The organism is Streptomyces sp. NK15101 (assembly GCF_020400725.1).
In the GTDB taxonomy this organism is placed as follows: domain Bacteria; phylum Actinomycetota; class Actinomycetes; order Streptomycetales; family Streptomycetaceae; genus Streptomyces.
This window is the reverse complement of the sequence record NZ_JAINVG010000007.1, coordinates 1-54,942: the sequence shown is the minus strand read 5'-3', so window position 1 is coordinate 54,942 and position 54,942 is coordinate 1. Positions and strand designations below refer to the sequence as shown.

Annotated in this window: 56 protein-coding genes (1 of these 56 only partly in view); 25 read left to right on the top strand and 31 right to left on the bottom strand. The window is 73.2% G+C overall.

What is annotated here, in order from left to right; genetic code table 11:
* From K7G60_RS05685 to K7G60_RS05675, 3 genes are all read left to right on the top strand, one after another.
* Positions 1–60: the final stretch of a hypothetical protein gene (locus K7G60_RS05685; RefSeq protein ID WP_225799680.1), read on the top strand. The gene continues 231 nt to the left of window position 1, outside the view; 60 of the gene's 291 nt are visible here — the last part of the coding sequence; its start codon lies beyond the left edge, outside the window; its stop codon occupies positions 58–60.
* A gap of 1,127 nt (positions 61–1,187) precedes the next feature.
* Positions 1,188–1,766, top strand: coding sequence for a signal peptidase I (gene lepB / locus K7G60_RS05680; protein WP_225799679.1), 579 nt, complete (start codon positions 1,188–1,190; stop codon positions 1,764–1,766).
* 225 nt (positions 1,767–1,991) lie between these two features.
* The gene (locus K7G60_RS05675; RefSeq protein WP_225799678.1) at positions 1,992–2,405 is read left to right on the top strand and encodes a hypothetical protein; all 414 of its coding nucleotides are present in this window, start codon (positions 1,992–1,994) and stop codon (positions 2,403–2,405) included.
* A gap of 219 nt (positions 2,406–2,624) precedes the next feature.
* On the opposite strand, the gene K7G60_RS05670 is transcribed toward K7G60_RS05675, so the two are convergent.
* On the bottom strand, positions 2,625–2,906 hold the full coding sequence (locus K7G60_RS05670; RefSeq protein ID WP_225799677.1) for a hypothetical protein: 282 nt from the start codon (positions 2,904–2,906) through the stop codon (positions 2,625–2,627).
* A 399-nt stretch (positions 2,907–3,305) separates the two neighbouring features.
* On the opposite strand from K7G60_RS05670, the gene K7G60_RS05665 reads away from it, so the two are divergent.
* The 4 genes from K7G60_RS05665 (at position 3,306) to K7G60_RS05655 (ending at position 5,835) form a co-directional block, all read left to right on the top strand.
* Positions 3,306–3,575 carry a hypothetical protein gene (locus tag K7G60_RS05665; RefSeq protein WP_225799676.1) on the top strand — a complete coding sequence of 90 codons (270 nt, stop codon included), beginning with the start codon at positions 3,306–3,308 and terminating at the stop codon, positions 3,573–3,575.
* A 148-nt stretch (positions 3,576–3,723) separates the two neighbouring features.
* Positions 3,724–4,269 carry a DUF6578 domain-containing protein gene (locus tag K7G60_RS39365; protein WP_374115591.1) on the top strand — a complete coding sequence of 182 codons (546 nt, stop codon included), beginning with the start codon at positions 3,724–3,726 and terminating at the stop codon, positions 4,267–4,269.
* Positions 4,270–4,361: 92 nt separating this feature from the next.
* Complete coding sequence (locus K7G60_RS05660) at positions 4,362–4,886, top strand: flavoprotein (protein ID WP_225799675.1); 525 nt, start codon at positions 4,362–4,364, stop codon at positions 4,884–4,886.
* Positions 4,887–5,295: 409 nt separating this feature from the next.
* Complete coding sequence (locus K7G60_RS05655; RefSeq protein ID WP_225799674.1) at positions 5,296–5,835, top strand: DUF4231 domain-containing protein; 540 nt, start codon at positions 5,296–5,298, stop codon at positions 5,833–5,835.
* 270 nt (positions 5,836–6,105) lie between these two features.
* Here K7G60_RS05655 and K7G60_RS05650 read toward each other — a convergent pair whose 3' ends face one another.
* Positions 6,106–6,864: a GntR family transcriptional regulator gene (locus tag K7G60_RS05650; protein ID WP_225799673.1), complete on the bottom strand. Its 759-nt coding sequence runs from the start codon at positions 6,862–6,864 to the stop codon at positions 6,106–6,108.
* 188 nt (positions 6,865–7,052) lie between these two features.
* On the opposite strand from K7G60_RS05650, the gene K7G60_RS05645 reads away from it, so the two are divergent.
* Both K7G60_RS05645 and K7G60_RS05640 read left to right on the top strand, forming a co-directional pair.
* Positions 7,053–7,277: a hypothetical protein gene (locus K7G60_RS05645; protein ID WP_225799672.1), complete on the top strand. Its 225-nt coding sequence runs from the start codon at positions 7,053–7,055 to the stop codon at positions 7,275–7,277.
* Positions 7,278–7,384: 107 nt separating this feature from the next.
* A complete protein-coding gene (locus K7G60_RS05640; RefSeq protein WP_225799671.1) occupies positions 7,385–7,678 on the top strand; it encodes a DUF2277 domain-containing protein in 294 nt (97 codons plus the stop codon).
* Here K7G60_RS05640 and K7G60_RS05635 read toward each other — a convergent pair.
* The 5 genes from K7G60_RS05635 to K7G60_RS05615 all read right to left on the bottom strand — a co-directional run bounded on the left by K7G60_RS05635 (position 7,638) and on the right by K7G60_RS05615 (position 12,578).
* On the bottom strand, positions 7,638–8,267 hold the full coding sequence (locus K7G60_RS05635; protein WP_374115590.1) for a DedA family protein: 630 nt from the start codon (positions 8,265–8,267) through the stop codon (positions 7,638–7,640). The two genes, K7G60_RS05640 and K7G60_RS05635, sit on opposite strands and share 41 nt — an antisense overlap.
* Positions 8,268–8,678: 411 nt before the next feature.
* Positions 8,679–9,188: a DoxX family protein gene (locus K7G60_RS05630; protein WP_225799670.1), complete on the bottom strand. Its 510-nt coding sequence runs from the start codon at positions 9,186–9,188 to the stop codon at positions 8,679–8,681.
* Positions 9,189–9,373: 185 nt separating this feature from the next.
* The gene (locus K7G60_RS05625) at positions 9,374–10,024 is read right to left on the bottom strand and encodes an HNH endonuclease family protein (RefSeq protein ID WP_225799669.1); all 651 of its coding nucleotides are present in this window, start codon (positions 10,022–10,024) and stop codon (positions 9,374–9,376) included.
* A 321-nt stretch (positions 10,025–10,345) separates the two neighbouring features.
* Complete coding sequence (locus K7G60_RS05620; RefSeq protein WP_225799668.1) at positions 10,346–11,014, bottom strand: HAD-IA family hydrolase; 669 nt, start codon at positions 11,012–11,014, stop codon at positions 10,346–10,348.
* Positions 11,015–11,333: 319 nt separating this feature from the next.
* A complete protein-coding gene (locus tag K7G60_RS05615; protein WP_225799667.1) occupies positions 11,334–12,578 on the bottom strand; it encodes a peptidoglycan-binding protein in 1,245 nt (414 codons plus the stop codon).
* A gap of 140 nt (positions 12,579–12,718) precedes the next feature.
* Here K7G60_RS05615 and K7G60_RS05610 point away from each other — a divergent pair, with 140 nt between their 5' ends.
* Positions 12,719–14,779 (top strand): MFS transporter, encoded by a 2,061-nt coding sequence (locus tag K7G60_RS05610; RefSeq protein WP_225799666.1) that lies wholly within the window; start codon positions 12,719–12,721, stop codon positions 14,777–14,779.
* Between the two features lie 88 nt (positions 14,780–14,867).
* On the opposite strand, the gene K7G60_RS05605 is transcribed toward K7G60_RS05610, so the two are convergent.
* Entirely contained in the window at positions 14,868–15,353 is a 486-nt protein-coding gene (locus K7G60_RS05605) for a GNAT family N-acetyltransferase (protein WP_225799665.1), read from the bottom strand.
* A gap of 33 nt (positions 15,354–15,386) precedes the next feature.
* A complete protein-coding gene (locus K7G60_RS05600) occupies positions 15,387–15,710 on the bottom strand; it encodes an antibiotic biosynthesis monooxygenase (RefSeq protein ID WP_225799664.1) in 324 nt (107 codons plus the stop codon).
* A gap of 328 nt (positions 15,711–16,038) precedes the next feature.
* Here K7G60_RS05600 and K7G60_RS05595 point away from each other — a divergent pair, with 328 nt between their 5' ends.
* Positions 16,039–16,443: a hypothetical protein gene (locus K7G60_RS05595; protein WP_225799663.1), complete on the top strand. Its 405-nt coding sequence runs from the start codon at positions 16,039–16,041 to the stop codon at positions 16,441–16,443.
* 3 nt (positions 16,444–16,446) lie between these two features.
* Here the strand turns inward: K7G60_RS05595 and K7G60_RS05590 are convergent, their stop codons facing one another.
* From K7G60_RS05590 to K7G60_RS05580, 3 genes are all read right to left on the bottom strand, one after another.
* The gene (locus K7G60_RS05590) at positions 16,447–17,124 is read right to left on the bottom strand and encodes an O-methyltransferase (protein ID WP_225799662.1); all 678 of its coding nucleotides are present in this window, start codon (positions 17,122–17,124) and stop codon (positions 16,447–16,449) included.
* Positions 17,121–18,215: a DUF2330 domain-containing protein gene (locus K7G60_RS05585; RefSeq protein ID WP_225799661.1), complete on the bottom strand. Its 1,095-nt coding sequence runs from the start codon at positions 18,213–18,215 to the stop codon at positions 17,121–17,123. Before K7G60_RS05585 ends, K7G60_RS05590 begins: the two co-directional genes overlap by 4 nt.
* 130 nt (positions 18,216–18,345) lie before the next feature.
* A complete protein-coding gene (locus K7G60_RS05580) occupies positions 18,346–19,632 on the bottom strand; it encodes a cytochrome P450 (RefSeq protein WP_225799660.1) in 1,287 nt (428 codons plus the stop codon).
* Between the two features lie 228 nt (positions 19,633–19,860).
* On the opposite strand from K7G60_RS05580, the gene K7G60_RS05575 reads away from it, so the two are divergent.
* Positions 19,861–21,030 carry a steroid 3-ketoacyl-CoA thiolase gene (locus K7G60_RS05575; protein ID WP_225799659.1) on the top strand — a complete coding sequence of 390 codons (1,170 nt, stop codon included), beginning with the start codon at positions 19,861–19,863 and terminating at the stop codon, positions 21,028–21,030.
* A gap of 269 nt (positions 21,031–21,299) precedes the next feature.
* Here the strand turns inward: K7G60_RS05575 and K7G60_RS05570 are convergent, their stop codons facing one another.
* The 6 genes from K7G60_RS05570 to K7G60_RS05545 form a co-directional block, all read right to left on the bottom strand.
* A complete protein-coding gene (locus tag K7G60_RS05570) occupies positions 21,300–21,701 on the bottom strand; it encodes a transglycosylase SLT domain-containing protein (protein WP_225799658.1) in 402 nt (133 codons plus the stop codon).
* A 285-nt stretch (positions 21,702–21,986) separates the two neighbouring features.
* On the bottom strand, positions 21,987–22,853 hold the full coding sequence (locus K7G60_RS05565) for an ECF transporter S component (RefSeq protein ID WP_225799657.1): 867 nt from the start codon (positions 22,851–22,853) through the stop codon (positions 21,987–21,989).
* A complete protein-coding gene (locus K7G60_RS05560; RefSeq protein ID WP_225799656.1) occupies positions 22,850–24,550 on the bottom strand; it encodes an ABC transporter ATP-binding protein in 1,701 nt (566 codons plus the stop codon). The genes K7G60_RS05565 and K7G60_RS05560 overlap by 4 nt, the downstream gene beginning before the upstream one ends.
* Positions 24,547–25,653 (bottom strand): energy-coupling factor transporter transmembrane protein EcfT, encoded by a 1,107-nt coding sequence (locus tag K7G60_RS05555; RefSeq protein ID WP_225799788.1) that lies wholly within the window; start codon positions 25,651–25,653, stop codon positions 24,547–24,549. Before K7G60_RS05555 ends, K7G60_RS05560 begins: the two co-directional genes overlap by 4 nt.
* A gap of 107 nt (positions 25,654–25,760) precedes the next feature.
* Positions 25,761–26,423, bottom strand: a complete 663-nt coding sequence (locus K7G60_RS05550) for an SCO2322 family protein (protein ID WP_225799655.1) — start codon at positions 26,421–26,423, stop codon at positions 25,761–25,763.
* A complete protein-coding gene (locus K7G60_RS05545; protein WP_225799654.1) occupies positions 26,420–27,664 on the bottom strand; it encodes a prenyltransferase/squalene oxidase repeat-containing protein in 1,245 nt (414 codons plus the stop codon). Before K7G60_RS05545 ends, K7G60_RS05550 begins: the two co-directional genes overlap by 4 nt.
* A gap of 407 nt (positions 27,665–28,071) precedes the next feature.
* Here K7G60_RS05545 and K7G60_RS05540 point away from each other — a divergent pair, with 407 nt between their 5' ends.
* Positions 28,072–29,760 carry a protein kinase gene (locus tag K7G60_RS05540; protein ID WP_374115589.1) on the top strand — a complete coding sequence of 563 codons (1,689 nt, stop codon included), beginning with the start codon at positions 28,072–28,074 and terminating at the stop codon, positions 29,758–29,760.
* Between the two features lie 10 nt (positions 29,761–29,770).
* Here the strand turns inward: K7G60_RS05540 and K7G60_RS05535 are convergent, their stop codons facing one another.
* Positions 29,771–30,808 (bottom strand): MBL fold metallo-hydrolase, encoded by a 1,038-nt coding sequence (locus K7G60_RS05535; protein WP_225799652.1) that lies wholly within the window; start codon positions 30,806–30,808, stop codon positions 29,771–29,773.
* Positions 30,809–31,171: 363 nt separating this feature from the next.
* A complete protein-coding gene (locus K7G60_RS05530) occupies positions 31,172–31,786 on the bottom strand; it encodes an RICIN domain-containing protein (RefSeq protein WP_225799651.1) in 615 nt (204 codons plus the stop codon).
* 300 nt (positions 31,787–32,086) lie between these two features.
* Here K7G60_RS05530 and K7G60_RS05525 point away from each other — a divergent pair, with 300 nt between their 5' ends.
* The 3 genes from K7G60_RS05525 to K7G60_RS05515 all read left to right on the top strand — a co-directional run bounded on the left by K7G60_RS05525 (position 32,087) and on the right by K7G60_RS05515 (position 34,407).
* Complete coding sequence (locus tag K7G60_RS05525; RefSeq protein WP_225799650.1) at positions 32,087–33,547, top strand: aldehyde dehydrogenase; 1,461 nt, start codon at positions 32,087–32,089, stop codon at positions 33,545–33,547.
* The gene (locus K7G60_RS05520; RefSeq protein ID WP_093876340.1) at positions 33,547–33,780 is read left to right on the top strand and encodes a ferredoxin; all 234 of its coding nucleotides are present in this window, start codon (positions 33,547–33,549) and stop codon (positions 33,778–33,780) included. The genes K7G60_RS05525 and K7G60_RS05520 overlap by 1 nt, the downstream gene beginning before the upstream one ends.
* 105 nt (positions 33,781–33,885) lie before the next feature.
* Positions 33,886–34,407 carry a hypothetical protein gene (locus K7G60_RS05515; RefSeq protein WP_225799787.1) on the top strand — a complete coding sequence of 174 codons (522 nt, stop codon included), beginning with the start codon at positions 33,886–33,888 and terminating at the stop codon, positions 34,405–34,407.
* A gap of 46 nt (positions 34,408–34,453) precedes the next feature.
* Here the strand turns inward: K7G60_RS05515 and K7G60_RS05510 are convergent, their stop codons facing one another.
* Positions 34,454–35,077 carry a TetR family transcriptional regulator gene (locus K7G60_RS05510; protein ID WP_225799649.1) on the bottom strand — a complete coding sequence of 208 codons (624 nt, stop codon included), beginning with the start codon at positions 35,075–35,077 and terminating at the stop codon, positions 34,454–34,456.
* Positions 35,078–35,293: 216 nt separating this feature from the next.
* Here K7G60_RS05510 and K7G60_RS05505 point away from each other — a divergent pair, with 216 nt between their 5' ends.
* The 4 genes from K7G60_RS05505 to K7G60_RS05490 all read left to right on the top strand — a co-directional run bounded on the left by K7G60_RS05505 (position 35,294) and on the right by K7G60_RS05490 (position 39,554).
* Positions 35,294–36,613 (top strand): glycosyltransferase family 4 protein, encoded by a 1,320-nt coding sequence (locus tag K7G60_RS05505; RefSeq protein WP_225799648.1) that lies wholly within the window; start codon positions 35,294–35,296, stop codon positions 36,611–36,613.
* A 112-nt stretch (positions 36,614–36,725) separates the two neighbouring features.
* A complete protein-coding gene (locus K7G60_RS05500; RefSeq protein WP_225799647.1) occupies positions 36,726–37,505 on the top strand; it encodes a class I SAM-dependent methyltransferase in 780 nt (259 codons plus the stop codon).
* On the top strand, positions 37,502–38,590 hold the full coding sequence (locus K7G60_RS05495; protein ID WP_225799646.1) for a prenyltransferase: 1,089 nt from the start codon (positions 37,502–37,504) through the stop codon (positions 38,588–38,590). The genes K7G60_RS05500 and K7G60_RS05495 overlap by 4 nt, the downstream gene beginning before the upstream one ends.
* A 133-nt stretch (positions 38,591–38,723) precedes the next feature.
* Positions 38,724–39,554: an XRE family transcriptional regulator gene (locus K7G60_RS05490; RefSeq protein ID WP_225799645.1), complete on the top strand. Its 831-nt coding sequence runs from the start codon at positions 38,724–38,726 to the stop codon at positions 39,552–39,554.
* On the opposite strand, the gene K7G60_RS05485 is transcribed toward K7G60_RS05490, so the two are convergent.
* From K7G60_RS05485 to K7G60_RS05475, 3 genes are all read right to left on the bottom strand, one after another.
* On the bottom strand, positions 39,520–40,482 hold the full coding sequence (locus tag K7G60_RS05485; RefSeq protein WP_225799644.1) for a hypothetical protein: 963 nt from the start codon (positions 40,480–40,482) through the stop codon (positions 39,520–39,522). The genes K7G60_RS05490 and K7G60_RS05485 overlap by 35 nt on opposite strands.
* 109 nt (positions 40,483–40,591) lie before the next feature.
* Positions 40,592–41,041 carry a hypothetical protein gene (locus K7G60_RS05480; RefSeq protein ID WP_225799643.1) on the bottom strand — a complete coding sequence of 150 codons (450 nt, stop codon included), beginning with the start codon at positions 41,039–41,041 and terminating at the stop codon, positions 40,592–40,594.
* A gap of 129 nt (positions 41,042–41,170) precedes the next feature.
* Positions 41,171–41,869 (bottom strand): AraC family transcriptional regulator, encoded by a 699-nt coding sequence (locus K7G60_RS05475; RefSeq protein ID WP_225799642.1) that lies wholly within the window; start codon positions 41,867–41,869, stop codon positions 41,171–41,173.
* 383 nt (positions 41,870–42,252) lie between these two features.
* Between K7G60_RS05475 and K7G60_RS05470 the strand changes: the two genes are divergently transcribed.
* Complete coding sequence (locus K7G60_RS05470) at positions 42,253–42,795, top strand: hypothetical protein (protein WP_225799641.1); 543 nt, start codon at positions 42,253–42,255, stop codon at positions 42,793–42,795.
* 2 nt (positions 42,796–42,797) lie between these two features.
* Here the strand turns inward: K7G60_RS05470 and K7G60_RS05465 are convergent, their stop codons facing one another.
* The 3 genes from K7G60_RS05465 to K7G60_RS05455 all read right to left on the bottom strand — a co-directional run bounded on the left by K7G60_RS05465 (position 42,798) and on the right by K7G60_RS05455 (position 45,805).
* Positions 42,798–43,808: an LLM class F420-dependent oxidoreductase gene (locus tag K7G60_RS05465; RefSeq protein WP_225799640.1), complete on the bottom strand. Its 1,011-nt coding sequence runs from the start codon at positions 43,806–43,808 to the stop codon at positions 42,798–42,800.
* 115 nt (positions 43,809–43,923) lie between these two features.
* Complete coding sequence (locus K7G60_RS05460; RefSeq protein WP_225799786.1) at positions 43,924–44,772, bottom strand: DUF5336 domain-containing protein; 849 nt, start codon at positions 44,770–44,772, stop codon at positions 43,924–43,926.
* Between the two features lie 106 nt (positions 44,773–44,878).
* Complete coding sequence (locus K7G60_RS05455) at positions 44,879–45,805, bottom strand: N-acetylmuramoyl-L-alanine amidase (RefSeq protein ID WP_225799639.1); 927 nt, start codon at positions 45,803–45,805, stop codon at positions 44,879–44,881.
* A gap of 633 nt (positions 45,806–46,438) precedes the next feature.
* Between K7G60_RS05455 and K7G60_RS05450 the strand changes: the two genes are divergently transcribed.
* The gene (locus K7G60_RS05450; RefSeq protein ID WP_225799638.1) at positions 46,439–48,208 is read left to right on the top strand and encodes a hypothetical protein; all 1,770 of its coding nucleotides are present in this window, start codon (positions 46,439–46,441) and stop codon (positions 48,206–48,208) included.
* A gap of 4 nt (positions 48,209–48,212) precedes the next feature.
* On the opposite strand, the gene K7G60_RS05445 is transcribed toward K7G60_RS05450, so the two are convergent.
* The 4 genes from K7G60_RS05445 to K7G60_RS05430 form a co-directional block, all read right to left on the bottom strand.
* Positions 48,213–48,851, bottom strand: a complete 639-nt coding sequence (locus K7G60_RS05445; RefSeq protein WP_225799637.1) for a class I SAM-dependent methyltransferase — start codon at positions 48,849–48,851, stop codon at positions 48,213–48,215.
* A gap of 218 nt (positions 48,852–49,069) precedes the next feature.
* Positions 49,070–49,474 carry a DUF4259 domain-containing protein gene (locus K7G60_RS05440; protein ID WP_225799785.1) on the bottom strand — a complete coding sequence of 135 codons (405 nt, stop codon included), beginning with the start codon at positions 49,472–49,474 and terminating at the stop codon, positions 49,070–49,072.
* 64 nt (positions 49,475–49,538) lie between these two features.
* Positions 49,539–50,120, bottom strand: a complete 582-nt coding sequence (locus K7G60_RS05435) for a hypothetical protein (protein WP_225799636.1) — start codon at positions 50,118–50,120, stop codon at positions 49,539–49,541.
* 44 nt (positions 50,121–50,164) lie between these two features.
* The gene (locus K7G60_RS05430) at positions 50,165–50,932 is read right to left on the bottom strand and encodes a hypothetical protein (protein WP_225799635.1); all 768 of its coding nucleotides are present in this window, start codon (positions 50,930–50,932) and stop codon (positions 50,165–50,167) included.
* A 149-nt stretch (positions 50,933–51,081) separates the two neighbouring features.
* Between K7G60_RS05430 and K7G60_RS05425 the strand changes: the two genes are divergently transcribed.
* The 3 genes from K7G60_RS05425 to K7G60_RS05415 form a co-directional block, all read left to right on the top strand.
* On the top strand, positions 51,082–53,244 hold the full coding sequence (locus K7G60_RS05425; RefSeq protein WP_225799784.1) for an acyl-CoA dehydrogenase: 2,163 nt from the start codon (positions 51,082–51,084) through the stop codon (positions 53,242–53,244).
* A gap of 12 nt (positions 53,245–53,256) precedes the next feature.
* Positions 53,257–54,477 (top strand): lipid-transfer protein, encoded by a 1,221-nt coding sequence (locus K7G60_RS05420; RefSeq protein WP_225799634.1) that lies wholly within the window; start codon positions 53,257–53,259, stop codon positions 54,475–54,477.
* Positions 54,478–54,539: 62 nt separating this feature from the next.
* The coding region (locus K7G60_RS05415; protein WP_225799633.1) for an MFS transporter at positions 54,540–54,942 on the top strand (403 nt) is incomplete at its 3' end.

Below are 54,942 nucleotides of genomic sequence, written 5' to 3'. Positions count from 1 at the left end.
AGCAACGGGCTGGAAGACGGGTCCGTCGGACTGGTCCTGGAGCGCAGCGGCGAGGAGTGACCGGCCCCGCGTAGCCGTCGCCGGAGCTGACATCCAAAACTGACATCAACGACGGCGGATGACGGCGGTCGTACGCGGTTTGCCGTGGCGGAGGTGACTAGGGATCCGCCCCTGGTGAGAGCGCTCCGCACGAGCTTACAAAGCAGATGTCGGCGGTTCGAAACCGTCCGCGCCCACCAGTACGAAGGCCCCGGACCGATCACGGTCCGGGGCCTTCGGCATCCCTGCCGACATCAACGGGGCAGCCGATCACGCCCGCCGGCCCAGAGCCTCGCCCTGTGCTGGGCGGCTGAGTACGGGCCTGCGCACGGCGACGGCGATCTGGCAGCGTCCGGGATCGGGACCGGCGTCCCTGAACGTTCTTCGGCGAGGTGCCCACAGCGCAGCGGTGGCCCCGCCACATTGCGGGAAGACTTTCTCCACTCCATCAAGACCCGCGCACGGCGCGGGAGCGTGCCGCCTTTACGGCGGGGCCGCCACTGTCTTCGCTGGCGGCGGCCCCGCCCGGCGGCACGTACGCCTGACGGCCCGGGTTGATGGACAACAGAACCAGGCCTCCAGGCACGGCAACCGTCACACGGCGTGCGTAGCCAGGAGCGCTGCCGACTGCGGCCGGGACGGGGTGCCAAAAGACGCTGGCAGCGAGGGAGGGGTGGTCTCTTGCGCATGGCCGGCCGACTGCCGGGCCTGAGTGAGGCGGGGCGCCGTACCCCGCCGTCGCGGATGACGGGAGCGTGAGGCGATCGCATGACCGGGAAGGGGCGGGAGCAGCTGCTGCCGGGATGTGGCGAGGGCCGGTGTGGTCGCTCCGTGTCGGTACCGGTCTCGCTGTGGCTGATGAGCATGTCGTCTGGGCACCAGGACCTGCGCCCGCTTCATGGCGTGGGGTCTACGGCAGACAGGATAAAAATCGGGGACGCGTGGTGGAAGAAGCCGGTGGTCCAGCGCGCCGCGGCATGGCCTGGAGATGGTGGTAAGGGATCCCGAATCCGTATTCTGCGCGAGTGATGGAGCGCAGGCGGGGGCGGAGACGGGGGATCTGGGCAATCGCGCTGCTGGCAACGGGTGGACTGCTGGTGGTCGGCGGGTCGGCCTGGGGGGCGATGTCGGCGCCCGGAGACCGCCCGGTGGTGGACTACCAGAAGGTGAACGTCCGAGGCGAGAACATGCGGCCGACGTACGAGCATGGAGACACGGCCTGGTTCTCCATGGGCGCCGACAGCGAGAACTTCGAGGTCTCGCGGGGTGACGTGGTGCTCGTATCGGTTCCGGAGTGGGTACCGGACGAGCTCGTACTGTTGCGGGTGGTGGCGTTCGGCGGTGATCGGATCGAGTACCGGCGGGGCGAGAGCACGCTCAGGCTCAACGGGGAGCCGCTGGACGAGCCGTACATCCTGGACCGATCCGTGCCGTCCCCCATTACCTTCGACGTGACCGTGCCCGAGCACCGGATCTTCCTGTTGGGCGACAACCGGAACAACTCGGCGGACTCCTCAATGCACCTCCTCGGGCAAGACCAGGGCACCGTCCACATTTCGGCGGTGCGCGGCGAAGGCGTCCGCAGGCCGACGGATTACATCGTCGTGGGTGGAGCCGCCGTGAGCGGGGCCGTCATGTGCGTCGTCGGGGGCGGGCTGGGGGTCTGGGCGTTGATGCTGCGCCGACGACGGCCGGATCCGGTCCTACCGGCCTGGCCCGCGGCTTGAGAGCCGGGCTACCGCAACACTGGCAACCGGCCGTGCCGGACGCATGCCAGATGGGGCGGGGAACGGCGGCCGATGGCGGGCGCCAGAGGGACCCGCAGGGGTCTCTCCGACTCTCGTTCGCCCTGGTCAGAGCGTCGCGATGGTTCCGAAGGCCGGTGATTCCCAGGCTCGTGTCGCGATCGCGCAGCGTCCCTGCTGCCGTAGGGACGTCGTACGGTCCGCGTCATGGCTGAGAGACCGACAACGAGCTGGCGCGAGGGCATGGCACGCGAGGCCGGGCAACTTGCTGCCGGCACCCTGGATCCCGGCTGCGCTTGCATGGCCGACCTGTACCCGGATGACCTCCTGACGGCGACCGATACCGTCCTCGACTCCTTCGACGAGGAGGTGACCGAGCTGGATGGCGCGGAGGACGTGCAGGTCTTCGCCGCGGTGGAGCGCGTCGTCCTGGCCCTGAATGCTGTGGACGACATCCACCGATGTGGTGCGCGGCCGGCGCTGGCAGGTGATCTCCTGGCCATCGACGAAGCCCGACCGTCGGTTAGGTCCCGGACGAGTCTCCGGGCCGCCCCCGGACAGACCGGGGATGCAACCATTCCCTTCAGAGCTGGAACCCCCGGAAGCCGACCGCGCGCTTGAGACCATAGAGGTCGGCACTGACAACGGCCCTGTCCCGTGGTCGGCCGTTGAGCGGTGAGCGTCCGATTGCGTGACAACGCCGACGAACAGCGGTGGGCGAGCGCGGACGTCTGTGGACCATCAGCGCAGGTGAAAGCCAAACCGGCCCAGGGGAGAGCCCGTCCGGGTTGCTTCGGGACGAAGGGGTCGTCCGTACAGCACCGCGGTACCGCAAACGAATCAGGCGGTGTCGCCGGTTCGCAGTTCAGCCTTTCGCCGGCGGACGTAGCCATCGTGGTCTCGCTTGATGGCTACGACCTCCTCCACACGGATGCGGATCGGCCCACAGTGCAGGGCATCGCACGAGCGCGGGAGGCTGCCGTCGATGAGCGAGATACCACTGAGCACCACGCCCGCCACCTCGTCAACCGCTGTGCACAGGACTGGGTGGAACGAACAGTCCTCGTAGATGTCGCCCACCTGGATGCCGTTCGGGTTACCAGGGTGTGGTGTCTCGTTCATGGGGCCAACCTGCCACGAGCGACGCCTTCGGCGCTTCTGTGTTCTGGGACTGCCCTCTCCGGCTCATTGACCCTGGACATGGTGCGCGGCATGTCTGACGACCCCGTGCACGATAAGGATCGACGCTCTCCCCCGATCACATCCATGCTGGTCGCAGCCTCGCCCCTTGACAACAGGCTCCGCTGGCGCGCCCGAATGCTTATCGTGCACGAGGTTGTCGGAGGATGGGGCTGACAGCCGGTTCTCCGCGACCTGGAGGCGGATTCGCGGCCCCTTGCGAGGTCCTCTGTCAGCTGCGAAGAAGGGTGATCGGGTCACGGACGACCGGGAGTTTCCGTGGTCTGCGCCCGTACCGGCAGTGGATCAAGGCATGCCTGACGGACGTTGCGAGGCGCTGTGATGGACGCGGCACGAAAGGCCCTGACAGCCGGCACGGCCGAGGCGGCGCGACCCGTCTGGGCCGACGGTCATGACGGTGCGGCGCTGCGGGAGTTCTTGCGGAAGCGCGGCTGTGACGGGATGGACGCCGTCATGGTCACCATGCGCGTGGTCGGATGCGGGCTCCCCGAAGCGCAGGCGATGTTCTTCGCCGCGCCCTGCCGGGCCGACGAGCTCCGCTTCCATGACGCGGTCACGGAAGGCCTGGAGAAGTCTCAGGGCGATGGCTGACGGGACGACGGATCCAACGGCGTCGCCAGGAGGAGCGCCCTGTTCAGGGACACCCTCCTTAATCCATGACTGAGTCCTCTCCCGCCGTCGACGCGATCCGGGCTGTCATCGCCGACCTCACTGCCGTTCCCGACCCCGCCATCCGTGCTTGCGCCCGCAGTGCTGTCCTCGATGCCGTCCCCGGTCTCCGGGCGGAACTTCGTGCCGCCCGGCAGGAGGCCGTCATCGAGATGCGCCGGGCCCGGACGCTCGCCGAGGTCGCCGCCGCTCTCGGCATTTCCGTACCCCGTGCCTCTCGAATCGCCTCGAGGGTCGGCCGTACTGCGAGGAAGTAGGTCGGATCTGCGTCCCGTGGGGTCTGCTGCGGGTCGATCCGGAGGACTGCGCCGACGTCGTCGGTGGCCGGCGGGCGGCCGGGATCGGCTTTCGGGAGGAGCAGCACGGGCAGGAGCCGGACCGCGCGGCCGTCTCGCTCGAGGTGCTGACGGTCGTCGAGGTCCACTGCCGGTACGAGGTGCCCCCGGGCGGCACGGGGACGACCGTCTTTCCCGTGCCGGGCACGGCCGTACTGGTTCCGGTCGAAGGGGCGGGCGGGTGGGCCGGGGTTCGGTCGGGGTTCGGTGGGGGGCGGTCGGGGGTTCGTTTCGCGGGGTGTCCGGTGTCCGTTGACCGGCCGTTCGGCGGGACTTGGTGAGGAGCCGGGTTTCCGGCCGGCCGGTACGAAACCCCGCTGATCATGGCCGGGGGCTTTCGGTGGGGTGGGAGCGGGTGTGGTCGTATGAGGGGATGAGCACCTTGTACTTGTTTGCCGACGCCGCCGAGCCCGTTTTCGACATCGCCCGCGTCATCGAGGACGCGCAGGCCGACGGCTGGGACGTCTGCCTCGGGCTCACCCCCACGGCGGCCCGCTGGCTCGCCGGGTCGCTCGACGGGCTCGCCGTGCTCACCGGGCATCCCGTGCGGTGGGACCACGCGCTTCCCGGCGAGCCGGACGTGTGGCCGGAGGCCTCGGCGATCCTCGTCGCGCCGGCCACCTTCAACACCGTGAACCGGTGGGCACTCGGGATCGTGGACGAGTTCGTCGTCGGCGCGGTCGCGGAGGGGATCGGCAAGGGGATTCCGATGGTGGCCCTGCCGTACGTGAGCGCCGCCTACGCCCAGCACCCGCAGTTCGAGCGGTCCTTGGAGACCCTCCGTGGTGCCGGGGTCTCGGTGCTGTACGGCGAGGACGGGTTCCTGCCGGACCCGCCGGCGCCCTTCCCGTGGCGGCCGGCCCTCGACGCCGTCCGCGTGCGGGTGGCCGTCGACTGAGGGCCGCCCGCCGTGGTCAGGTGGTGGGACGGAAGGAATCGTCGCCGGCGCCCTGGCCGTCGTGGGGACGCCGCCGGGGTCGGGGAGCACGCTCGCGTTCCAACGGCGGACGGCCGACGAGGGGCATGCGTTCGCGCGGAGCGAGCAGCTGAGGCAGGAGAGGCTGGACGCCCGCGCCTCCTGCGCCGGCCACCGCCGCTGCCTGGTCCCTCTGCGGTTCCGCGTGCACGAGCAGCCGCCGCCCGAGCCGCCGGAGGGAGTGCCGGCACGTGCGTACGGCCTCCGGCCCGCAGCCCAGGAAGCCCTGTTCAGGCCGCAGACGCGGGCCGACGACGAAGGGCTGAGCCGCACTGAGCACCGGCGAGCCCCGAAGTTGACGTGGACGCGTCCCGGCCGGTGTACTCCGGACATGTCTGACGTGGGGGACGCTCCCGAACCAGGGGCGCAGGGCGGCGATATGACGCCGCAGCGGTACATCGAGACCAGGATCGTGCAGTACCAGCAGTGGTACGACGCCAAGGCGACCCGGATGAAGGCGATGCACCTGCGGATGCGGACCGTGTCCGTCGTCGGCGGCGCGCTGGTGCCGGTGTTCGTCAACCTGGACCTGGGGTTCGCGCGGGTCACGGCCACCGTGCTGAGCGTGGTGGTCGTCGCCTCCGTTTCGCTGGAGAGCGTGTACCGCTACCGGGAGCAGTGGAAGAACTACCGGTCGACGGAGCAGCTGCTCGGGCACGAGCGCGTCTACTTCGAGGCCAAGGTCGGGCCGTACCGCGACCTGGCCAGGCGCGAGGCGTTCTCCGTCCTCGTCGCCCGCGTCGAGAAGGCCATCGCCAACGAGAACTCCGCCACCCTGAACGTCATGACCCTCGGCGGACAGGTCAACTCCGATGTGCAGCAGCACGCGATCCCGGCCGCCCGGCAGGAGGAGGTGGAGAAGGCCGCGTAGCTCGCGCCCGCGGGTCCTGGGCGCCCTGCGCCTCGCCCACCCGAATCGCCCTCGAACACGCGCTTTTCATCCGTGAGGTCGATGGTCCCGTGGCCGGACACTGTTCGGCTGCGCAGGCCGGACGGAGTGCCGCCGCCCGCGCCGGGCGGCCCGTCGTGACCCACGTCGGGCCGGGGAGCACTTCGGCGGAGGCCGTCGCCCTCGCCGCCGCCGAGCACCCCGGCGGCGTCGTCCACGTCGGCCCCGGGCCGCGGTCCGAGGCCGCCGCCGTCACGCGTCGAAGTCGTACTCCAGGACGTACGACGCCGAGTCCAGCGTCATCTCGTTGAGCTCCACCGCCACCCCGGGCCCCGTGAAGGCCGTGCGGCCGATGAGCACCACCGGCGTCCCGAACTCCAGGGAGAGCCGGTCCGACTCGTCCGCCGTCGGCATCCGGCAGCGGATCTCCTCCCGGAACCGCACCGGCCGGTGCCCCAGCTCCGTCAGCCGCGCGTAGGTGCCGCCGGGGCCCGTGTCCGGCTCGGTGATCGGCGTACCGCGTACGAGTTCGGCCGAGAGGTACGACACGGACAGCAGCACCGGCTTCGCGTCGAGGACGAAACGGCGGCTCCGGACGCAGACGGGCGTCCCCGGCGCCAGGTTCAGCGCCTCCGCGACCCGGTCGCCGGCCGCCGTCTCGCCCACCTCGATCTGGTCGACGACCAGCTCCCGGTCCTCGACGTCCGCCGACCAGACCGAGCGGCCGCTGCCCCACTGGTCCCCGGCGAGGCGCGGAATGCCCCGGCGGCGCAGCGGACGGAAGCTCCGGACGAAGACCCCGGCGCCCTTGCGCGCCTCGGCGAGCCCTTCCGTACGCAGCACGGACAGGGCCTGGCGAGCGGTCATGCGGGCCACGTCGTAGGTCGTCATGAGGTCGTTCTCGCCGGGGAGCCGGTCGCCCGGCGCGAAGGCGCCCGACTGGATCGCGGTTCTCAACTCGTCGGCGATGCGCTGGTACTTGGGCCGGCGAGCACTGTCCTGGTCAGTCACGGGTGGACCACTCCCTTCGTCTGCGGGACACCCTACGGCGCGCTCCTCGGCCCGGGAGCACGCCTGTACGCCGTCCCGCCCGGTCGATCCGCCCATCGGGGGACATCTCTAGAGATACGTTGACAGGGCCCGGCCGCCGCGCTTCCCTGAGTGTCCCCAAGCTTCAGGAGCCGGGACGGAGGGGATGCGTGCAGCCACTGCCCGAGGTCGGTGACCTCGTCCGCGACACCGCCACGGGGCGGGTCGGTTTCTACGTGGAGAGCGTCTCCGGGCGCTTTCTGATCCGCGCCGTCCACGGTGGCGTCGAGTGGGAGGCCGAACCCGTCGACGTCCAGCCCGCCACGCCCCTCCACGAGCTGCGCGCCCGCACCGCCGAGATCAACGCACGGAGCAGACGCGGCCTGGGTGCGTGATGGGGGTGAGAGAGGTGGTGGGTGGGGGAGTGGACGGGTGTGAGCGGGCGTTCCCGGGGCGCGGCGTGCTCGGGGCGGCTGTCAGTGGTCCGCGCCACACTGGAGACATGTGCCGCAGCATCAAGACGCTCCGCCCGCCCGTCCTGCCCGAGGAGGCGACCGAGGACGACATCCGCGCCGCCGCCCTGCAGTACGTCCGCAAGGTCTCCGGCTTCCGCGCTCCCGCCGCCCACAACCGCGAGGCCTTCGAGCGGGCCGTGGACGAGATCGCCGACGCGACCGCGAGACTCCTCGGCAGCCTGGAGGTGCGCGGCGCGCACCCCGCCGCCGTCAGGACGCGGGAGCCTCGGCCGGACGCCGTCAGGACGCCGGCGCGGGAGCCGCAGCCGGACGCCGTATGAGGTACGCCGCGAGGCCGCCCGCCAGGAAGAGCGCGAGGGTCGACACCCCCGCGCTGAACCAGGTCGCGCCCAGCCACTGACCGCCCAGCCAGCCGAGCCCCACGCTGTACGAGGCCCAGGTCACGCCCGCCAGCGCCGACCACGGCAGGAACTCCTCGACCCGCCGCTTCGCCGCGCCCGCGCCCAGGGAGACCACGGAGCGGCCGGCCGGGGCGAAGCGTGCGAGCACCACGAGCAGTCCGCCGCCCCGCGCGAGCGCGGTGCCGAGACGTTCCTGCGCCAGTGAGAGGCGGCGCGAGCGTCCGATCGCCCGGTCCAGCCTGGCCCCGCCGCGCAGCGCCAGCCGGTACGCGAGGAAGTCGCCGAGCACCGAGGCGCCGGCCGCGCAGAGGAGCAGGGGGAGGAGCGACGGCACCCCGGGGGAGACGCCGGTGGCCGTCGCCGCCGCCGTGGCGGCGGTGATCACGAGGAAGCCGCTCGGCAGCACGGGCAGGAAGACGTCGAGCAGGATCGACGTCGCCACGACCGGGTAGATCCATGGGCCGGCGGCGAGCGACCGCAGCGAGCCCAGGCTGTCGAGCAGATTCACAGGCCAGAGCCTACGCGGGGGCGGGCGACCGACCGCCGGTGGGTACGGAGGGCCGACCGGTGCGGAGGCCGGTGGGCACGGGGCCGGCCGGCGGGTGCGGAGGCCGGTGGGCACGGGGCCGGCCGGCGGGTGCGGAGGCCGGTCGGTGGGCACGGGGGCCGGTCGGTGGGCGCGGGGGTCGGCGGGCTGCGAGGTCGGTCGGTACGGAGGCCGGTCGGTACGGGGGCCGGTCGGTCGGTGCGGACGGCGTCGCTACGGAGGCCCGCACCGGGCCGGCTCCTGCGGTGGCCGTCGGGACCCGGGTCGGTGAGCCGGTGGGGAGAGGGGCCGGAAACCGAGCTGCGGTTTCCGGTCCCTCCCGGTGGTCGTGCTCGTACGTCAGGCGCCGCGCCGTCGCGTCCCGCTCGTGCGTCAGGCCGCGACCGGCGTGCCCCGCTCCTCCCGTGCCTCCGCGTCCGTCGTCTCCCCGGCGCCGAAGAGCCGGTCGAGGGCCAGGGCGCCCGGGCCCGTGAACACGAGCAGCGCGAAGGCCCAGCAGAACATGGCCGCGCTCTCGCCGCCGTTCTGGATCGGCAGGAGCGACTCCGGCTGGTGGACCTTGAAGTACGCGTACGCCATCGAGCCCGAGGCCAGGAAGGCGGCGCTCCGGGTACCGAGTCCGGCCAGGACCAGGACGCCGGCGCCGAGCTGGACGACGGCCGCGTACCAGCTCGGCCAGGTGCCGGCCGGTGTCGCGCTGACGCCGAGGACGCCGAAGAGCGAGGAGGCGCCGTGGCAGGCGAAGAGCAGGCCGACGACGATGCGGAAGAGGCCGAGCGCGTAGGGCTGGGCCTGGTTCAGACGTGCGGCGAGGCTCGCGGGGGCGCCAGGCGCACCAGGGGCACCGGCCTTGGCGGTGTTCGGGGCGTTCAGGTCGGTCATGGGGGTGTGACTCCTTCGGTCCGGCCCCGTCCGTGGGGGACAGGGCGCGGGGGACGGAAACCGATGAGGTCGTCAGGTTAGGCACCCCTCACTAGTACTTGCAAGTTCAACATTCGGCCACCGGGGGTGTGTGGTGGGGCTCGCTCCCGGTGGCCGTCGCTGACGCGAGTTCGGTGGACCCGTCGTCAGCAGCCGTTGAGGGCGGACTGGAGGGCGCTCTTCTCGGCGGAGTCCACGCTGAGGCTCCAGTAGTACTTCACCTGCACCCACGCCCGGACGTACGTGCAGCGGTAGGCCGTCCGCGGGGGCAGCCACGTCGCCGGGTCCTGGTCGCCCTTGGCCTGGTTGACGTTGTCGGTGACGGCTATGAGCTGCGGCCGCGTGAGGTCGTTCGCGAAGGACTGGCGCTGGGCGGTGGTCCAGGAGTTCGCGCCCGAGCGCCAGGCCTCGGCGAGCGGGACCATGTGGTCGATGTCCAGGTCGGAGGCGAGGGTCCAGGTGGCGCCGTCGTACTCGGAGTACCAGCTGCCGCTGGTCGCGGCGCAGTTGGAGTCGGTGACGACGTTCACGCCGTCGCGCTTGAGGACGGTCTCGCGCGTGTTGCAGGTGCCGGACTGGGTGATCCAGTGCGGGAAGAGGTCCCGGCTGTAACCCGTGGTGGAACCTTCCGCCTTGACCGTGAGGGCGGCCAGGTAGGTGCGGGCGGTCGCGGCGCTGACCGGGGTCGGCATGGCGGCCTGCGCCGCCGGTGCGGTGGCGAGGAGGCCGGTGACGGCGAGGGTGGCGGAGGTGGCGAGAACGGCGAGTCGACGCGCGTAGATCATGCCGACGGGCATGTGAACTCCCTTGATGTGGGGGGACCTTGGCTGGTTGCCGTCCCCGCGGGGTGCCGGGCGGTCGGGCCCGGTCATCGTGGCGGCGCCAGGTTTCCGCGAGGGGGGCGCCAGGTAACAGAGTGGCGACATGAACACGTCACATCAAGGGGTGTGCGGGTCCTGATGGAGCGGCAGATTCCGCCCAGCGTTCAGGGGTTCGAGGGGGAGGGGTGCGGGGAGCGGGGGCGCGGCCCGCCCCGGAAACGCCTCGCGCGCGGCCGGAGGCTCCGGCCGCGCGCGAGGGAAGAGGGAGGTGTCGTGTCTACGACAGTGCGGTCAGCTCTACGGCAGTGCGGTCAGCGTGATCGAGCCGTTCTCCGCGTGCTCCGCCCGCAGCCGCGTGAGGTCGGCGACGTGCACGTCCGGCGCGAAGGCCGCCGCGCGCGGACCCACGCCCACGACGCGCATGCCGGCCGCGCGGCCCGCCTGGATGCCCGCCTCGGAGTCCTCGAAGACCACGCAGTCCGCCGGGGTGAAGCCCAGCGCCGCCGCGCCCTTGAGGAAGCCCTCCGGGTCCGGCTTGCTGGCGCCGACGCTCTCGGCGGTGATCCGGGTCTCCGGTACGGGGAGTGCTGCCGCGCCCATCCTGGCCTGGGCGAGGGCCTCGTCCGCGGAGGTCACCAGGGCGTGCGGGAGGTCCGCGATCGCGGCCAGGAAGGCGGGGGCGCCGGGGACGGGGACGACCCCGTCGAGGTCGGCGGTCTCCTCGGCCAGCATCAGCCGGTTGTCGGCGTGGTTCTCCGCCATCGGGCGGTCCGGGAGGAGGACGGCCATCGTCGCGAAGCCCTGGCGGCCGTGGACCACCTTGAGCACCTCGCCCGCGTCGAGCCCGTGCCGGTCCGCCCAGCGGCGCCAGCAGCGCTCGACGACGGCGTCCGAGTCGACGAGGGTGCCGTCCATGTCGAGGAGGAGGGCGCGGGCGGTGAGCTTTGCCGGGGTGCTGGCGGGCATCGGGTCTCCAGGAGGGGTGGCACGGAGAACGAAGTGGTCCCGCCCACCGGTCAGGGAGTGCGGGCGGGGCCACTTTGTTCTTTTACGATACAAAACCGAGGGCCGTCTTGGCCAACCGGTCCGAGTGCTGGAATCCCGAGCCCTGCCGCCGACCGCCACCGGGCCCTGTCGCCGGCCCCCCGTTGCCCGCTGGCGGCCGTCGCCCGCCCGTCGCCTGCTGGCCGTCGCCCGCCCGTCGCCTGCTGGCCGCCGACCGCCCGCCGACCATCGCCTGCCTGCCGCCGGCCGTCCACCGGCCGTCGCCCCCGCCGCACCGGCTCTACAGCCAGGTGCTCCGTTCCAGGGCCTCGCGGGTGTGGGGGCCGTACACGCCCTTCGGGTCGCCCTGGATGTACATCCAGGACTGGTAGTTCTTCACCGCACGCCAGACCTCCTGGTCGTACTGCCCGTCCACGTCCCCGTGGTACGCCCCCGCCAGGGTCAGCCGCGCCTGGAGTTCGACCACCTCCTCGCCCGTCGAGCCGAGGCTCAGCGTGACCGCCGTCTCCTCGGTCGGCCGCGCGGACGGCGTCGCCGTCGGTGCCGCGGTCGTCGGTGCCGAGGGGGCGGCCGGAGGGGCCGCCGGGCTCGTCGACGCCTCCGCGCTCGCGGTGGTGCGGACCGGGGAGGGGGTGGGGGACGGCGACGCGGACGTCCGCTGCGGGGTGGGGGAGGACGCGGTCGGCTCGGGGGTCTCCGAGGAAGGGGACGGCGCCTCCGACACGGCGACGTTCAGGGACGCGCTCGTGGTCACCTCAGGGACGGCCGCCCGGTCGTCGGTCCCGTCCGCGCCGCCGAGGACGGCCGCCGCCAGGGCCGCGGTGCCCGCCACGGCGACGGCGGCCACCGCCGCGACCACCGCGCCGCGCCTGCGGCCCCGCGCCCGCTCCTGGCCGTGCGCGCGCGGCACGTCGCCGACGCCGCGCAGCAGCAGCGGCATCGTCTCGGAGGCACCGCCCGCGTCGCCGGGGTGGCCGCCCTCGGGGTACGCCTCCGAGCCCGCGAATCCCGGGTACGGCTCCGGATCCCGACCGCGTCCGGGATCCGCCGCCGCTTCGGCGGGGTACGCCGCCGGATCCGCCGCCGGCATCGGTGCCGTGAGGCCGTGCCCCGGGCGGATCGCCGTCAGCTGGGCGGTCGGCGGGTCCTCGGCCGAGTGCGCGGACTCCGTCGAGTACGCCGACTCCGTCGCATGCGCGGGCTCCGGCGCCTGCGCATGCGACGGCCCGGCCAAGTACGCCGGCCCCGCCGAGTACGCCGGCCCGGCCGAGTGCGCCGGAAGGAACGCGGTCGGCTCCCCGTCCGGCCCTGCCGCACCGCCTCCCGCTCCGTACGGATCCCCCGCCCCGTACGAGCCCCTCGCGCCGCCCCCGTCCGGCCCGTCCGGCCCGTCCGAGGCGTCCAGGGTCACGTACGGCCTGATCCTGAGCGGGTCGAAGTCCTCGGCCGCCGCCGTCTCGGCCGCCCTGGCGCAGGCGCAGCCAGGTCTGTGTACACCGCATTCAGGACAGACGTGTCCGGTCATGATGGGTCCCCTCCCCGATACCACTGCGAGCGATTATGCAGCCCGACCCTGTACGGCGGGCGAACGGCCGTGCCCCTCCACAGGCCATAACGGGACATTCGGACCAGGATGGAGGGGCCGCCCACGGAGACGGAGACCCCATGGCCCAGGACACAAGCCCGGACCGGCTCGGCGACGCCCCCGCGCCCGGGGAGGGGCGGAGCCACCGCACCGTCCTCGTCGCGATCGGCGCGCTGCTGCTCGGCATGCTGCTCGCCGCACTCGACCAGACCATCGTCTCCACCGCCCTGCCGACCATCGTCAGCGAGCTCGGCGGCATGGAGCACCTCTCCTGGGTGGTCACCGCCTACATGCTGGCGTCCACGGCCGCGACCCCCCTCTGGGGCAAGCTCGGCGACCAGTACGGGCGCAAGAAGCTCTTCCAGGCCGCCATCGTCGTCTTCCTCATCGGCTCCGCCCTCTGCGGCATCGCCCAGAACATGCCGCAGCTCATCGCCTTCCGCGCGATCCAGGGCCTCGGCGGCGGCGGCCTCATGGTCCTGTCGATGGCGATCGTCGGCGACCTCGTCCCGCCCCGGGAGCGCGGCAGGTACCAGGGCCTCTTCGGCGCCGTCTTCGGCGCCACCAGCGTCCTCGGCCCGCTGCTCGGCGGGCTCTTCACCGAGCACCTCTCCTGGCGCTGGGTGTTCTACGTCAACCTGCCGATCGGGATCGTCGCGCTCTTCGTGATCGCAGCCGTGCTGCACATCCCGGTGCGCTCCACCCGGCACACGATCGACTACCTCGGCACCTTCCTCATCGCCTCGGTCGCCACCTGCCTGGTCCTGGTGGCCTCCCTCGGCGGCACCACCTGGGCGTGGGGATCGGCGCAGATCATCGGCCTCGCCGTCCTCGGAGCCGTACTCCTCGTCTGGTTCGTGTACGTCGAGCGGCGGGCCGTCGAGCCCGTACTGCCGCTCAGACTGTTCCGGATCCGGACCTTCAGCCTCGTCTCCGTCATCAGCTTCGTCGTCGGCTTCGCCATGTTCGGCGCGATGACCTATCTGCCGACCTTCCTCCAGGTGGTCCAGGGCGTCACCCCGACCATGTCGGGCGTCCACATGCTGCCCATGGTCCTCGGCCTGCTGATCACCTCGACCGCCTCCGGGCAGATCGTCTCGCGCACCGGCCGCTGGAAGGTCTTCCCCATCGCGGGCACCGCCCTCACCGCGCTCGGCCTGCTCCTCCTCCACCAGCTCACGGAGACCAGCTCGACCTGGTCGATGAGCGTCCGCTTCTTCGTCTTCGGCGCCGGACTCGGCCTCGTCATGCAGGTCCTCGTCCTGGTCGTGCAGAACGCCGTCTCGTACGAGGACCTCGGCGTCGCCACCTCCGGAGCCACCTTCTTCCGCTCCATCGGCGCCTCGTTCGGCGTCGCCGTCTTCGGCACGATCTTCACCAACCGGCTCACCGGCGAACTCGCCGACGTGTTCGCGAGCGCGGGGACGGAACTCCCGCCCGGCACCGGCCCCGGCCAGGTCGCCGCCGACCCGCGCGCCATCGCCCAGCTCCCGCCCGAGCTGCGGCCGGCCGTCCTGCACGCGTACGCCACGTCCATCACGGACGTCTTCCTGTACGCGGCACCCGTCGTCCTCGTCGCCTTCGTCATCGCCTGGTTCCTGAAGGAGGACAAGCTGCGCGCCTCCGTCACCGCGCCCGACACCAGCCAGACCCTGGCCTCCAACCCGGTCGAGCGCTCCTCGTACGACGAGTGCGCCCGCGCCCTGTCCGTCCTCGGTTCCAGGGAGGGCCGCAAGGCGATCTACGTGAAGATCACCGAACGCGCCGGGCTCGACCTGCTGCCCGCCGCGAGCTGGCTGCTGCTGCGCCTCCGCCGCCACGGGACCGTCGAGCCCGCCCGGCTCGCCGAGGTCACCCCCGTACCGCTGCGGGTGATCACGGAGGCGTCCCGGCAGGTGGAGGAGCGGCGGCTCGCGAGCCGGGAGGGCGTCCAGCTGGTCCTCACCGAGGACGGCGTGCGGGCGGCGGCGGTACTGGCCGGGGCCCGGGAGGAGTCGCTCGCCGAACTCCTCGGCGACTGGTGGGGGCCCGACCGGCCGACCGACCTCGTGCAGCTGGTGGAGGAGCTGACGGCGGAGCTGTGCGGCTCGGACGGGGAGCGGCCCCGCGCACCCGAGCCGCCCCGCGACCACCAGCCCTGAACCCGCGGGGTGCGCGGCTCAGGGCTCTTCGCCCGTGCCGCCGGCCTCGGACCCGGGGTGCGCGGTCCCGAACCCGCGGGACACGGGCTCAGAGCTCCTTGCCGTACCAGATCTCCATATAGGGGCCGGTGCAGTACGCGGGGATCTCCGCGTACCCGTGCCGCGCGTACAGGGCCCGCGCCTCGACCAGGTCGAGGCGCGTGTTGAGGACCATCCGGCGCGCGCCGAGGCCGCGCGCCTCCTCCTCCAGACTCCGCAGCAGGCCGTCCGCGCCGCCCCTGCCGCGGAAGTCGCGCCGCAGGAAGACCCGGGTCAGCTCGGCGCGTTCGCCGTCCAGCATCAGGATCCCGCCGCAGCCGGCCGGCTTCCCCTCGAACCGCGCGACCAGGAACTGCCCGGTCGGCGGGGTCAGGAGCTCGACGCCGTCGTTCAGCAGGCCCTCGTCTATCTCGATCTCGGTCGCGGGCCGCTTCCAGTAACTGCTGGCCACGTCGTAGTAGTAGTCGCGCCGGAGGGCGGTCGCTTCCGGGGTGTCGACGCGCTCGGGAGGGAAAGTCCAGGTCATGCGGGTCATTGTGCGACCCGCATGACGGAGCTCGCCGCCGAATTACTTCGGCGACGCCTGCTGGACGACCTCGAAGGACCACAGGGTGGAGCCGGAGGCGGCGGGCTTCGGCCGCTCACCGCCCTCGCCGCCGCCCTGGTGGGCGGCCTTCATGGGACCGTTCATCCAGTTCTGGAAGTCCTCCTCGCTGCGCCAGCGGGTGTACACCAGGTACTGGTCGGTGCCCTCCACCGGGCGCAGCAGCTCGAACCACTCGAAGCCGTCGGACCCCTCCACTGCCCCGGCCCGGGAGGCGAAACGCCGCTCCAGCACCTCACGCTGCTCGGCCGGCACGGTCAGGACGTTGATCTTTACCACACTGGGCACACGACACCTCTCAGGAAACACAGGCAGGGCAACGCCCCGAGCCTTGATCACGTACCCGCAGTCTCTTACATCCGCCGGTCGAAACGGGGTTCTGCCGTCGTCGTTCCGCGTCACGGCCGCCACCGCCGCCGCCGCCGCCACCGCCGTCACGGCCGCCACGGGCCCAGGAGGCACACCGACTTCGGGCGCGCGGCCGGTGCTGCGCCCACCAGGCGAGAGCTGACCCGCCGGCCGTCCGGCGCCCCGCTTGACGCTGCCAGGCCACAGGCGTAGTCCGGAATGAGGGGATCCATCCTGGTTCCGGGGGAATGCGGAGAGGAGTCCCGCCATGCTGGGCGACGAGCTGGGAACGATCACGGGCGAGATGACGGGGATGCGCGTGCTGTCCACGGACGGCGGTCATGCCGTCGTGGAGACCTCGTTCAGGGCGACGGGCACGCTTCTCGGCGTGGAAGTCAAGGACATGGGGACGTACGAGTCGGTCACGCGGCCCGACGGCACCCTCTTCGGCGAGGGCCACGGCGTCAGCATGACCCGGGCCGGGGACACCATCACCTGGCACGGCAGCGGGGTGGGGCGGTTCACCGAGTCCGGCGGGGTGAGCTGGCGGGGCGCCCTCTTCTACGAGACCGCCTCCGCCGAGTTCACCCGGCTCAACGGGATCGCCGGACTGTTCGAGTTCGAGACCGAGGAGAGCGGGAAGGTCTTCGGAACGCTCTACGAGTGGAAGTGACCGCTACCGCACCACGCGGGCCAGGAGCAGGCCGTCGTAGCCCTTCGTGCCGACCGTCTGCAGGGCCGTCGCGTCGAGGCGGGGCTCGCCGGCGATCAGGTCGAACATCTCGCGGGTGCCCGTGATGGCCGGGTCGTCCGGGTGAGGGTCGGCGACCTTGCCGTTCCGCACCACGTTGTCGACGATGATCACCGTGCCCGGGCGGGAGAGCTTCAGCGCCCAGGCCACGTAGTGCGCGTTGTTGACCTTGTCGGCGTCGATGAAGACGAGGTCGAAGGGGCCCGCGCCCTCCGCCTCCAGCCGCGGCAGGCTGTCCAGGGCCGCGCCCGTCCGGACCTCGACGATCTTGTCGAGGCCGGCGCGGGCGATGTTGGCGCGGGCCACTTCCGCGTGGGCCGGGTCGTACTCCAGGGTGATCAGCCGGCCGTCGGCGGGCAGTGCGCGGGCCAGCCAGATCGTGCTGTATCCGCCGAGGGTGCCGATCTCCAGGACGTTCCGCGCGCCCTGCATCCCGGCGAGCAGGTGGAGCAGCTTCCCCTGATTGGGGGCGACGGCGATCTCCGGGAGGCCCGCCGCGGTGGAGTCGGCGAGCGCGGCCGTGAGCGCCTCGTCGGCGGGGGCGATCGTCTCGGTGATGTACCGGTCGACCGCGGCCCACCGGTTTTCCTGAGGGTTCGTCATGCGGGCGAACGTACACCCGAGGGCTTGCCCGAGCGGCGCCTTTTCCCCCGTACGGCGAACAGCGCCGCGAGCAGCAGACCGCCGCCGACCGTCAGGAGCCAGACGGGGATGCCGCCGCCGACGGTCAGCAGCCGGTCGGTGTACTCGACCTCGCGGTACGGCGTGTCGGCAACGGTCCGCAGGTGGTGGTCGTCGTCGATCCGCTCGGGGTGCGGGAACTCCTGCTCCAGGACCGTCAGCCGGACCGGCCGGTCGCCCGCGAGCTCCGCGACGGCGCTCCCGGGCCGCTCGATCCGGCCGGCGAAGGTGACCTCGGGGCGGTCGCCGCCGATGGGGGAGCGGGGCTCCATCCGGTGGTCGGCGAGGACGTACAGGCCGAGGGTCTGGGGCGTCCGCGCCAGGCGGGAGAGCCGCATGGGGTAGACGAGTTCGGAGGAGGCGAAGGCGACCCGCAGCGGGGTCAGTTCGCCGTGGAGGGTCGCGCCCTTCTCCTGCGGGGCCAGGCGGACGGCGACGTACTCCCACTTCCGCTCGACGTACGGCCGGAGTGCGCCGGAGAGCCGCTCGGGCAGCTCGAAGCCGTTGGTGCGCAGCCAGTCGCCGAGGGCGTCGGGGTCGGTGGCGGTGAGCCGGGCCACGTCGAAGGGGCCGAGCCGTTCACGCCCGACGACGCCGACGCCGGAGCCCGCGCCGGGCGGGGCGGCGGCGGCTCCGTCGCCGTTGTCGCCGTCGAAGGGCCAGTCGCCCTCGCGCGGCCAGAAGTAGTGGCGGTCGCGCTGCTCGGGCTCGGCGAGCCGGCCGAGCTCGTCGAAGAGCGCCGGGTCGCCGAGGCGGACGTCGGCGCGGCTCGGCACCGGCATGATCCAGGCCGCCCGCCGGGCGTTCCCGTGGACGTTGAAGCGCATGACGACGGTCTCGGTGCGGCCGTCCCAGCGGACGGCCGACTCCTCCCGGTCGACGCCGATGCGCTCGGCCTTGTCCGGGATCATGGCGCCGCAGCCGCAGGCGTACGCCGGTGCGACGAGCGAGCCGAGCTGGAGCGCGAGCAGCGCGGTGATGGTGGTCAGGATCCTGCTGTGTGTCCCCCGCATGGGAGCTCAGACGTATCCGGGGAAGATCCGGTTCCGCCCGCAGGGGCCGTCCCGCAGGGGTTGTCCTGTCGGGGTCGTCCTGTCGGGGGTGCCCCGCAGGGGCCGTCCCGCAGGGCTCGTCCCGCAGGGGTCATGCGGCGCGGACCCGGAGTTCCTTCACGCCGTTCAGCCAGGCGGCCCGCAGCCGGCGTGGTTCGCCGGCGAGGGTGAGGTCGGGCAGGGCGTCGGCGATCGCGTTGAAGATCAGCTCGATCTCCTTGATCGCGAGGGACTTGCCGAGGCAGAAGTGGGGCCCGCCGCCGCCGAAGCCGAGGTGGGGGTTGGGGTCGCGGGTGATGTCGAAGCGTTCGGGGTCGGTGAAGACCTCGGGGTCGTTGTTGGCGGAGGAGTAGAAGAGGCCGACCCGGTCGCCCTCGCGGATCTTCTGTCCGCCGAGTTCGGTGTCCTGGGTGGCGGTCCGCTGGAAGGAGACGACCGGGGTCGCCCAGCGCACGATCTCCTCGGCGGCGGTCGCGGGCCGCTCGCGCTTGAAGAGCTCCCACTGGTCGGGGTGGGTGAGGAAGGCGTGCATGCCGTGGCTGATGGCGTTGCGGGTGGTCTCGTTCCCGGCGACGGCGAGCAGCAGCACGAAGAATCCGAACTCGTCGGAGGAGAGGTTGCCCTGGCCCTCGGCCGCGACGAGCTGCGACACGATGTCCCGGGCAGGGCACTCCTTGCGGGCGGCGGCCATGTTCATCGAGTAGCCGATGAGCTCCATGGCGGCCTCGGCGCCGATCTCCTCGGTGATGGCGTACTCGGGGTCGTCGTACGCGACCATCTTGTTCGACCAGTCGAAGATCCGGGAACGGTCCTCCTGGGGGACGCCGATGAGTTCGGCGATGGCCTGGAGGGGGAGTTCGACGGCGACCCGGGTGACGAAGTCGAAGGTGCCGTCGGCGTCCGTGCCGCGCTTCGCCTCCTCGACGATGGCGTGCGCGCGGTCGCGCAGGGCGGTCTCCAGGTTCCGGATCGCGCGGGGGGTGAAGCCGCGCTGGACGATCTGGCGGACCCGGGTGTGCTCGGGCGGGTCCATGTTGAGCATGATCAGCTTCTGGACCTCGATCTGGTCCCGGGTGATGTGCTCGTTGAAGCGGATGACGGCGGTGTTCTCGTTCGAGGAGAACAGCTCGGGGTGGGTGGAGACGTACTTGACGTCCGCGTGGCGCGTGACCGCCCAGTACCCGCCGTCCGCGAAGCCGGTGACGCCGGCCGGCTGGGGGCACCACCAGACGGGCGCGGTCTGCCGCAGCCGGGCGAACTCCGGGAAGGGGACGCGGTCGCGGAGCAGATCGGGGTCGGTGGCGTCGAACCCGTCGGGGAGCCCTTCGGGGAGATGCCCTTCGGGGAACCGTCCTCCGGGGAGGTGGGGGCAGGCCATCGGCAACACTCTCCATATCTGATGGACCATCAGAAGTTGCCGGGAAAGTTAGTAACGAGTTCTACAAGTGGCAAGGGGCGGAGCGGGAACTGTTGCGTCCCGGACCCTTGCGTACCGGCGGTAGCAGTCATAAGACTGCAGTCAGAACTAGAACGCGTACTAGTTCCCCGTGACGCCGACCGACCGGGGTGCCGGGACACCCCGCCCGGTCGAGGAGAGGACGAGCCCATGGCCGCGGAACCCGTCATCGTCGAAGCCGTACGCACCCCCATCGGCAAGCGCGGAGGCGCGCTCGCCAACCTCCACCCCGCCTACCTCCTGGGCGAGACCTACCGCGAACTCCTCGGCCGCACCGGCATCCACGCCGACTGCGTCGAACAGATCGTCGGCGGTACGGTCACCCACGCCGGCGAGCAGTCCATGAACCCGGCGCGCACCGCCTGGCTCACCATGGGCCTGCCCTACGAGACGGCCGCCACCACCGTCGACTGCCAGTGCGGCTCCTCGCAGCAGGCCAGTCACATGGTCGCCAACATGGTCGCGGCCGGCGTCATCGACATCGGGATCTCCTGCGGCGTCGAGGCCATGTCCCGCGTCCCGCTCGGCTCCGGTTCCAAGCACGGCCCGGGCAAGCCGTTCCCCGACGAGTGGAACGTCGACCTGCCCAACCAGTTCGAGGCCGCCGAGCGCATCGCCCGCCGCCGCGGACTCACCCGCGAGCGCGTCGACTCCCTCGGCCTGCTCTCCCAGGAGCGGGCCGCGACCGCCTGGGCCGAGGAGCGCTTCAAGCGCGAGACCTTCGCCGTCCAGGTCCCCACCACGGAGGCCGAACAGGCCGCCGGGCAGGGCATGTGGCGGCTCGTCGACCGCGACGAGGGCCTGCGCGACACCACCATGGAGGGCCTGGCCCGCCTCAAGCCCGTCATGCCCACCGCGATCCACACCGCCGGGAACTCCTCCCAGATCTCCGACGGCGCCTCCGCCCTCCTGTGGGCCTCCAAGCGCATGGCCCGCGCGCTGAAGCTGAAGCCGCGCGCCCGGATCGTCGCCCAGGCCCTCGTCGGCGCCGACCCGCACTACCACCTCGACGGTCCCGTCGACGCGACACGGGCCGTCCTCGGCAAGGCCGGGATGTCGCTCAAGGACATCGACCTCGTCGAGATCAACGAGGCCTTCGCCTCGGTCGTGCTGAGCTGGGCGCAGGTCTTCGACCAGGACCTGGAGAAGGTCAACGTCAACGGCGGCGCCATCGCCCTCGGCCATCCCGTCGGCGCCACCGGCGCCCGGCTCGTCACCACCGCCCTCCACGAACTGGAGCGCACCGACAAGGAGTTCGCGCTGATCACGATGTGCGCGGGCGGCGCGCTCGCGACCGGGACGATCATCCAGCGGCTGTAGCGCCCGCCCGGCCCCGATCCGCCGGGCGGTCCCGAGGGGGCGTCTTGTCCGGAAGGCCCCGCCCGCCGGCGTCCGCGACCAGCGCCGCCAGGTACTCCGCCGCCCGGACGCCCGGACGGCCCGACGGCCGAGCCCGGCGGTCCTGGACGGCCCTGGCCCCAGGTCCGGATGCTCCCCGGCGCCTGAAGGCGTCACGGACGCCGGAGAACGCCGCAGGCCCCGCCCCTCCGGGAGGAGGGCGGGGCCTTGCGACGTGTCAGGGGTTCGGCTCAGTACCAGCCGTTGGCCTGCCAGAACGCCCAGGCGGCGTTCGGGGAGCCGTAGCGCTCGTTCATGTAGTTCAGGCCCCACTTGATCTGGGTGGCCGGGTTCGTCTTCCAGTCGGCACCGGCCGAGGCCATCTTCGAGGCCGGCAGGGCCTGGACCAGACCGTAGGCGCCGCTGGACGCGTTGGTCGCGGTGTGGTTCCAGTGCGACTCGTGCTCGACGATCTTGCTGAACGACGCGTACTGCGAGGCGGGGACGATCTCGCGGGCGAGCTCCTGCGGGCTGGCGGCCGAAGCCGAGCCCGTCGTGCCCAGCACCGCACCCGACGCACCCAGCAGCACGGCTGCGGAAGCGGCGATCTTCTTGTTGCGGGCGGAGACACGAGTGGTGAGCGAGCGGATCAAGGTATCGACCTAACGTCGGGAACAAGGGCCGCGCCAGGCGTTTTCGGCAAGCCGGAACCAGAGCCCGGGGGTCCGGGAACCGGAGGGAACCGGCCGGCTGAGGCGCTCCGACGAGCACCGGCTGCCTGGCGACGTCCACCAGAGAAGCAGGGCCGGAACCCCGGTGCAACGACCCCCTGTACGAGGAAGGTTCGGACCCGGGGGACTTCGGAGGGAGGGCCGGTGTGTGACGTTTCCGCAGGTCATGACCGCATGTGGGCTGATCGGGGCAGGTCTGTCGGTCTACTATTCCGGCTCGTACGTGACGTAGGTCCTGTGGGGCGCCTCACCCGGAGAGGGCGCTTCCGCCCCCTCGAATGTGACCTGGGCCTCGAAGTTCGCCCGCCGCGTGGCCCGCCGCAGCGCCTTCAGGAGCGCGCCGCCGACCGTGAGGGTCAGGACGACGGTGAGGGCTGCCCGGCCGAGGTCCCAGCCCAGGGAGGTGGCGAGGACGTAGGCGAGGAAACGGACCAGGTTCTCGTGGAGCGGCGCGCCCGGCTCGAAGGAGATCCCGCTGCTCAGGCCCTGGAGCAGGACCCAGCCCTGCAGGTTCATGACCGTGCCGTACGCGAACGCCGCCACGAACCCGTACGCGGACAGCATCAGCAGCTCGGCCCGGCCCCGCAGCCCGTCCGGGCCCGGCAGCAGCCCCGCGCCCATCGTGAACCAGCCCATCGACAGCATCTGGAACGGCATCCACGGGCCCACCCCGCCCGTGAGCAGCGCCGACGCGAACATCGTCACCGCCCCCAGGACGAAGCCGAAGCCCGGACCGAGGACCCGGCCGCTCAGCACCATCAGGAAGAACATCGGCTCCAGGCCGGCCGTCCCCGCCCCCAGGGGACGCAGGGCCGCGCCCACGGCGGCCAGCACGCCCAGCATCGCCACCGCCTTCGCGTCCATCCCGCGGTCCGCGATCGTCGCCACCACCACCGCGACCAGCAGCGGCAGCAGCGCCGCGAACAGCCACGGCGCGTCCCCGGCGTGCGAGGTCACGGCGGAGCCGGCCTCCGCGAAGAGCGGCCAGCAGAACGCCAGGACCCCGACGAGGGAGACGAGGACCAGCGCCGCGACCGAGCGGGGACCCAGGCGGACCGGGCGGGCCGTCCTCACAGCGCCGCCTCCACCTGCTCGACCGTGAGCCACGGCCGCGGCGCCAGGATCTTCGCCACCTGCGGGGAGAAGGCCGGCGAGGACACCACGACCTCGGCCGTCGGGCCGTCCGCGACCACCTCGCCGTCCGCGACGATCACCACCCGGTGCGCCAGCTCCGCCGCCAGCTCCACGTCGTGCGTGGCCAGCACGATCGCGTGCCCCTCCACCGCGAGCGTCCGCAGACGGGCCACCAGACGCGCCTTGGCCGCGTAGTCCAGACCGCGCGTCGGCTCGTCGAGCAGGAGCAGCGGCGGCCGGCCGGTCAGGACCACGGCCAGCGCGAGCGCGAGCCGCTGGCCCTCGGACAGGTCGCGCGGGTGCGTGTCGTCCGCCACCCCCGGCAGCAGCTCCTCCACCAGGGCCCGGCAGGTCCCGGGCGCCGCGCCCGCGTCCGCGTCGGCCGCCGCGCACTCGGCGGCGACGGTGTCCGCGTACAGCAGGTCCCGCGGCTCCTGCGGGACCAGGCCGACCTGGCGGATCAGGTCGCGGGGGTCGGTGGTGTGCGGGGCGCGCCCGGCGACCCGGACGGTGCCGCTCGTCGGCTCGATCATGCCCACGAGGGTGGAGAGCAGGGTGGACTTTCCGGCGCCGTTGCGGCCCATGAGCGCGATGGTCTCGCCGGGGGCGACCCGGAGGTCGACGCGGCGGAGAGCCTCTACGCGGGCGCGGCGGACGGCGAGGCCTTCGGTGAGGAGCAGGGGGGCCGTGGCGGGTGCGGGTGCCGGCCGGGCACGGCGCCGCTTGAAGAGGGTGATCCCCCCACGCCGCCCCTTCCCGAAACCGGGGGCTCCGTCCCGGGAGTCCCGGCTTCGCGGCGCGGCGGGACGGGGGAGAAGCCCCGCGGGGTCCCGTCCCTCCAGCCTCGCCTTCAGCTCCCCCGCCCGCCGTCTCGCGTCCCGCACCGTGAGCGGCAACGGATCCCACCCCGCCACCCGCCCGAGCGCCACCACCGGGGGATGCACCGGCGAGACCGCCATGATCTCCGCCGGCGGACCCATGACCGCCTCCGGCAGCAGGAGGACCTGGTCCGCGTACTGGACGACCCGTTCCAGGCGGTGCTCGGCGAGGAGGACCGTCGTGCCCAGGTCGTGGACCAGGCGCTGGAGCACCGCGAGGACGTCCTCCGCCGCCGAGGGGTCGAGCGCGGAGGTGGGTTCGTCGAGGACGAGGACCTTCGGGTGCGGGGTCAGGACCGAGCCGATCGCGACCCGCTGGCGCTGGCCCCCGGAGAGCGTGGCGATCGGGCGGTCCCGGAGTTCGGCGAGGCCCAGGAGGTCGAGGGTCTCCTCCACCCGGCGCCGCATGACGCCGGGCGCGAGCCCGAGCGACTCCATGCCGTACGCGAGCTCGTCCTCGACCGTGTCGGTCACGAAGTGCGCGGACGGGTCCTGCCCCACCGTGCCCACCAGATCCGCGAGCTCCCGCGGCGGATGCGTGCGGGTGTCGCGGCCGTCGACCGTCACCCGCCCGGTCAGGGTGCCGCCCGTGAAGTGCGGGACCAGGCCCGAGACCGCGCCCAGGAGGGTCGACTTGCCCACGCCGGACGGGCCGACCAGGAGCACGAGCTCGCCCTCGGGGACGGTGAGGTCCACGTTCCGCAGGGTCGGCTCGGCGTCCCCTTCGTAGCGCACCGAGACGTTCTCGAAGTGGATCACACGTTCTCCTTGGGTACGGGGGCCGCCCACGCCGGCACCAGGCCCACCAGGACCGACACCGCCGGCCACAGCGGCAGCTCCGGCGCCTCCAGGGGGACGACCCCGGGATGCAGCGCCTCGGGGGCGTACGCGTTCGCCCGGATCATCAGGACCGCGACCGCCACCCCGGAGCCCGCCACCAGCCAGGCCCGCGCGCTCCAGCGGTCGGGCCGGTAGCGCGTACGGACGGTCCGGCGGCCGCCGAGCCGGAGCCCGGCCGTCGCGGCGAGGAGCCCGGCGCCGAGCAGCGGCAGTCCGTACCCCGCGCCCTCCGCCGCGAGCAGCCCGTACGAGCCGGCGCACACGCCGAGGAGCCCGCCCAGGACCAGGACGTTCGTGGTGCGCCGTACCGCCTCCGGGACCTGCGCCGTCCGCCCGTACCCGCGCGCGTCCATCGACGCGGCGACCGCGATCGACCGTTCGAGCGCTCCCTCCAGGACCGGCAGGCCGATCTGGAGCACCGCCCGCACCCCGCCCGTGGGCCTGCCCCGCAGCCGGCGGGCGGTCCGGAGCCGGGCCACGTCGGCGACCATGTTCGGCGCGAAGGTCATCGCCACGACGACGGCGACCCCGGCCTCGTACAGCGCCCCCGGCAGCGACTTCAGCAGCCGCGCCGGGTCGGCGAGGGCGTTCGCGGCTCCCACGCAGATCAGCAGGGTCGCCAGCTTGGCGCCGTCGTACAGCGTGAAGAGCAGCTGCTCGGCCGTCACCCGGCCCCCGATCCTCACCCCCTGGGCCCAGTCGGGCAGCGGCACCTCGGGCAGCGTGAACAGCGCGTGCGTGCCGGGGACGGGCGAACCGAGCAGCAGGGAGAACACCACCCGCAGGGCCACGACGAACAGGCCGAGCTTCACGAACGCGCCGTACGAGCGGGCCCAGGGCGCGTCCGTGCGCCGGGCCGCCACCACGTAACCGGCCACCCCGACGAGCAGCCCGAGCAGCAGCGGGTTCGTGGTCCGGGAGGCGGCGACGGCCAGGCCGAGCGCCCACAGCCACCACGCGCCCGCGTGCAGGGCGTTGGCCCGGCTCGCCTCGGGGGCCGTGAGCACGGGGGCCCTGCGCATGAGGGCCTCGCGCACGGGGGCCGCGGACACGGGGACGGTGCGCACGGGGGCCCTGCGCACGGAGGCCGTGGACCCCCGGGGGACGCGGGGGACGTTACGGGCCGCACTCATGCGCGCCGGCGGGCCTTCCAGATCGCCGCCCCGCCGAGGGCCAGGACGGCCGCCCCGCCGGCCAGCACGCCGAAGGACGGGCCGCCGCCCGATCCCGCCGAAGCCGCCGGAGCGGTGGACGTCGCGGACGCCGTGGTCCTCTCCGCGACCTGCTCGCCGCAGCCGTGCGCCGGGTAGCCCGCGATCCCGCACAGCATGGCCGAGCCGTCGTACCGCAGCGGCTTCGCCACCGCGGCCAGCGCCTCCGCGCCCGTCGCGTCCTCGCCGACCTCCGCACAGCCGACCTCGATCGGCTTCTTCGGCGGGGTCTCCCCGGGCGGCGCGTCCAGGGGGCCGCCGAAGTCGATGACGACGGCGATCCGCTTGGTGCCGTCCTTCTTCTCCACGCCCCCGCATATCCCCGGGAAGTCGGGGGCGGCGGAGGGCAGGGAGGTGTCGTCCGTGCCGTTGCTGATCGCGAAGCGGAAGCCGAGGGCGTCGCCGTCGGAGGGCCGGGCGGTCGCCGGGCCCTGCGTGGCGTACGTCCACGGCTTCCCGCCGTCGCTCTCCCAGAACGACCAGTAGCGGTAGCCGGCCGCCTGCGCCGGGGCCGCCGCGACCGCGGTCAGGGTGAGGAGCGCCCCGGCCGCGGCGCCCGCGACCTTCGTCCCGGCGGTCACTTCTTGCGGCCGCTCACGAGGAAGCCGACGCCGACGCCGACGAGCGTGCCGATGCCGATGATCCACCAGACGTCGAAGCCGGCCTCGTCGTCGCTGGTGGAGGAGGCGGAGGTGTCCGGCGTCTTGGGCGCGGGGCCGGTGGCGTTGAGCTGCTCGACCAGGTCCGCCGTGCCGAACTCGCGCGGGTCGGTGTCCGTGGCGCGGGCCGCCAGGATCAGCTGCGCGTAGGCCGCCGGCCCGCCCTCCTTCGCCCAGGCCGCGGAGTTCTTCTCCAGCCACGTCAGGGCCGGTTCGGCCTCCTTGGCGGCGCCGGCGGCGGCGAGTGCGACGACGGCGTCGGCGGTGTTGCCGATGTCGGGCTGCTCGGCGGTGTCGGTGGCGCCCGGCATCGGCGGCAGGGTGAGGTGCCCGGTCTTCGCGAGGGCCTTCGACAGGTAGGAGGCGCCGTTCAGCGCGGCCCGCTCGACGGTCGGCTTCGACAGGTCGGTGCAGGTCGGCGGCTGCTCGGGGGAGGCCTTGGTGGCCACGACGCTCTTGCCGAGCCCGGCGAGGGTGGCGGCCGCGGTGGCGTCGGCGTTGGCGAGGAGCTTGCCGGTCTTGTCCGGCTGGTACGCGAAGGCCCCGGCGCCGTCCTCGTCCGAGCAGGGCAGGGCGAAGGCGAGGAGCGCGTCGTAGGGGGTGCGGCCCTCGGCGGAGGTGAACGAACCGGGCCGCACGCCGATCGCGGCGAGCGCGCCGACGACGACCGAGGTGGAGTTGGCGTCGCTCGCGCCGCCGGCGCCGTAGCCCCAGCCGCCGTCCTTGTTCTGCACGCTCCGCAGCCAGTCGGAGCCGGCCTTGACGGCCTTGTCGATCGCCTCCGGGGCGGCGGCCTGGCGGCGCACGGCGCGGAGCGCCTGGACGGCGACGGCGGTGGCGTTGGTGTCCCGCATCGTCTTCGCGTCGCAGGGCTTCGACACGTCCGCGCGGTACGAGGCGAACGAGCCGTCGGCGCACTGCTGGCCCAGCAGCCAGTCCACGGCCGGGTCGGCGGGCTGGTAGCCGGTGCCGCGCTGGGCGAGGAAGGCGAGCGACTGCCGCCAGACACCGTCGTACGTCGGGTCCTTCGTGCCGTACAGGCCGGACGGGAGCGTGCCCGCGGAGGGCGACGGCGAGGGCGCGGCGGAGGCCGCTCCGGCTGCTCCGGTGCCGAGCACGGCTGCGGCGGCGAGCGCGGCGGCGCCGCGGCGGACGGTGTTCATGGGGCCCTCTCCTGGGGCCGGGCACCGGCACGCCTCGGGGGCACCAGGCTCCGGCTCCGTATTCCTCGACGGTGCCGGCGGTCACGTCCCGGGCGGGGCATTCCGGCTCGCCGCTCTCCCTGAGCGGCTCACCGCCTGGGGAAGGGCCGGTGCCGGATTTCCACCGGCTTCCCCCCGTACGGGCATGATGACGACGGGCCCACTCTACCGACCCGTAGGAACGCCTCCCCGGGCGGGAGGCGCCTCACGGACCGGCGTGCGGAAGGGCCCCGGAAGGGCCCCGGGCGGGCTTCGCGAGCACGCTGCCGAGGGGCCGGTCGCTGTGCCATGCTGACGCCGCCGGCCACGCGCGCGTGGCCGGCGGGAGCAGGACGACGGCGTTTTCACGGGGGTGCGGAATGCGGGCGTTGACCGAGAGCGACCCGCGGAGGGTCGGTTCGTACCGGGTCCTCTACCGGTTGGGCGAGGGCGGCATGGGCCGCGTCTACCTGGGCCGCTCGCGGGGCGGCCGGACGGTCGCGCTCAAGGTGGTGCACGGCGCCCTCGCCGGGGACCCGGGCTTCCGGACGCGCTTCGCCCGCGAGGTGCGGGCCGCCCAGTCGTTACGCGGAGCCGGCACGGTCCCGGTCCTCGACGCCGACCCGGACGCGGAGGTGCCCTGGCTGGCCACCGCGTACGTGCCGGGCCCCGCGCTCTCCGAGGCGGTCCTCGCACACGGCCCGCTCCCCGAACCGGCCCTGTGGCGGCTGCTCTCCGGCCTCGCGCACGCCCTCGACGGCGTGCACCGGGCGGGGCTCGTGCACCGGGACGTCAAACCGTCCAACGTGCTGCTCTCGCCGTCCGGCCCCCTGCTCATCGACTTCGGCATCGCGCGCTCCGCCGACGAGACGGTCCTGACGGGGACGGGCCTGGTCGTCGGCTCGCCCGGTTTCATGTCGCCGGAGCAGGCGGAGGGGCGGACGGTCGGCCCCGCCGCTGACCTCTTCTCGCTCGGCGCGGTGCTGGCGTTCGCGGCGACCGGGCGCGGGCCCTTCGGCGGCGGCTCGGTGGCGGAGCTGCTCTACCGGCTCGTCCACCACGAGCCCGACCTCGCCGGGGTCGAGGGGCCGTTCGCGGAGCTCGTACGGCGCTGCCTGGCCAAGCGGCCGGACGACCGCCCGCCGGTGGCCGAGCTCGCCGCGACCGCGGACGCCCACCGGGAGGAGTCGGGGAGCTGGCTGCCGGCCCCGGTGGTCGCGGCGATCGCGCAGAAGGCGGAGGAGCTGCTCAACGCGGAGGCGGAGTCCGAGCCGGAGCCTGGGCGAGGAGCGGATCCGGAGCCGGGGCGAGGACCGGAGTCCGAGCCGGAACCGGAACGGAGCTCGGCGTCGGAGCCGGGATCCGCTCCTGCGAGAGCCGGTGCCGGTACCGGTACGAGTGCGCCCACCGCCGTCACCGCCGTCCTCCCGCAGCCGCCCCCGCCGCCCCCGACCGCCCTCCTGCCCACCCCCGCGCCGAACCCCGTGTCCACCCCCGTACCCACCCCCGCGCCCGCCCGCGCGCCCGTCCGGGGGCCGGCCGCCGTGCCACGGGCCCGGGCCGCCTCGACGGGGGTGCCGTCCGCGCGGGAGCGCGCCGTGCGGACGCTGACCGCGGGTCTGGGGAGGCCGCTCCTCGGCCTGTTCTACCTGGTGCCGATGGTGGTCTTCCTCGTCGGCGGGGTCGATCTCCTGAGCCGGGCGACGGAGTACCCCTCGCTCTCCGACCAGGCGCAAGGCCCCTACCAGTGGGCGATGGACGCCTGGTGGCGCGTTCCCGTGACGCTGCTCCTGTTCGCCGCGATGGCCGGCCTCCAGGGCTACCGGCGGAGGCTGCTCACGGTCCGGCCCGGCCGGGTCCGACTGTGGTCGGCCGGGGTCGCCGTCTACTGGATGGCCCTGATCGCCGCACTGACCCTGCACCTCCTCTGGTTCCTGTTCGTCGAGAACGGCTACGACTCCTACGAACACGGCGGGGATCACTGGCTGTGGTGGGTGGCCGTTCCGGTGATGCTGCTCGGCGGCGGCATCTCCCCGCTGGTCCTGATCATGTCCCTCATCCGCCTCTTCAGGGCCTGAGGCCGGGTCCTCACACGGCGACGTACGCGACGGGCTCCGTGCCCGCCACCGGCTCCGCGCGCCCGAGCTTCACCAGGCGGCGGAGATGGGCCTCGGCCTCGCTGACGGCGATGTTGCGGGAGCCGTGGGGGATCTGCTCCCAGGGGCGGTTCCACTCCATGCGCTCGGCGAGCTGCCAGGGCGTGAGCGGGGTCGCGAGGAGGGCGAGGAGGCCGGTGAGGCGTTCCTCGTGGTGGTCGAGGAGTTCGCGGACCCGGCCGGCGGCGTCGGCGAAGGCGTGCTGGTGGGCGGGGAGGACCTCGGCGACGCCGAGCCGGCCGATCCGTTCGAGGGAGTCGAGGTAGTCGCCGAGGGGATCGGTCTCGGTGAGGTCGTCGGGGTCCTCGTAGAGGCCGATGTGCGGGGAGATCCCGGGCAGCAGGTGGTCGCCGGAGAAGAGCCGGCCGTGGCCGGGCAGCCGGGAGGGGTGCTCCTCCTCCAGGTGCAGACAGACGTGCCCGGGGGTGTGGCCGGGCGTCCAGATCGCGCGCAGCCGCCGTCCGGCCAGGTCGAGGAGCTCGCCGGGGACGATCTCGCGGTCGGGGAGGGCCGAGCGGAGGCCGGGCAGGGTCCGCGTCCGGCCGGAGGCGCGGGCGGCCCGCAGCGGGGCGATGTGCTCGTCGGGGGCGCCGACGGCGGCGAGCTTGCGGGCGAGGTAGTCGAACCAGGTGCCGGGCTCGGACTCACGGGTGCGGCGGACGACGGCCGTGTCGGCGGCGTGCATGGCGATCCAGGCCCCGGACTCCTCGCGGACCCGGCCGGAGAGTCCGTGGTGGTCGGGGTGGTGGTGGGTGATGACGACCCCGTGGACCTCCCGTACGGACAGTCCCAGGGCGGTGAGTCCGTCGGTGAGTTCGGTCCAGGAGGCCGGGTCGTCCCAGCCCGTGTCGACGAGGACCGGGCCGCGGTCGGTGTCGAGGACGTGGACGAGGGTGTGGCCCAGCGGATTGTCCGGGATGGGCACCCGCAGGGACCAGACGCCTCCGCCGTGCTCGGTCACCTGGGTCATGAGGTTTCCTCATCTCGCCGACGTCACTTCCGCGCTCATCGTCCACGCTCATCATAGCGAGAACTGATGGCCTGTCAGAATGCTCTGAGATGTGGATGGTCGTGCCGGTGGGCGTGTCGCGCTCGCATCGTTGTGGCCGGCCGCGGCCGACTCCCTTCGTGCGACCGGGCGGCCGGGGTCCGGGGCGGGCCGAGTGCCCGCTCCTGAACCCCGTGGCCGACCGTCACCGGTGATGCGGGCCGGGGGCGGGCCGCCTCCGCGGGTGGCGGAGGCGGCCTGGCGGTGCCGGGAATCCTGCGGGCGGCCCCCCTGCTCAGGGGGCGGGTCGCTCACCGCTCCGAGGCGCGGATCCGTTCCGGCGGTTCAGCGGTTCCATGCCTGGTAGCCGTTGACGTAGCTCGCCTCGCTGCACGTGTGAAGGCGCAGGCCGTTGGCGGAGCTGTAGTCCAGGCACTGGCCGGTGGCTATGTTCTTCCAGGTGTACCAGCCCTGGGTGCCGTACCCGGCCACCCACTTCTGGTAGCCGTTGTTGTAGCTGGCGTCGCTGCACGCGTGCGTGCGCACGCCGTAGTTGGCGCTGCCGTCCAGGCACTCACCGGTGGCCACGTTCTGGAACTTGTAGTACCCGGTGTCGGACTTGGTCCCCTTCCACATCTGGTAGCCGTTGTTGTAGCTGGCGTCGCTGCACTGGTGCATCCGCAGCCCGTAGTTGGCGCTGTCGTCCATGCAGGTGCCGTACAGGTAGTTGCGGAATTCCTTGTACCCGATGGTGACGGTGCTTTCGGACGAGGCGTCGGTCGCGTCCGGGGACTCCGAGAGGTTGTGCAGGGTCGATGCGTCCCGGGCCGTCATGGCGGGGTCGCCCGATGTGGCCGACGACGTGGCGCTCGGGTCCACCGAGGCGGCCGCGCCGGGCGCGGTGGCGAACGCTCCGATCAGACCGAGGGCGGCGGTGGCAAGGGCGAGAGTCTTTCTCATGGGTGAAGTCTCCTGAGTCGTAAGGTTCTTGATCTTTTCGGCGACTTCGTACCACCCCTCCAATGGCACGAAGATGATCATGATCGCGCGTGGCCTGCCGCGAAGTCCAGGACTTCGGTCGATGTCGAGCCCCAGGGGAGGCCTGGTGGCGGCCCCGGCGATGGGGAATCTGCTGGTGGGGGCCGTTTCGGTCGCATGTCTGGCCAAGTGAAACTAGAACTGGTATCAGTTCTGATGCACTGTCAGAGGATGCGTCCCCAGGGATTCGTCGACGACATCCCTCCCCGGAAGGCGGCGGTCATGACCGAGCTTGTGGAGCACGGAAAGCTGTTCATCGGCGGGGAGTTGGCCGACCCGCTCGGCGACGGGGTCATCGAGGTGATCTCCCCGCACACCGAGCAGGTCATCGGCCGCGTCCCGCACGCCTCCGAGGCCGACGTCGACCGGGCCGTCGCCGCCGCCCGCCGGGCCTTCGACGAAGGGCCCTGGCCCCGCACGACGCTCGAGGAACGGATCGCCGTCGTCACCCGCATCAAGGACGCCATCGCCGTCCGGTACGAGGAGATCGGCCGCTCCATCAGCGCGCAGAACGGCTCCCCGTACTCCTGGTCCGTCCTCGCCCAGGCGCTCGGCGCGATGATGGTCTGGGACGCGGCGATCACCGTCGCCCGGGACTTCCCGTACGAGGAGCGGCGCGGCGGCGCCCTCGGACCGCTGCTCGTGCGGCGCGAGCCGGTCGGCGTCGTCGCGGCCGTCGTTCCGTGGAACGTGCCGCAGTTCACCGCGGCCGCCAAACTGGGCCCCGCGCTGCTCGCCGGCTGCACGGTGGTCCTCAAGCCCTCGCCGGAGGCGCCCCTCGACTCGTACATCCTCGGCGAGATCGCGGCCGAGGCCGGCCTCCCCGAGGGGGTCCTGTCGATCCTGCCCGCCGACCGGGAGGTCAGCGAGTACCTGGTCGGCCACCCCGGCGTCGACAAGGTCTCCTTCACCGGCTCGGTCGCCGCCGGCAAGCGGGTCATGGAGGTCGCCTCCCGCAACCTCACCCGCGTCACCCTCGAACTGGGCGGCAAGTCGGCCGCCGTGATCCTGCCGGACGCCGACCTGGAGACCGCCGTCGCCGGGATCGTCCCGGCCGCCTGGATGAACAACGGGCAGGCGTGCGTGGCCCAGACCCGCATCCTCGCCCCCCGCTCGCGGTACGAGGAGATCGCCGAGGCCTTCGCGGCGGCGGCCGGCGCGCTCGTCGTCGGCGATCCGCTCGACCCGGCCACCCAGGTCGGCCCGCTCGTCGCCCGGCGCCAGCAGCGGCGCTCCCTCGACTACATCGGGATCGGCCAGGCGGAGGGCGCGAAGCTGCTCGCCGGCGGCGGCCGCCCGGACGGCCTCGACCGCGGCTGGTACGTCGAGCCGACCCTCTTCGGCGACGTCGACAACTCCATGCGGATCGCCCGCGAGGAGATCTTCGGCCCGGTGGTCTGCCTCCTGCCGTACGGGGACGAGGCCGAGGCCCTGCGGATCGCGAACGACTCCGACTTCGGGCTCAGCGGCAGCGTCTGGACCGGGGACGTGGAGCACGGCATCGACTTCGCCCGGGCCGTGCGCACCGGCACCTTCAACGTCAACACCTTCAGCCTCGACATGCTCGGCCCCTTCGGCGGATACAAGAGCTCGGGCCTGGGGCGGGAGTTCGGCCCCGAGGGCTTCGGCGAGTACCTGGAGCACAAGATGATCCACCTGCCGGCCGGATACGGGGACGCGTGATGGGCGACCGCTGGCACGTCGAGGTCGACCGGAGCGTCTGCATCGGCTCCGGCATGTGCGTCAACCACGCCCCGGCCGGCTTCCGCCTCGACACGGCCCGCCAGTCCCATCCGGTGGAACCGGAGGCGGACGCGGGCGAACGCCTCCTCGCGGCGGCGGAGGGCTGCCCGGTGGAGGCGATCCTGATCACCCTGGCGGACGGAGGGGAACCGGTGTTCCCGCCGGAGGAGTGATCCGGATCGACGGCGCTGTCGTTCCCACGTGCAAAACTGTGACCCTTGGTCACGGGGGCGACGGGCCTTCGTGCGCGTGGGATCGGGAGTGTTGTGCGCAAGGGGATGTGGGTGGCCGCGGCCGCCGGTGTGGTGCTGCTCGTCGCGGGCTGTGGTAGCGAGGGCGGTGCGGACAAGGGCGGTTCGGCCTCGGCCGGTTCGGCCTCTACGGGCGGCTCGGGCGGTTCGGGTTCGAGCGGCGAGAAGCTCGACGCGGCCGCGGTCACCAAGGAGTTGACGGACGCGGCGACCGGGGCCGGCTTCACGCAGGACTCCTCCGGCGAGGCCGTGCCCGCGGAGCTGAAGGACTGCATGGTCTCCTGGACGGCCGACGGCGAGAAGGCCGCCGACCCGAAGAAGTCCTACGCGGACACGATCGCCACCCTGACCGGCGGCGGCTGGACCGAGGCGCGCAGCTCCGAGCTGCAGGGCTCGGTCATCAAGTCCCTGACCAAGAGCACCTGGCAGCTCCAGGCCAGCAACCACGCGACGGGCCCGCTGAAGCTCGTCATGTTCGTCGCCACCGACGCCTCCCCGGAGTGCGAGGCGCTCATGGAGGCGGAGAACGCCAAGCACAAGAAGCCCTGAGGCACCGGTGCCGCCGCGCCCCCGCACCGGGGCGCGGCGGCACCGCTCAGGCCGAGGGCTCCGGTGCGGTCAGGTCGATCAGCCGGCAGACCGTCTCGATGTCGATCTTCACCTGTGCGATCGAGGCACGTCCGGACAGCCAGGTGATCAGCGCCGAGTGCCAGGTGTGCTCGATCACCCGGACCGCCGAGAGCTGGCTCGGGGTCGGGTGCTCCGCCCCCATCGCGTCCAGGATGATCGCGGTCGTCAGCCGGGAGACCGTGTCGACCTCGGGGCTCACGCTGCGGTCCGCGAAGGTCAGCGCCCGCACCATGGCGTCGGCCAGCTGCGGCTCCCGCTGGAGCGCCCGGAAGGCGCGCATCAGGGTCTCGGCGACCCGCTCCGCCGGGTCCGCGCCGGCGGGCGGCCGCTTCCGCAGCGTGGTGTGCATGTGCTGGAGCTGGTCCTGCATGGTCGCCACGAGCAGGTGGATCTTGGAGGGGAAGTAGCGGTAGAGCGTGCCGAGGGCGACCCCCGCCGCCTCGGCGACCTCCCGCATCTGCACGGCGTCGAAGCCGCCCCTGGCGGCGAGCTGGGCGCTGGCGTTCAGGATGCGGCGGCGCCGCGCCTCCTGGCGCTCCGTGAGGGGCGGCGACGCGGGTCTGTGGTCCGCCCTGTTGTCTGCGGTCATGGGGTCCCGTTCCGTGCGGCTTCCGTGCGGTGGGGAGCGACAGTATGGCGGCACGTCCGCCGTGGCGCGAATCACCCGTTCCGGCTCTCACGACGGAGCTACCTGCCGGTAGATTCTGTGCTCCTTGAAGGATCAAGAACGATCAAGTCTGTAACTTGTTCTAGATTAGCGCGAGCGGTTACGCTCCGGCGAAACCACGCTCGAAGGGGGTCGCGCATGACCGCTGAGGCCATAGAGGCAAGCCCCCGGCAGGGCGCCGCCGCGGCCGGTGACAGTCCGTTGCGGATCGCTCTCCTCACGTACAAGGGCAACCCGTTCTGCGGGGGCCAGGGCGTCTACGTCCGGCACCTCTCCCGCGAGCTCGCCCGCCTCGGGCACACCGTCGAGGTCATCGGCTCCCAGCCGTACCCGACGCTCGACGAGGGCGTGCCGCTCACCGAGATCTCCAGCCTCGACCTGTACCGCTCGCCGGACCCCTTCCGGACCCCGAAGCGCGGGGAGTACAGGGACTGGATCGACGCCCTCGAGGTCGCCACCATGTGGACCGGCGGCTTCCCCGAGCCGCTCACCTTCTCCCTGCGGGCCCGGCGCCTGCTCGCCGCCCGCCGCGGCGACTTCGACGTCGTCCACGACAACCAGACCCTCGGGTACGGACTCCTCGGCGGCCCGCGCGCCATCGGCGCGCCCCTCGTCACGACGATCCACCACCCGATCACCGTCGACCGGCAGCTCGAACTCGACGCCGCCGCCGACTGGAAGCGCCGCGCCTCCGTCCGCCGCTGGTACGCCTTCACCAACATGCAGAAGAAGGTCGCCCGCCGGCTGCCGTCCGTGCTCACCGTCTCCGGCACCTCCCGCCAGGAGATCGTCGACCACCTCGGCGTCCGCGAGGACCGCATCAAGGTCGTCCACATCGGCGCCGACACCGACCTCTGGTCCCCGGACCCGTCCGTCGCCGAGGTCCCCGGCCGGATCGTCACCACCTCCAGCGCCGACGTCCCCCTCAAGGGCCTCGTCCACCTGATCGAGGCGCTCGCCAAGCTCCGCACCGAGAACCCCGACGCGCACCTGGTCGTCGTCGGCAAGCGCGCGGAGGACGGCCCGGTCGCGCAGGCCATCGAGCGGTACGGGCTCGACGGCGCCGTCGAGTTCGTCAAGGGCGTCAGCGACGCCGAGCTCGTCGACCTCTACCGGTCCGCGCAGGTCGCCTGCGTGCCCTCGCTGTACGAGGGCTTCTCGCTGCCGGCCGCGGAGGGGATGGCGACGGGGACTCCGCTGGTGGCCACCACGGGCGGCGCCATCCCGGAGGTCGCCGGACCCGACGGCGAGACCTGCCTGGCCGTGCCGCCCGGTGACGCGGGGGCGCTTTCCGCCGCGCTCGGGCGGGTGCTGGGCGATCCCGAGCTGCGGGCGCGGCTCGGTGCGGCCGGGCGCGAGCGGGTGCTGTCCCGGTTCACGTGGGCTCGTGCGGCCCAGGGCACCGCCGAGCTGTACCGCGAAGCGGTGGCCCGTCAGGGAGCCGGAGTCCGCCGGTGAGGACTCGCCCCGTCCGCCGGGTGCGGCCCGGTGGGCGGGTCGTGCCCACCCGTTCCGCCCTGCGGAACGCCTGCCCACAACGTCTCTCCAACCCCGAAAGCAGGCCGTCCTCGTGCTGACCGTCGACTTCACCCGCTTCCCGCTCGCCCCCGGCGACCGTGTGCTCGACCTGGGCTGCGGTGCGGGCCGGCACGCCTTCGAGTGCTACCGGCGCGGCGCCCAGGTCGTGGCCCTCGACCAGAACGGCGAGGAGATCCGCGAGGTCGCCAAGTGGTTCGCCGCCATGAAGGAGGCCGGCGAGGCCCCCGCCGGCGCGACCGCCACCGCGATGGAGGGCGACGCCCTCAACCTGCCGTTCCCCGACGAGTCCTTCGACGTCGTCATCATCTCCGAGGTCATGGAGCACATCCCCGACGACAAGGGCGTGCTCGCCGAGATGGTCCGCGTCCTCAAGCCGGGCGGCCGGATCGCGATCACCGTGCCCCGGTACGGCCCCGAGAAGGTCTGCTGGGCACTCTCCGACGCGTACCACGAGGTCGAGGGCGGCCACATCCGCATCTACAAGGCCGACGAACTGCTCGGCAAGATCCGGCAGGCCGGCCTCAGGCCGTACGGCACCCACCACGCGCACGCGCTGCACTCGCCGTACTGGTGGCTGAAGTGCGCCTTCGGCGTCGACAACGACAAGGCGCTGCCGGTCCGCGCGTACCACAAGCTCCTGGTCTGGGACATCATGAAGAAGCCCGCCCTGACCCGGGTCGCCGAGCAGCTGCTCAACCCGGTCGTCGGCAAGAGCTTCGTGGCGTACGCGACCAAGCCCCACCTTCCGAAGGCCGCCGTGGACCCCGCCGGCACCGCGGACTCCGCCGACACCGCGGACGCGGCCAAGTGACGTCTCCCGAGCGGATCGCGGAGCACCTCGTCCTGCCCGGGGTGCTCACCGCCGAGCAGGCCGCCGAGACCGTGGCGGGGATACTCGCCGTGCAGCGCGAGGACGGCGCCATCCCCTGGTTCCGCGGCCACCACCTGGACCCGTGGGACCACACCGAGGCCGCCATGGCCCTCGACACGGCCGGCGAGCACGCCGCCGCGGCCCGCGCCTACGAGTGGCTCGCCCGCCACCAGAACGCCGACGGCTCCTGGTGCGCGGCCTACCACGACGGCGACCCGGAGCAGGTCACCGACCGGAGCCGCGAGTCCAACTTCGTCGCGTACATCGCGGTCGGCGTCTGGCACCACTACCTCTCCACCGGCGACGACGCCTTCCTCGACCGGATGTGGCCCGCCGTCTACGCGGCCGTCGAGTTCGTCCTCGGGCTGCAGCAGCCCGGCGGCCAGATCGGCTGGAAGCGCGAGCCCGACGGCACACCGGTGGACGACGCGCTGCTCACCGGCAGCTCCTCCATCCACCAGGCGCTGCGCTGCGCCCTCGCCATCGCAGAGGTCCGCGAGGAGCCGCAGCCCGACTGGGAGCTGGCCGCCGGGGCCCTCCGCCATGCGATCCGCCGGCACCCCGAGCGCTTCCTCGACAAGTCCCGCTACTCGATGGACTGGTACTACCCGGTCCTCGGCGGCGCGGTCACCGGAGCCGAGGCGCAGGCCCGGATCGAGGCCGACTGGGACCGGTTCGTCGTCCCCGGCCTCGGCGTGCGCTGCGTGGTCCCCAACCCCTGGGTCACCGGGGGCGAGAGCTGCGAACTCGCCCTCGCCCTCTGGGCGATGGGGGAGTCCGACCGGGCCCTCACGGTCCTCAAGGACATCCAGCACCTGCGCGCCGGGAACGGCATGTACTGGACGGGGTACGTCTTCGAGGGCGCCACGGAGAGCGACAAGGCCGTGTGGCCCGAGGAGCAGACCGCCTGGACCGCGGGCTCGCTCCTCCTCGCGGTCGCGGCCCTCGGCGGCGAGGAGGCGACCGTCGCCGTCTTCGGCGGCGAGCGGCTGCCGAGCGGCCTGGAGCCCGACTGCTGCGTCTGAATTACCGGCGGATCCTGGCCTGATATGTGCTTGACGCACGCAATTTGTGGGCGTGGGGCACCCCTTACAGCGCTCTAGGATGTGCACGTCCATGACTGGCATGGACATGCATATCAGGGAGAATCGGTCACAGATGGACCGTGCGGGGTCGGTCAAGGACCTGGCGGGCGAGCTGCTCGCGTTGAAGAAGGCATCGGGTTCCAGCTTCGTCCAGCTCAGCGAGAAGACGCACTACGCCAAGTCGTCGTGGGAACGCTGGGTCAACGGCAAGCAGTTCCCGCCGCGCGACGCCGTGGAGAGCCTCGCCCGGCTCTGCGGGACCGACCCGGCCCCGCTGCTCGCGCTCTGGGCCGAAGAGGACGCGCGGCGCACGGCACCGGAACCCGGGACCGGGGCGGAGACCGGGGCCGGGCCGGAGGCGGGGACGGAAGCGGAGGCCGGTGCGGCGACGGCCCGGCGCCGCCGCACCCTGTGGGCCTCGCTCGTGCTCGCGGTCCTCCTCACGGCGGGCGCGATCTCCTACGCCGCCCTCTCCGGCTCCGGCGAACCGTCGGCCGCCCCTCGCCCGAAGCCCGCCGTGAAGGTCGCGGGACCGGCCACCGGCTGCACCCTCACGGGCTGCGAGGGCCGTGACCCGAAGAAGATGAACTGCGGCGCCGACGCCGTCACCGTGCGCACCGGCTCCATCCCCAAGGACCTCGTCATCGAGCTCCGTTACAGCCGGGCCTGCCAGGCCGCCTGGGGCCGGATCTCCTTCGCCCAGGTCGGCGCCACCGTCGTGGTCAACAACTCCGACGGCGCCGCCCAGGCCGACGTCGTCCATTACGACAGGGACGTCTACACACCTCTGATCGCGGCCCCGGACGACGGCTCGGTGTGGGTCTGCGCGGCCCTGCCGAAGAACGGCCCGCGCAGCTGCACCGGCCGTTTCATCCCGAGCGAGGAGAAGGCGCAGCAGCCGTAGTCGCGAGCACCTCGCGCGCGGCCTTGTCCTGGCGGGCGAGGAGGGCCGTCCAGTCCTCGGAGACGGCCGGGTGCCGGTCCAGCCAGCTCTGCTGGACGGCGGCGAGCCGGGTGTACGCGACGGTCAGGTAGCCGGTCGTGCTCTTGCAGCGCAGATCCGCGCGCAGGACGTCACGGCCGCCGAGGCGGGCCCGCTGGCTGGGCAGCGACTTCAGCAGCGCCTGTGGGTCGCGCTGGCCGGGGAAGCCCGCCCGGTCCATGCACTGCTGCCAGCGGCCGGTCGCGTCCCGGAACCTCGGGTCCTTCTCCAGGGCCGCGCGGGTCTGCTCCTGCCCCTCGAAGAGCAGGATCCGCGTGCGGAGCCAGCGCGCACGGCTGTCGCCGAGCAGGCGCGTCTCGGCCTCGGCGAGACAGCCGTCTCCCGGCCGGGACACGCTCATGCCGAGCTCGCCCTCGACCGTCACCCGCTTGTTCTCGTCGCCGAAGAGGGCCTTCGTGTACGCGGGGGAGGTCTCCGGGCTGCCGGGCTTCGGGGGCGTCTCGCCGGGCTCGGCCGGGGCGGACGGGGCTGAGGAGGAAGGGGGTGTCTCCAGGCCGAAGGGACGCGGCCGTTCGTCCCCGCCGGAGCCCGCCGGAGGCGTGGCCCTAGGGGTGTAGCGGAAGCCCTTCCGCGCCATGCAGTCGATGGCGTGGCGGCGTTCGGCCTCGGCGCTGCGGGCCTGGACGTCGGTCCAGGCGAAGAGGCGGTCGGTGACGGGCGGCATCCGGTGCAGCCGCTCCAGGGCGGCCGTCGACACGAGGGCCTCGTCGGGGACCGGGGGCGCGCTCCGGGCGGAGGCCAGCAGCGTGCCGCCGGCGACGGCGGCTCCGCCCGCCAGGACGGCGGTGAGCGTGAGCAGGACACGGCGGGGACGACGGGTCCCGGTCATGGTGCGGATGCCTTTCGTCGGCGGGAGAGTGGGCGGGGCCCGGTGCACCCCTGTAGCACCGGGCCCCGTTCACGCGTGGTGCGCGGTTTCGCTCGGAAGCGAGGTCTGCTCAGAAGCAGTGGATGGTCGTCGACGGGCGCAGCAGGAGGGAGCTGGCCTGGGCCTCCTGCCAGCTCGCGAGGCTGCCGTAGAAGACCTGGCTGCCGGGGTTCACGCAGAACAGCAGGCCGCCGCCGTAGTTGATGTCGCGGTAGTAGTGGCTCTCGTAGCCGCCCGTGCTGGAGTTGCTGGCGGCACGGACGTTGTCGTTCACGATCTCGCCGGAGCCGCGCGTGCCCGGGTTGTCGTTGAAGTAGTCGTTGGTGAAGTTGGCGTCGCTGTTGTAGTAGTCGTGCGAGCCGCTGTCGCCCAGCTGCGCCCAGTACGCGCAGTGGTACCCGGCGCCGCACATGTAGCCCGCGGAGGCCGAGGTGGCGGTGACGACACCGCCGCCGACGAGCAGCGCGGTGGTGGCGGCGACGACCGCGGCCTTCTTGCGGAGCCCCGTGACCATGCCCATGTTTCGTTCCTTCTTCGTCGGTGATGCGTGCGCGACCGCACGCGGGCGTAAGACTTCCGCCCGGCGCCCGGTCCCGTATTGGAGAAAAACGACGGATCCGTCTCCCGACCCGCTTCCGGGCCCGGAGGCTCAGCCGGCGATCCAGGAGCTCGACGTCCCCCGGTCCGCGAGGAAGCGGCCCGGGGGCATCCCGGTCATCGCCTTGAACTCGAGACCGAGGTGGGCCTGGTCGTAGTAGCCGCACCGGGCGGCCGTGTCGGCGGGCCTGCCGCCCGCCGACAGCAGCCGGATCGCGCGGTTCAGCCGCAGGATCCGGGCGAGCCGCTTCGGGCTGAGGCCGATCTGTTCCCGGAAGCGGCGCTCCAGATGCCGCAGGCTGAAGCCCGTGGCCGCCGCGACCTCGCGGATCTGCAGGGCTCCGGCGGACCGCTCCAGGAGCCGCCAGGCCTCCAGGACGGCCGGCGCGGGTCCGCCGGCCCCGTCCGTCTCCGCCGCCCACCGCAGCAGCGTCTCGTCGAGCAGCGCGAAGCGCTCGGCCCAGCCCGGGAGGTCCGCCAGGGCCTCGCCCAGGAGGCGGGCGCGGTCGCCCAGCACGTCGACCGGGTCGGCGAGGACGTCGGCGAGCTCCGCCAGCGGGGTGCCGCCGAGGAACCGGTGCGCCGCCCAGGGAGCGAGGGCGAGTTCCACGCCGTGGACGTCGCCGCCGTGCCCGAGCACCCGCGCCCGGTTGTGCAGCCCCGACACCAGCGAGGCGTGCCCGCCCGCCCCGCGCACCCGTACTTCGCCCCCGAAACCGATGAGCAGCGACACCCGCCCGCTCGGCACCACCAGCCGCTCCTGCGGCACGCCCGCCGTCGACCGGAACCCCCGATACGTGCCGATGCCCGGCCCCAGCCGGGCGTCCGGCCTCCCGTAGTACCACTGGCACCTGCCGCCCCCCGTACACACGCGGCGTCTCACCATCGACTCCTCGAACCTCCCGTGCCCGGAGCCGTCCCGGGCCGGAGATCCACTGTCGGGAGGGCCCGGGGGACAGGGCCAGGGGTGACGGCGTCCCAGGGACGTGGAGGGATGTCCCTCGGCCCTGACCTGCGAAGACGCCGAGGGACAGGGATGGCGGGACCCGTACGGAACCCGTACGGAGCCGCACCGGTGGCGGGCGCGGGGGGCCCGGGTGAGGCTGGCACCACAGCCACCAGGGAGGTCCCGTCGTGCCCGGAAGTGTTTCGCGTGGAGTCGTGGCGCTGCTGCTGTCCTGCACCCTGCTCCTGACCACCGCCGCCTGCGGCGACGACACGCAGAGCGCGAGCGGTACCGCGACCCCGTCGGCCTCCGCGAGCTTCGAGCGGCAGAAGCTGGCGAAGACGCGGTTCGTGGCCAACGCCGGTCTGGCCGCGGGTGCCACGTACCAGTGGATCGTGAAGCCGTACCGCGAGGGGAAGTTCAAGAAGGGCGCGGACGGCCGGACCTTCGCCCTGGTGAAGGCGGGCCTCGCCGGCGCGTTCACGTACAACCGGCTCAAGGCGGCGGTGAACAACGCCAAGGGCGACCCGCTGCTCTCGAAGGCGGTCGCGCCGCTCTCCGCCGGGATCGACTCGCTCAAGGACCTGGGGACGAAGCTCCGCAAGGGCGAGGCGGGAGGCGCGGACGTCGGTGCCTTCGAGAACGTCATCAACAGCGTGAAGGACGCGGGCAGGAGCGCGGGCGCCGAGGTCGTGGAGAAGGTCCCCAGCGCCTCACAGCTGGGCGGCTGACGTCATGTGCTGAGCTCCGCCAGGAGGCGGAGGGTGGCGGGGTCCGGTGAGGTGACCAGCAGGTCCGTCACCGGGCCCCGCCGCCATTTCTCCAGGCGCCCGGCGATCCGCTTCCGGGGACCGACGAGCGAGATCTCGTCCGCGAAGGCGTCCGGCACGGCGAGCACGGCCTCCTCGCGCCGGCCCGCCGCGAACAGCTCCTGGATGCGGCGGGCCTCCTTCTCGTACCCCATGCGTCCCATCAGGTCGGCGTGGAAGTTGCGGGCCGCGTGCCCCATGCCGCCGATGTAGAAGCCGAGCATCGCCTTGACCGGGAGCAGCCCGGCCGTCACGTCCTCGCAGAGCCGCGCCCGGACCATCGGGGCGACGAGGAAGCCCTCGGGAAGCGTCTCCGGCAGGGCGTACACCTCGGCCCAGCGGTCGGGCGTCCAGTAGAGGGGCAGCCAGCCGTCGGCGATGGCGAGGGTCTGCGCGATGTTCCTGGGGCCCTCGGCGCCGAGCAGGACGGGGACGTCGGCGCGCAGCGGGTGGGTGATCGGTTTGAGGGCCTTGCCGAGGCCGGTGCCGTCCGGGCCGTCGTACGGGTGGGAGTGGTGGCGTCCGTCGAGCCGGACGGGGGCCTCGCGGCGCAGCACCTGGCGGACCACGTCCACGTACTCGCGGGTCGCGGTCAGCGGGGAGCGGGGGAAGGGGCGCCCGTACCAGCCCTCGACGACCTGCGGCCCGGACAGGCCGAGCCCGAGCAGCACGCGGCCGCCGGAGAGGTGGTCGAGCGTGAGCGCGTGCATCGCGGTGGTGGTGGGGGCGCGGGCGGCCATCTGCGCGACGGCGGTGCCCAGCCTGATGCGGCTGGTGTGGGCGGCGATCCAGGTCAGCGCGGTGAAGGCGTCGGAGCCCCAGGCCTCGGCGGTCCACACGGAGTCGTATCCGAGCCGCTCGGCCTCGCGGGCGAGGTCGAGGTGGCCGGGGGAGGGGCCGCGGCCCCAGTAGCCGAGGGCGAGTCCGAGTCGCATGCCCCACATCCTTTCTGACGCTCCGTCAGGTGTGTTGCGGGGACTGTACGGCAACGGCCCCCCGCCCGGAAGGGAGTCCGGGCGGGGGGCCGTGTGCGTGAGGCGTGCGGAGGCGTCAGCCGCGCTGGATGCCGGTGGTGTCCTGGAGGACACCGCGGCGGCCGTCCTGCGTCTGGGCCACCAGGCCCGGACCGCGCTGCTCGACCGCGAGGTACCAGGTGCCGGGGGCCAGCTCGGCGATCGGCGCCTGCGAGCCGTCCTCCGCGTACAGCGGACGCGCGACCGGGACCGCGAACCAGAACGGCGCGAAGTCCGAGGCCGGCTGCGCGGCCGGAGCGGCCGCCTGCGGCTCGGGCTGCTGCGCGGCCTGCGGCTGCGGGGCGACGGCCTGCGCGCCGAACGGCTGCCCCGCACCCTGCGAGGGGTCCTGCGGCCCGCCGTACTGCGGCTGCTGCGCACCCGGGTAGCCGTAGCCGCCGGGGACGCCCGGCTGACCCGGCTGGCCGTGCTGCATGCCGTACGGCGTGGGGGACTGCGGCGAGGGCGCGCCGACGAGCGGGGCCTTGAGGGCGGGGACCAGCGGACCGGCGACGGCGGCGCCGGCCAGGATCAGGGCGGCGATCAGGCCGAGGATCAGGCCGGCGCCGGCGTCGACCCCGCCGAGGTCGATGATCGTCCAGAAGAGCGACCAGGCGGTGAAGATCGTCGCGGCGACCCCGAACTGGCCGAGGTCGAGGCCGACGACCTTGCGGGGCTGGGGCAGCGCGCGGGTGAGGATGATCAGGGCCGCGCCGATGATGCCCACCATGTACACGCCGATGGCGTTCCCCAGGGATTCCCAGGCGCTCGGGGCGTCAGCCGCGAGGCCCTTGTAGGAGAAGAAGTCCAGGAACGAGGCGATGAACAGCAGCACCGCTGCACCGATCAGCACGCCGTCGCCTCGGGTGAGGGAGCGGATATTCACGTAAGAGTCCTTCGTCGGGTCGTCGGTCGTCGCGTCGGGGGTGGCGCTCAGGTTCATGACACGGGGGCGGCCCCATCGTACGGAGCGAATCTATCGCCCGCCGGTACTACCCCTGAAGGTAGGTGGCGATGCCGTCCGCCAGCCCCTGGGCCGCCTTCTGCCGCCACGTCGCCGACGTGAACAGCTGTGCGTCCTTCGGGTCACGCATATTGCCGCATTCGACGAAGACCTTGGGGACGGTCGAGAGGTTGAGGCCGCCGAGGTCGTCCCGTACGTCCAACCCCGTGCCGGAACCGATGTAGTTGGCGGGCGACGTGCCGGTGGCGCGTGCGAACCGGTCCACGATCCGCTCGCCGAGGGCGCGGGAGGGGGCGACGATCTTCGCGGTGTCGGCGGAGCCCGCCCGCACCTTCGCGGGAAGGATCACATGGAAGCCGCGGTGACCCGCGGCCGAACCGTCCGCGTGGACGGAGACGACGGCGTCGGCGCGGGCGGCGTTGCCGATCCTGGCCCGCTCGTCGATGCAGGGGCCCCAGGGGCGGTCGCCGTCGTGCGTGAGGACCACCTCGGCGCCGCGCGCGGTGAGGAGGTCCCGCAGCCGGTGGGAGACGTCGAGGGTGAAGGAGGCCTCCGTGTAGCCGGCGTCGGTGGAAGTGCCCGTGGTGTCGCACTCCTTGCGGGCCGTCCCGATGTCCACCTTCTGGTTGATTTCGGTGGAATGGCGGAAATTGCCGGAGTTGTGGCCGGGGTCGATGACGACGGTCCTCCCGGCGAGCGAGCGGCTCGCCTGGGAGGCGGGGAGCGGCGAGTGGGTGGGCCGGGGGGCGGAGGGGGAGGCGAAGGGCGGGCGGGACCGCGCCCCGCTCCCGCTCTGCGTCGCCTGGGTTCCCTGGGACTCCTGGGTTCCCTGGGCCTTCCCGTTCGGTGGCGAGGCCTGGGAGGCCGCGCACCCGGCGAGCGCGGCGCAGCAGCTTGCGGCGGCGAGGGCGAGGGCGAGGGCACGGCGGGCGGTGTTCCGGTGGTCGTACGGCACCCCGCGACTTTAGGCCCTGCGCGGGGCGAAATGCCGTAGGGGTGTGTAGCAGGTCGGTCACCGGCGTCACGGAACGGTGGACGCGTGTGAGCGAACCGTGAAGGGTAAGTGGGAAGAGGCGGCGGTGGGGTGTCACCGCGCATGGACCCACGAGGGGGGACCGTGGTGGGGGAAGAACCGAACGACGCACGTCCCGAACCGAACGACAGGCCTCCGGGCGGCGACTGGTTGACCAAGGGCAGCGGGGCGGCTTCCGGAGCGCGTTCCGACGGCCCTCCGGGAGCACGCTCCGACGCTCCTCCGGGGGCGCCTGCCGGAGCGGCTTCCGGCGCTCCTCCGGGAGTGCCTGCGGGAGCGGCTTCCGGTGCTTCTTCGGGAGCGCCCGCCGGAGTGCCCTCGGGTGCTTCTTCCGGGGGTTCTGCCGGAGTGCCTTCCGACGCTCCTCCGGACGCACCGCCCTGGGCCGCTCCGGCCCCGGCCGCCCCTGCGGCGCCGGCCCCGCCGGCCTCCGCCCCGGCCGCCCAGGCCCCGACGGCTCCCGCGCCTCCGGCGGCTCCGGGCGCTCCGGCTCCGGCGGCCCCCGGCGCTCCGGCCCCGGCGGCTCCCGAGGGTCCTGCGGCACACGGCGCCCCGGTGGGCGCCCCCGGTGCGGGGACGCCCACGCTCGCCTTCGGGCCGCCGCCCGGCGCCGCGCCCGAGCCCGCGCCGGTTCCGCCGGCCGCGGCCGCGACTCCGCCCGGTCCCGCGACTCCGCCCGGTCCCGCCACCCCGTCCGGCTGGGGAGGGGCCGGGGACGCGCCCCCGCCGCCCGGCGCCCCGCCCGGCTTCGGGCCGCCGCCGGGGTACGGGCCCCCCGGATACGGACCGCCCCCCGGGCACGGCTCCGGGCAGGACCCCGCGCAGCCGCCCGGCGACGCGAACCCGGCTCAGGCCGCCATGATCGGCCTGCTCAACCTCTCCTGCCTCGGCCTCGGCTACGTCCTGCTGCGGAACTGGATCGGCGCCGCGCTCTGCTGGCTCGCCACCGCCGCCCTGCTCGTGGCCGCGCTCCCCGCCGACGTCGACGGCGTGCCCGGCGGGCTCCTCGCCGGCTACGGCGTCTTCCTGCTCGCGGTCGCCGCCGACGGCGCCCGGCGCGGGCTGCGCGCCACGCTCCGGATCGGCACCTCCTTCCGGCGCCTGGCACTGCCGCTCGCCCTGGTGCTGCTCGCCGTGCCCGCCGGCGGTTCGCTCGCGTACGGCGCGGCCCGCGACGAGGCGAAGGAGCAGGCGCTGCTCGAACGGCTCGCGGCGGCCGACGCGCTGGTGAAGGAGGCCGACGGCCTCGCCTTCGACAAGGCCGAGCCGACCTTCCGCAAGGCGCTCGACACCTATCAGGACCTCGGCACGAAGCACGCGGGCTCGCGGGCCGGGAAGCTCGTCCCCGACCGCCTCGACGCGTACTACAGGACGGTCTCCGCCCCGTACGCGAAGAAGCGGTACTGCGAGGCCGTCCCGCCGCTCACGCACCTGCGGGAGCTCCCCTCCACCGTGGACAAGGAGCTGCTCGGCTCCCGGCCCGCCAAGACCGACGAGCCGCTGGCCGAGTCGCTCTACGAGTGCGGCACGGCGGCGCTGGGCGTGCGGACGGCGAACCCGCCGGCGAGCGAGAGCCTCAACGCGCTCCTCGACACCTTCCCGAAGTCCTCCCAGGCGACCCGCGTCGAACCGGCCGTCCGGGCGGCGATCAGGACCCGGACGACCGCCCTCGGCGGCGCCGAGCCCTGCGACGCCACCGACCAGCTGCGCGCGCTGGTCTCCTCCCTGGACAACATGCCGGACCCGTCCCTCGAAGGCGCGTCGAAGGAGGCGGCCGACGCGGTCCAGAAGGGCGACTTCGCCTGCGGGACCGACCACTTCGAGGACAAGGAGTTCGCCGAGGCGGCCACGGCCATGAAGGACTACGCCAAGGCGTACCCGAACAGCCCGAAGGCCGCCCACGCCCGCTCGATCGCCATCGCCGCCGAGATCGCCGAGGAGGAGCCGGAGGCGGGCAGGAGGCTGCCGTCGGCCGACGTCCCCGGCGGCGCCCGGATGGTCATGGTGGTGAGCAACGACGGCCCCGGCGAGGTCGAGCTGCTCTACACGGGCCCGATGACCGGCAAGGTCACCCTCAAGGCGTGCGGGACCTGCAAGAAGTACCAGACCCCGCTGCTGGTGAACTCCCCGAAGATCAAGGCCTGCTCGGGGCCGTCCTCGAAGTACCCGAAGGCGACCCTGCTGCTGCCCGCCGGCGACTACCACTTCCTCCAGAAGCGGGCGGCCACCGGCACCTCGACGGCGGGCGACACCAAGTCGAGCAGGACGAAGATCGAACCGGGCTACAGCTACACCAACTGCCTGTACGTGACCTCGCTCTTCTGAGCCGTCACGTGCGTCGGCGGCGCCGCAGCACCCGCAGCGAGCCGGTGACCGAGACCTCCTCGAAGTCACCCGACTCCAGGGCGCGGAGATAGATCCGGTACGGCGCCTGGCCGCCGTCCTCCGGATCCGGGAAGACGTCGTGGATGACGAGCAGGCCCCCGGGGGCGACCTTGGGGGCCCAGCCCTCGTAGTCGTTCGTGGCGTGCTCGTCGGTGTGCCCGCCGTCCACGAACACGAGCCCGAGCTGCCCGCCCCACACCTTCGCGACCTGCGGCGACCGCCCGACCACCGCGATCACGTGCTCCTCCAGGCCCGCCTTGCGCAGGGTCCGGCGGAAGGTCGGCAGGGTGTCCATGACCCCCACCTCCGGGTCGACCACGCTCGCGTCGTGGTACTCCCAGCCCGGCTGCTGCTCCTCGCTGCCCCGGTGGTGGTCCACGGTCACCGCGACCGTCCCCGCCCGCCGGGCCACGTCGGCGAGCAGGATCGTCGACCGCCCGCAGTACGTCCCGACCTCCAGGAGCGGCAGCCCGAGCCCGGCGGCCTCGGCGGCGGCCTCGTACAGCGCCAGGCCCTCCCCGACGGGCATGAAGCCCTTCGCGGCCTCGAAGGCGGCAAGGATCTCGGGCGAGGGCTCGGACATGGTGACTCCTACTGGCGGGTACGCGGGTACGGCGCCCATCGTGCCCTACGCGTCGCACCCGAACCACACCGTCCTCCCCCGGCAGCCCCGTCGCCCGCCGGCGGCCCCCGTCACCGCCCCCACCGAGGACTGCGTCCAGGGACGCAGGGCCGGGCGTTCGACCGCGTTCAGGGAGGGAGCGCTCCGTTACGCCCCCTGCCTCCGGGCCTGGTCCCGGGTCAGGCCCCCGCGAGGACCGCACGCAGTCTTTGTACGCCCGCCTTCCACTCCTCGCCGTCCGACTCCTCCCAGAGTTCGAGGAGTTCGGACGGCTCGGTGAGGACCCGGTCCAGGGCTTCGACCGCGGCCTGGCGCAGCTCCGCCGGGAGGTCCGGCAGGGGCTCCTTCGGGGCGTACGAGGTCGTCACCGGTTCGCCGCCCGGGCACTGTGCCGCGACCAGGGCCGCCGACGCGACGGCCTCCACCGCCAGGTCCGAGTCGAGGTACTCCTCGCCCGTCGCGGTCACCTCGCGGAAGGCCGCGAGCAGCACCTCGGCGCGCTTCTCCTGCGGGGCCTCGTCCACCCGGTACGAGAAGTCGGCTGCGGTGTCGTTGTCGAAGGGGCCGATGTCCCAGGTGCCCATGGCGCGTGCTCGCTCTCCGGAGTCGTTCAGCTCTCCGGTGATCGTGGCAGGCGCCACTGACAATTCAGTCGCCGATGCCGAGGTCGGTGCGCATGGCCCTCTTCATCGCCCCCAGGCAGGGCCAGACGTCCTGGTGCAGTTCGTCGTCCATGGCCGCCAGTTCGCCCGCGTACGTGACGGGTTCCCCGGCGTACTCCTTGAGCGCTCTGTAGGCGTCGTTGAGGCGTGTCTTCGCGGCGCTGGAGGCGCGCGCCACCGGGTCGGGGACGATCATCTGGGATTCCGCGTAGCTGTCCCGATAGGCCGCTCTGGCCGCCTCCAGCTTCTCCAGGGAGGTGACGGCGTCCTCGCCGCGTCGCAGCGCGTGGAGGTGGTTGGTCATCGCCGTCACGTACTGCCGCGAGGCGGTGTTCAGCGTGATGTAGCAGGCCCGCCGGCGCTCCAGGCTCTCACTCTGCCGCTGCCGTTCCAGCTCCGCCAGGCGCAGCGCCTCCGCGTGGTCGCGTTCCTCGCGCCGCTGCTCGGCGGCGGCCAGGAGCTCCATGCGCTTCGTCCGGTCCGCGCGGTTCTGCGTGAGCACCGCGGCTCCCAGCGTTCCCGCCACGCCGACCACCGCGATCAGCAATGCCGTCAGGCTTCCGCCCATGATGTCCCCCTGTGTGTCCGGCACAGTCTCCCAGCGCGGCCCGCTCAGTAGCGGTGGTTCGGCCAGTGAGGGTCCTCCCAGCGCGCGGGGCCTGTCAGCCCCACGAGGCGTATCCGGTGGAGCAACTCCTCGTGGCCGTCCCGGACCCGCAGCCGTGCGGGGACGTGCCGGACCAGCCAGGCGGCGAGCTCGGCACGCACGGCCTCCTCGTCGTCGAGCCACCACCCGTACCAGGGCAGCTGGTCGCCCAGCAGGTCGTACTCCCAGCGGTTGGCGACGTCGGCCAGGTGCCGGTCGGCGACGTCGTCGTCGAGCGTCTCCCAGACCGCGAGCCAGGGGCCGGGCGTGGCGGACGCCTCGGTGCACAGGGCGAGGAGCTCATGGACGGGGACGGCGGGCTCCGGTTCGGTGAGGCTGTGGGCCCACCAGGCGTGCAGGAACTCCTCCACCGCCGCGGCCTGGGGCGCGGGCCACTCCTGCCAGTGACTGCGGGCGAACGAGACTCCCACCTCGTCCATGCCGAACATGGGCTCCACCAGGCCGTCGACCAGCGCCCGGGCGAACTGCGGCAGGATGCGGCGCAGTACCGCGCCGTGATCGCTCCAGTCGGGGGCGGTCCAGGTGCGGTGCAGGAGATCGGGGTCGAGCTCGACGTCCGGGACCTTCAGTCGCGCGAGCTCTTCCTCGCTGCCCCAGTGGCAGTCGCACTGGACCTCGTCGTCGCGGGCGGCCATGCCGCGGAAGGTGACGGCCAGGTGATCCAGGGCGCGGTCGAGTCGGAGTCGTGCGGGGGAGTCGTCGACGTTCGTCATCGCAGGCACGGCCTCGCTGGGACTCCGGGCGGCTTCCGCCGGCCGAAGATCCCGACCTTAGCCGAGTGACAGCGGCACCGACACCGACTTCGTTCCTGACCTTCCGTCAGAATGGAACGTGTTCTAGTCTGCCGCGCATGGGCATCAGCATGGGCATCGCCATCACGCACGAACAGCGGGAGCTCGCCCGATCCGTCCGGGGCTGGCTCACCCGCGCCGTACCCCCCGAGGAGGTCCGCAAGCACCTGGACGTCCCCGACACCGCCACCGGACGGCCCTCGTACTGGGACGCCGCCGCCGAGCAGGGGCTCCTCGGGCCGCACCTCCCCGAGGAGTGCGGCGGCGGGGGCGGCGACCTCGGGGACCTCGCCGTCGTCGTGGAGGAGGCGGCGCGGGCCCTGCTGCCCGGCCCCCACCTGCCCTCCGCGCTCGCCGCCGAACTCCTCCACCGGTGCGGGCGGCACGAGGAGGCGGGCACGCTCGCGCGGGGGGAGCGGATCGGGGCCGTCGCCCTCGGCGGCACCGGCAGCCTCACGGCCGTCCGCACCGCGAGCGGGTACCTCCTCGACGGCACCGCACCCCCCGTCCTCGGCGGCGCCCAGGCCGATCTGGTGCTCCTCCGCGCCGCGACCGCCGACGGCTCCGTCTGGCTCGCCGCCGACACCGACGGCCTCGCCGTCCGGCCCCACGAGAGCGCCGACCCGACCCGCCCCACCGCCGAGGTCACCGCCCGCGCCGCCCACGTGCCCGCCGCGCGCGCCCTCGACCTCGACACCGACCTCGTCCAGGACCTCGCCGCCGTCCTCTTCGCCGCCGACGCCTGCGGCACCGCCGCCCGCGCCGTCGAGACCGCCGCCGAACACGCTCGCACCCGCGAGCAGTTCGGCCGGCCCATCGGACGGTTCCAGGGCGTCAAACACCTCTGCGCCGACATGCTCGTCCGGCTCGAACAGGCCCGCGCCCTCACCTGGGACGCCGCCCGCGCCGCCCACGACGAAGCCCGCTCCCTCACCGCCGCGCTCGCCGCCGCCACCGCCCTCGACGCCGCGTACAGCTGCGCCAAGGACTGCATCCAGATCCTCGGCGGCACCGGCTTCACCTGGGAGCACGACGCCCACCTGCTGCTGCGCCGCGCCCTCGTCGCCCGCCAGCTCCTCGGCACCGGCGACCAGCACCGGCTCGCCGCCCTCCGGCACGCCGCCGCCGGCGTCCGGCGCGGCCTCCGCCTCGACCTGCCGCCCGAGGCCGACGCGTACCGGCGCGCGGCCCGCGAGGCCGTCGCCCCCGCCGCCGGGCTCGACCCGGCCGCCGCCCGGCGCGCCCTCGCCCCCACCGGCTACGCGGCCCCGCACCTCCCGGAGCCGTACGGGCTCGGCGCGGGCCCCCTCCAGCAGCTCGCCGTGCAGCGGGAGCTGGACGAGGCCGGGATCACCGTCGCCGGCCTCGGCATCGCCACCTGGGTGGTGCCGTCCCTGCTCGCCCACGGCACCCCGGAGCAGCAGGCCGAACACCTCGGCCCCACCCTGCGCGGCGAACGCCTCTGGTGCCAGCTCTTCTCCGAGCCCGGCGCCGGCTCCGACCTCGCCTCCCTCCGCACCCGCGCCGAACGCACGGAGGACGGGCGCTGGCGGATCAACGGCCAGAAGGTGTGGACGAGCGCCGCCCAGTGGGCCCACCACGGCATCCTGCTCGCCCGCACCGACCCCGCCGCCCCCAAGCACCAGGGGCTCACCTACTTCCTCGTCGACATGCGGAACACCCCCGGCATCGACGTCCGGCCGCTCAAGGAGATCACCGGGGACTCCCTCTTCAACGAGGTCTGGTTCGACGACGCGATCCTCCCCGCCGACGCCGTCGTCGGCGCGGTGAACGACGGCTGGCGGGTCGCCCGCAACACCCTCGGCAACGAGCGCGTCCACATGGCCGACCAGGTCGCCTTCGACACCGGCCTCGAAGCGCTCGTCGACCGCGCCGGGACGGCCGACGGCTCCGTGCGCGCACGGGTCGGGGCCCTCCTCGCCGAGGCGCACGCGCTCGCGTGCATCGGCCTGCGCACCACCCTGCTCCAGGTGTCCGGACTCGAACCCGGCGCGGGCGCCAGCGTCCGCAAACTCGTCCAGACCCTCCACCAGCAGAAACTCGCCGAACTCACCCTCGAACTCCTCGGCCCCGAGGGCGCCGTGCGCGAGGGCCCCGGCGAGCGGGCCGTCCACGGACTGCTCATGTCCCGCTGTCTCACCATCGCGGGCGGCACCACCCAGGTACAGCTCAACGTCGTCGCCGAGCGCCTGCTCGGCCTGCCGAGGGACTGAGGGGGAAGCACGATGACCACCAAGGCGTACGTCGTCGGCGTCGGAATGACGAAGTTCGAGAAGCCGGAGAGCCGGGACTGGCAGTACTGGGACATGGCCCGGGAGGCGGGCACCGCCGCCCTCGCCGACGCGGGCGTCCCCTACGCGCGCGTGGAACAGGCCGCCGTCGGCTACTGCTTCCAGCCCTCCACCGCCGGCCAGCGCGCCGTCTACGAACTCGGCCTCACCGGCATCCCCGTCTACAACCTCAACAACAACTGCGCCACCGGCTCCACCGCCCTCATGACCGCCCGGCAGTTCGTCGAGGGCGGCGTCGCCGACTGCGTCCTCGCCCTCGGCTTCGAGAAGATGAGCCGGGGATCCCTCGGCGGCGGACCGGGGGCCGGGGCCCGCGGCGGAGCCGCTGATGTCGGGGGCGCCACGTCCCCCGTGGCCCGGCACTACGGCGTCATGGCCGCCGCCCACGGCTTCGAGGCGTCCCCGCCCACCGCCCAGATCTTCGGCAACGCCGCCCGGGAGCACATGGAGCGGTACGGGACGACCGAGGTGCAGCTCGCGGCCGTCGGTGCCAAGAACCACCGGCACTCGGCGAACAACCCGAACGCCCAGTTCCAGGACGTTCACACCGTCGACGAGATCCTCGCCGCGGGGACCGTCCACCGGCCGCTCACCAAGCTCCAGTGCTCGCCCACCTCCGACGGCGCGGCCGCCGCCGTCGTCGTCTCCGAACGCTTCGTCGACGAACACGGGCTGCGGGGGAGGGCCGTGGAGATCGCCGGCCAGGCGATGACCACCGACACCGAGGAGTCCTTCGCCTCCGGCTCCTGCATCGACGCCGTCGGCCGCCCCATGTCCCGGGCCGCCGCCCGCCTCGCGTACGAGCGCTCGGGCCTCGGCATCGAGGACGTGGACGTCGTCGAACTCCACGACTGCTTCTCCGTCAACGAGCTGCTGACGTACGAGGCGCTCGGCATGTGCGAGGAGGGCGCCTCCGGCAAACTCGTCGAGTCCGGCGCCACCACGTACGGCGGGCGCTGGGTCGTGAACCCCTCCGGCGGCCTCATCTCCAAGGGCCACCCGCTCGGCGCCACCGGCCTCGCCCAGGCCGCCGAACTGGTCTGGCAGCTGCGCGGAGAGGCGGGCGCCCGGCAGGTGACGGGGGCCCGGGTCGGCCTCGCCCACAACATCGGTCTGGGCGGGGCGGCGGTGGTGACGCTGCTGCGGAAGGCGTAGGTCCGAGGGCTCGGGCGCGACCTGCGAGGGACGTATGTACGGGGCACAAGCGGTCTGCGACCATGACATCCATGCCGCAGACCGACTCCGCCACCACACCCGCGTCCTCCTCCGCCGCCCCTCTCGCCCCCCGTGCCTGGACGGTCGTCCTGGCCGCCTGCGCGGGGCAGTTCCTCGTCGTCCTCGACGTCTCCGTCGTGAACGTGGCGCTGCCGTCGATGCGGTCCGACCTCGGGCTCTCGGCGGCAGGACTCCAGTGGGTGATCAGCGCGTACGCGATCGCCTTCGCCGGGTTCATGCTGCTCGGCGGGCGGGCCGCCGACCTCTACGGGCGCAAGGCGATGTTCCTGCTCGGGCTCGGGCTCTTCACCGCCGCCTCGGTCGCCGGCGGCCTCGCCCAGGAGGGCTGGCAGCTCGTCTCGGGCCGCGCCGCCCAGGGCCTCCGCGCGGCCCTCCTCTCCCCCG

Bases quoted from the DNA above. Each gene is read 5' to 3' on its own strand.
- K7G60_RS05425 (WP_225799784.1), top strand. From the start codon at position 51,082: ATGGGCATCGCCATCACGCACGAACAGCGGGAGCTCGCCCGATCCGTC.
- K7G60_RS05440 (WP_225799785.1), bottom strand. From the start codon at position 49,474: ATGGGCACCTGGGACATCGGCCCCTTCGACAACGACACCGCAGCCGAC.
- K7G60_RS05535 (WP_225799652.1), bottom strand. From the start codon at position 30,808: ATGACCCAGGTGACCGAGCACGGCGGAGGCGTCTGGTCCCTGCGGGTG.
- K7G60_RS05590 (WP_225799662.1), bottom strand. From the start codon at position 17,124: ATGACGAACCCTCAGGAAAACCGGTGGGCCGCGGTCGACCGGTACATC.
- K7G60_RS05655 (WP_225799674.1), top strand. From the start codon at position 5,296: ATGTCTGACGTGGGGGACGCTCCCGAACCAGGGGCGCAGGGCGGCGAT.
- K7G60_RS05640 (WP_225799671.1), top strand. From the start codon at position 7,385: ATGTGCCGCAGCATCAAGACGCTCCGCCCGCCCGTCCTGCCCGAGGAG.
- K7G60_RS05610 (WP_225799666.1), top strand. From the start codon at position 12,719: ATGGCCCAGGACACAAGCCCGGACCGGCTCGGCGACGCCCCCGCGCCC.
- K7G60_RS05615 (WP_225799667.1), bottom strand. From the start codon at position 12,578: ATGACCGGACACGTCTGTCCTGAATGCGGTGTACACAGACCTGGCTGC.
- K7G60_RS05625 (WP_225799669.1), bottom strand. From the start codon at position 10,024: ATGCCCGTCGGCATGATCTACGCGCGTCGACTCGCCGTTCTCGCCACC.
- K7G60_RS05665 (WP_225799676.1), top strand. From the start codon at position 3,306: ATGGACGCGGCACGAAAGGCCCTGACAGCCGGCACGGCCGAGGCGGCG.
- K7G60_RS05670 (WP_225799677.1), bottom strand. From the start codon at position 2,906: ATGAACGAGACACCACACCCTGGTAACCCGAACGGCATCCAGGTGGGC.
- K7G60_RS05515 (WP_225799787.1), top strand. From the start codon at position 33,886: ATGTGGGTGGCCGCGGCCGCCGGTGTGGTGCTGCTCGTCGCGGGCTGT.
- K7G60_RS05675 (WP_225799678.1), top strand. From the start codon at position 1,992: ATGGCTGAGAGACCGACAACGAGCTGGCGCGAGGGCATGGCACGCGAG.
- K7G60_RS05530 (WP_225799651.1), bottom strand. From the start codon at position 31,786: ATGAGAAAGACTCTCGCCCTTGCCACCGCCGCCCTCGGTCTGATCGGA.
- K7G60_RS05510 (WP_225799649.1), bottom strand. From the start codon at position 35,077: ATGACCGCAGACAACAGGGCGGACCACAGACCCGCGTCGCCGCCCCTC.
- K7G60_RS05505 (WP_225799648.1), top strand. From the start codon at position 35,294: ATGACCGCTGAGGCCATAGAGGCAAGCCCCCGGCAGGGCGCCGCCGCG.
- K7G60_RS05580 (WP_225799660.1), bottom strand. From the start codon at position 19,632: ATGGCCTGCCCCCACCTCCCCGGAGGACGGTTCCCCGAAGGGCATCTC.
- K7G60_RS05520 (WP_093876340.1), top strand. From the start codon at position 33,547: ATGGGCGACCGCTGGCACGTCGAGGTCGACCGGAGCGTCTGCATCGGC.
- K7G60_RS05555 (WP_225799788.1), bottom strand. From the start codon at position 25,653: ATGCGCAGGGCCCCCGTGCTCACGGCCCCCGAGGCGAGCCGGGCCAAC.
- K7G60_RS05445 (WP_225799637.1), bottom strand. From the start codon at position 48,851: ATGTCCGAGCCCTCGCCCGAGATCCTTGCCGCCTTCGAGGCCGCGAAG.
- K7G60_RS05585 (WP_225799661.1), bottom strand. From the start codon at position 18,215: ATGCGGGGGACACACAGCAGGATCCTGACCACCATCACCGCGCTGCTC.
- K7G60_RS05545 (WP_225799654.1), bottom strand. From the start codon at position 27,664: ATGAACACCGTCCGCCGCGGCGCCGCCGCGCTCGCCGCCGCAGCCGTG.
- K7G60_RS05525 (WP_225799650.1), top strand. From the start codon at position 32,087: ATGACCGAGCTTGTGGAGCACGGAAAGCTGTTCATCGGCGGGGAGTTG.
- K7G60_RS05435 (WP_225799636.1), bottom strand. From the start codon at position 50,120: ATGGGCGGAAGCCTGACGGCATTGCTGATCGCGGTGGTCGGCGTGGCG.
- K7G60_RS05485 (WP_225799644.1), bottom strand. From the start codon at position 40,482: ATGACCGGGACCCGTCGTCCCCGCCGTGTCCTGCTCACGCTCACCGCC.
- K7G60_RS05620 (WP_225799668.1), bottom strand. From the start codon at position 11,014: ATGCCCGCCAGCACCCCGGCAAAGCTCACCGCCCGCGCCCTCCTCCTC.
- K7G60_RS05430 (WP_225799635.1), bottom strand. From the start codon at position 50,932: ATGACGAACGTCGACGACTCCCCCGCACGACTCCGACTCGACCGCGCC.
- K7G60_RS05595 (WP_225799663.1), top strand. From the start codon at position 16,039: ATGCTGGGCGACGAGCTGGGAACGATCACGGGCGAGATGACGGGGATG.
- K7G60_RS05480 (WP_225799643.1), bottom strand. From the start codon at position 41,041: ATGGGCATGGTCACGGGGCTCCGCAAGAAGGCCGCGGTCGTCGCCGCC.
- K7G60_RS05465 (WP_225799640.1), bottom strand. From the start codon at position 43,808: ATGCGACTCGGACTCGCCCTCGGCTACTGGGGCCGCGGCCCCTCCCCC.
- K7G60_RS05630 (WP_225799670.1), bottom strand. From the start codon at position 9,188: ATGACCGACCTGAACGCCCCGAACACCGCCAAGGCCGGTGCCCCTGGT.
- K7G60_RS05575 (WP_225799659.1), top strand. From the start codon at position 19,861: ATGGCCGCGGAACCCGTCATCGTCGAAGCCGTACGCACCCCCATCGGC.
- K7G60_RS05420 (WP_225799634.1), top strand. From the start codon at position 53,257: ATGACCACCAAGGCGTACGTCGTCGGCGTCGGAATGACGAAGTTCGAG.
- K7G60_RS05605 (WP_225799665.1), bottom strand. From the start codon at position 15,353: ATGACCCGCATGACCTGGACTTTCCCTCCCGAGCGCGTCGACACCCCG.
- K7G60_RS05660 (WP_225799675.1), top strand. From the start codon at position 4,362: ATGAGCACCTTGTACTTGTTTGCCGACGCCGCCGAGCCCGTTTTCGAC.
- K7G60_RS05490 (WP_225799645.1), top strand. From the start codon at position 38,724: ATGGACCGTGCGGGGTCGGTCAAGGACCTGGCGGGCGAGCTGCTCGCG.